The sequence below is a fragment of the Cellvibrio mixtus subsp. mixtus J3-8 genome, from assembly GCF_000766945.1.
Lineage (GTDB): Bacteria > Pseudomonadota > Gammaproteobacteria > Pseudomonadales > Cellvibrionaceae > Cellvibrio > Cellvibrio mixtus_A.
In genome coordinates this window covers 33,623-80,420 of the sequence record NZ_KN266212.1, presented here as the reverse complement: position 1 = coordinate 80,420, position 46,798 = coordinate 33,623, and the positions used below count along the sequence as shown (strand labels likewise).

The window sequence follows — 46,798 nt, the reverse complement described above, 5'->3', positions numbered from 1 at the left end:
GAAACCCCCCCCCCCCAAAAAAAACATAAAGATAAACCGTCAGCGAGGTAGCTATGGATACAGATGACCTACAACTCTCCGGGAGCGAATGGGATTTAATGAAAATCCTATGGGACAACAGCCCCGCCAGCGTAAACCAAATCGCCGAACTCACCCCTCAATGGCATCCCAAAACGGTGCGCACCATGTTGATTCGTTTGCAAAAAAAAGGCGCGGTTGAAAACAAAGTGATTGACGGAATTCAACACTTCACACCTGTGCATGATCGCGAATATTGCGAATCCAGTGCGACCCAATCCTTTATGCAACGCGTGTTCGACGGCGCCCTCACGCCGATGATTGCGCATTTCACCCGCAAACAAAAGCTGACTGATGCGGAAAAGAAGGCACTCATTGCACTATTGCAAGACAACAAGGAGCAGGGAGAAAAATAATGGAAATGCTAACGACAGGATTAACTACATTTACTGGTTGGCTCTTGATCGCATCATTCAAAAGCTCGCCGTTAATTATCGCGCTTTTATTAGCGCAATATGGATTGAAAAAATATTTATCGGCAAGTGCGCGTCACAGTTTGTGGTTAAGTGTTTTTATTTGCCTGAGCATCCCCTTCGGTTGGGAAATTTCACTTGGCAAACATACTGATAATTTATTTGCTGATCCTTCTCACACTCTCATCAGTATGCCATCTTCCACACAAGTAAGCATCGTAGAAAATGCGCCGGTGACCGATATACAAACTAATTCAGGCAGCACTACCGGGCAGCCCACTACAGCAGCTGATCATCCGATTAGCCTGCATTTATTGTTGAGTTATATCTGGGCAGGGATGTTTTTTTGCTTATCCGCACTCACCTTATGGCAAGTACAACGATTTAATCGAATCAAAAAGAATACGGTTCCGGCTAATGATCTACAAGAGCAGCGTTTACAGATCAGTAAAAATAAATTAAGAGTTAATAAAAAAATACCCCTCCTTTATTCCCATCATATTCAAAGCCCGCTGACTTTTGGATTATTTAAACCCGTTATTATTTTGCCAATTGATATTGAACAACAACTTACGCAATCACAGTTGAGCTACGTATTACTACATGAACTGGGGCACATCCAGCGTCGCGATATTTTATGGAATTGGCTGGCCTATTGGGTAACTCTCCTGCATTGGTTTAACCCCATCGTTTGGTACGCCAGCAAATGCATGAAAGCCGATATGGAAATCGCCTGCGATGCCAAAGTATTAGCGCATCTTTCACAACAAGATAGAAACGATTATGGATTGACGTTAATTAATGTCAGTCAACTCTCTTCAAAAGCTCCACGACTCTCCCACAGCTTGGGGATTTTGGAAAACCACCGCGAACTTAAAAATCGACTAATAATGATTAAGGAATTTACGACTATGACAATGAAGAAATCGTTCGTCTTTGGCCTGGTGTTTAGCGCGTTTGCCGTTGCCTCTTTGGCTCAACCCGATACAAAACAGGATGAAATAAAAAACATCTCCGCATCAAATAACAATAGCCGAATGATATTGGCTGAATTTGCAAAAAGAGCAGAAAAAGATCTAAAAATACCAGTGCTTGTCGGGAATGCATTGTCCGACCTTAATATCCGGGTCAGTATTACTGAAACGCCGCTCGATTATGGCCAGTTATTAAGCCAGCTAAAAATCAATGAATTTACCGCCTATAAATCCAACGGTTATATTCAAATAATTGCGGTGCGTGATGCACGCTGGCTTGCAATTCCGACCGTTGAAAAAGGGAAAAAATATTTTGACGATGAGTATGTTACTGACTCTATAAAATTGGATAAGACATGCGCCGGCAGCATTTTGGCTACGTTAAGACCATTGGTTCCACAGTACGGGCATTTAACCGCTATGGAGAGTGCCAATATGCTGATTATTTCTGATTTTTATAGCAATACCGTACGCGTAAAAGCGATGATCAAGATGCTGGAGGAAAACACGCCGCAAAAAGTTGAGTGTAGAACTGCAAACACTGCAACTGCTGGAGGACCAAGCAGGGAGAAAAAATAAAACGCTCCGAATAAAAGATGGGCTATTAGCTACTACATTCACATAATTTAATTAAGCGAACCACATCTGTAGTTCGCTTTTCTTTCAGATTATCAGACGTCGGCGACTAATTTGAATGTTTAGAATACTAATGTAGATTTGATGGAGCAGTTGGCAGCATAAAGTTCGATTTATTCAATCCGTGCAGCAATATTCCGCACATGCGCTGCCGGGTCCATGAGACGCCCAACCCTGTCACCCCAGAGTTGATCCTCTGCGGGCATAAGCACACTAGCGCCTAATGCAATAGCGCGAGCCATTATGCCATCCACATCGTCATCATAGAGATAAGTCACTACCGAAGAACTGCCATCAGACTGCGGAGCACGACTCGCCAAATGTGGAGCTTCATTGTGAAGCATTAGCATGGATTGATGGATCATGAGGGTTGCGTGGATAACGTTTCCATTTTCTGCGGTGCGGCGTGAAAGCTCTACCGCACCAAATGCCTTCACACAAAAATCCAATTCTGCCTCCACATCAAGACACACCAACATAGGAATTATCATTTTAGGTTTCATCTATCGCTCCTTAAGGCTCACTAAACAACTGCAATAAACATGCGCGTTACATTACCAACACGCAAACCATCATTTCTTTGTGCAAGGAAACGATTATTAAGATAATCAGGGCTTATATCTTCAATATGCGAGAAGCCTAGACTACTCAGTTGTTGCGCGAGCGATTGCGGATCGAAAAAGCTTTTCAGCGGCTCACCGCCTGACGCCAATTGCGCAGACATCATGCTCAATACGTACTGTTCTATTTCATTCAGATTTTTGGGGTCAACAATGTAATCAAAAACCAGAATAGAACCGGGGGCACAACGGGTAATAAAATGGAAGGTTTGCTCTATCGCAGCCAGATCCAGATAAGCTACGACACCCAGACAAGAAAAAAAAGTTTTTTTATTTTTATCAAATCCAGCTGCCAGTAAACTTTTTTCCAAAGCACTTTTTTCCATAGTGCTTTTCTCCATAGTACTTTTTTCTAACCTATCGAGTTCAAAATCACAGGCGACATAAGTTACTGCACAGGTGGGAGCAATTCCTTGCTGTTTAAGCCGTGCAAGTTTCATAGCTTGAGTAGCAGGCAGATCTACCTCAAACACTTTTTCATGCTGGTGCTTGCTGCGATAGGCATAAGTATCCAGACCCGCCCCCAATATCACATATTGGTTTACGCCATTCTCCAGCACTGCTTCGCGCTCATCTTGCGCAAAACGGCTGCGCACAGCGATGGCAAACCGCATAGCGGAGCTGAGCGGATCTTTGTGTAAATCGAGTTTATCGATCACTTCAGATTTTGCATCACCCAATATTGCCAGCGCGATTGGATCATGGAAAATCACCGGTTGCTCCAGGATCTGATGGGCAGCGCGCCAGACCGCAACCGCCTGGCTACTGGGCTTGGCATTATCCATGTTTAGGGAAGTGCAGAATTGTTTTTGCAGGGTATTGGATATGGCGTCGAACATAGAGGCTCCTGGTTGTTTAAGGTGAACAACAATTGCAATCACCTTAAAACCTCACGTTACGTCAGGAACAAGCATTTTTTAATTTTATAAATGATCCATCGCCTGGCGAATAAATTTGAAGAGTTTTTTATCAAGCCCCGTCCCTTGAACCAGAAGCGGCTCGTTATCGTAAGCCTGTCGCAAACGCGCGGTAATCTCAGCATCGCCACCGCTAACCGAAGCCTCAAACAACGCCTTCCATTTTAGCGCTAATACGCGAGCGACTTCGCTTTCCGGGCTGATACCCAATTGCATCTGCGCACGCACCTCAGTGATAAGCGGTAACCACTGTTCACGGTTTTCCCGCTGATGCTTTTCCATAATTTGCATTTGTTCTGCGGTGAGATATCGCGCGAAAATATCGCGATGCAAGGCTCCCATAATACGGCCCAGATAGTCATTCATGGCCGGGCTAATTCCACTCTCTACCTGCATTTCAAGATCATTACTGGACATGGAATAGATTTTTAATAATAAATCAGGGTTATGCCCCGCCAAACGTTCCAGCATTTCGGTCCAACGAATAACAAATTCCTTTGCCTCTTGAGTGTCAGGTGCAACGTTTTGCTCCATCATGGTTTTCAGCTTATTAACCATTTTTGGCCAATCATGCTCAAGCTCCTGCTTCAGCGTTTGGGCATAACCGTTTAGCTCTTCAATTTCATCGGCGGTTAAATAGCGCTCATAAATATTCATTAAAGCCAACGTATCCAGCCAATTCGTCATCCCGGGCTCATGGATCGATTTCAAATTATTCTGTAACGCCAGTAGCCGGTTTTTTAACTGGGTGGCCTGCACTATTTCGCGATCAAGATGGGTAATTTGCTGCGTAATAATCGCAGGCAAATCTTGTACGTCCTGCTGAATCAGTTCAGAGATTTGCAGCAACGATAAACCCAACTGCTTGAGTGCCTGGATACGGTATAGACGGGATATATCTTTGGTGTTGTAAAGCCTGTGGCCGGCATCAGTGCGCACAGAAGGTGAGAGCAATCCGATCTCCTCGTAATGATGCAGAGTGCGCACACTTAAGGAAATTTGTCTGGCAAGCTGACCAACTTTCAATAACATTTTAAAGCCATAAATAATTCAATGAAGTGGCCAGCATATGCGATAGTTTTTACAAGTTGCAAACCTATTTCAGCAAGGGGCAATGCAATAAAAAAGGGGCGCAATAATTGCGCCCCTTTTTTGTATTCATCGCTCGAACTATTTATCGCACGATTATTTATTCGCGCGATTATCAATGAGTTCATTCACCACTGCCGGATCAGCCAGCGTTGAAGTATCACCGAGTGAATCCAATTCATTAGCCGCGATTTTGCGCAGGATGCGGCGCATGATTTTTCCGGAGCGGGTTTTCGGTAATCCCGGCGCCCATTGGATAACATCGGGACGCGCAATCGCGCCAATTTCTTTTACTACGAGCGCAAGCAATTCTTTTTTCAATTCATCGCTCGGTTGCTCGCCAGTCATCAAAGTGACGTAGGCATAAATGCCCTGGCCTTTGATGTCATGCGGATAACCTACTACCGCTGCCTCAGCAACTTTATCGTGAAGTACCAGTGCACTTTCAACTTCTGCGGTACCCATGCGATGGCCGGAAACATTGATTACGTCATCCACACGGCCAGTAATCCAGTAGTAACCATCGGCATCGCGGCGCGCGCCGTCGCCAGTGAAGTAGTAACCGGGATAGGTGCTGTAGTAAGTATCAATGCAGCGCTGGTGATCGCCGAATACGGTACGGATCTGGCTTGGCCATGCGGCTTTGATACAAAGGTTACCTTCACCAGCACCGATAATTTCTTTGCCTTCCGCATCCAATAACACCGGTTGCACGCCAAAGAATGGAACAGTCGCGGAACCGGGTTTTAAATCAATTGCGCCAGGCAATGGAGTCAGCATGTGCGCACCGGTTTCAGTTTGCCACCAGGTATCCATAATCGGGCAACGGCTATCGCCAATGACGCGGTAATACCACTCCCAGGCTTCGGGGTTAATTGGCTCCCCTACGCTGCCCAGAATTTTCAGGCTTGCACGTGAGGTTTTGGTAACGTAGTCATTGCCTGCGCCCATCAATGCGCGGATTGCCGTTGGGGCAGTGTAGAAACTGTTAACGCCGTGCTTGTCGATGACTTGCCAGCAACGGGATGCATCCGGGTAAGTTGGGACGCCTTCGAACATCAAGGTAGTTGCGCCATTGGTAAGCGGACCATAAACGATATAACTATGGCCGGTAACCCAACCCACGTCCGCGGTACACCAGTAAATATCCCCTTCCTGATAATCGAATACGTATTTGTGGGTCATCGCCGCTTGCAGCAAATAACCACCAGTGGTGTGCAGTACGCCTTTGGGCTTGCCAGTAGAACCGGAGGTGTAGAGGATGAACAATGGATCTTCGGAATCCATCACTTCCGGTTCTGCAACGCTGGCCTGACGCTCCACGAGGTCTTCGTACCAGAAATCGCGCTGCTCATTCCAAGCAATATCGCCTCCGGTGCGTTTTACTACGATGCAGGTATGCACATTCGGGCATTGTGCCAGGGCAATATCGGCATTCTTTTTCAGCGGGACGCGCTTGCCGCCACGCAGGCCTTCGTCTGAAGTGATAACAACCTGGCAATCAGCATCCTGGATACGGTCTTTCAACGCTTCCGGAGAGAAGCCACCGAATACGATGGAATGAATCGCACCGATACGGGTACAGGCGAGCATTGCGTAAGCCGCTTCCGGGATCATCGGCATATAGATACAGACACGATCGCCTTTTTTAACGCCGCGCTCACGTAAGGCATTGGCCAGGCGGCAAACCTGGTCGTGCAATTCCTGATAGGTAATAAACTTGTCTTCGGAAGGATCATCGCCCTCCCAGATAATCGCGGTCTGATTAGCGCGCGCTGGCAAATGGCGATCAATACAGTTCACACTGACGTTCAGTTTTCCATCCACAAACCAGGAAACCTCCCCTTTTTTCAAATCACTTTTCGTGACCTGCGTCCAGGGTTTTTGCCAGCTCAGGAAAGCGTTTGCCTGTTCAGCCCAGAAAGTATCGGGTGAATTAACCGATTGCTCATACATGGACTTGTAACGGGCCAAATCAATGGCAGCGTTCTTCTTGAAACTTTCAGGGACCGGGTACAGGTGAACTTCAGACATGCTTTTCTCTCTTTGCCGTTATCTTGTTATTACATCAGGAGGGGTAGTAACGAATCCGGATACGATAATCCAAATCCGCACGTTCAATTGCAGGCAAGCTTAGCAGGATTGAGGTAAAAAGCTCAATGACAACGTTGTCCAATTGGTGCAAAAACCTGGTCAAGTCAAGATCAATGCACCATTTTGTCTCACTTTCAGGTTAACAACGGCAAAGAATTCCTTGCCGAACAACCAATAAAAAAGGGCCTTCAAGGCCCTTTTTTACCGCAACCGTTACAGCAAACTCAAACCGCGATTATGCAACTTGCATCGGAATGGTATTGCTGGTGCGGTTTACAGTGTTATCTTCATTGAGATACACAAGTTTGGGCTTGTGGTTCACCAATTCGCCTTCGTTGAAATGGCCATAAGTCGCGATAATCACGCGATCACCCACCGCTACCTTACGGGCAGCTGCACCGTTCATGGAGATGGTGCCTGAGCCAGGCTCAGCCAGGATGATGTAAGTATGGAAACGTTCGCCATTGCTCACGTTGTAAATATCAATTTGTTCAAATTCGCGCATGCCGGCAAGGGCGACCAGATTGGCATCAATCGCGCAGGAACCGTCATACCACAGTTCCGCCTGGGTCACTTTGGCCATGTGCAACTTGGCTTTAAGCATATGTGAAAGCATGAAATCCTCCGGGGAATCACTTGCTGGCGTATCAGGCCAGGACCACAGAAACGTTATCAATTAATCGCGCGCCCGCAGTGTACATGGCGCCGAGTATAGTGATCTCCCGATCATCGTGTGCCGCCATTTCCAGCGTGCGGCTATTGCAAATGTTGATGTAATCCACCCGAAAACCCGCCACCTCAACCTGCGCGCGAGCTTCGTCGATCAACACGGTAAAATCGCGGCGACCCTGCTCTATTTGTTGTTTGATTCCATTCAATGTACGGTTGAGCACTGCCACGCGGGGGCGCTCATCCGCCGTAATAAAACCATTGCGCGAACTCATGGCCAAGCCATCACCTTCGCGGAAAATCTCACCCGCCGTAATCTTGATAGGGATGCACAGGTCTTCCACCATCCGGCGAATCACCGCCAACTGCTGGAAATCCTTGATCCCGAACACCGCTTCGTCGGGCTGGACAATATTAAACAGCTTGGTGACTACGGTTGTCACGCCCTCGAAGTGACCGGGGCGACTTGCGCCACAGAGTACATCGGTCATGGTCGGCACGATCACCCGGGTCTGTTCAGCCATACCGTTGGGATAAATTTCTTTTTCATCCGGGCAAAACAGGTAATCGCAATTTACCGATTCCAGTTTTGCTGAATCCGCCGCCAATGTACGCGGGTACTTGTCCCAATCCTCATTCAACCCGAATTGCAGCGGGTTCACAAAAATACTGGTAACGACTACATCGCAATTCTTTTGGGCGATTTTGACCAGTTCAAGGTGGGCATTATGAAGGTTGCCCATGGTGGGCACAAAACCGATGCGCTTACCAGCGCGACGCTCCGCCGCCAGGGCTTCACGCAAGGAACTGATGTGATGGAAAACCTGCATTAACACGCCTCAAACTACGTCAGGAGCCGACCAGGGCTTGGGCGCGCGATAATACACGGTCACTGAAAGGATGTACATTTTTCGAACAAAAATTAACCAGCAATTTGGCAGGTTAATCGCGATCAAGGTACGGCAGGCGAACCACCGCATCACCAACGCTCAATTTCCCGCCCTGAATAACTTTGGCGCACAGCCCGCCATAACCAAACATCGCCGCCGCACCGCCTTTACCCAAGGCTTCATCCATCCTCGAACAGGGATGGCAAAGGGCATTGGTTTCGAGGATAACCTCACCAATCTGCACACGCTGGTAGCGCAGGAGGTTCATATTCATACCGGAAATCACCAGATTGCGGCGCAACAGGCGAGGATCAATAGACATGTGGCCAGTATGTTGGCAAATTTGTCGGATATATTCCTGGCTGATGATGGTGACCTGACGGGCTGAGCCCGGCGTTTTTTTCATGCGGTGGTCACCTGCCAAACCCAGCCCAACGACTGCTTCAGCCTGGTCGACCACCACGACTTCACCGCGCCGTTCACTGCGCAAACCTATCCATTCCAGTTTGCCGGGGGCGAGGTTGGCACAAAGTTTATCGAGCAGGCGGGCCTGGCTGTTCATCGGGGAAACTCCCTGCGGATAATTCTTGATAGAAATTAATACTGATCCTGCTGGAAATACTCAAGCGCAAAATTACCCACTCACGCTACTTCCCATTTTCTCAGCAAAAGGATGGAAATGGCTTTCAATATACACAGCCCCTCACTGTAAAAGATAGGTATCCCTAATCAATAAAACAGGGCGCCGAAGCGCCCTGTTTTAATTCACACTATTAACTACTGCACTGATGCCTTAACAAAGTTTGCAGTAATTGTGCATTTATCTCTTACAGGTGCCGTTGTATAGGTAGATCCATTCAGCTGACCACCACAACCTGTCACGCTTTCTATGGTGTAACCCTGATCCGGCACAATAGTGAATGTTGCGACGTTACCGAAGAGCGTCATTGGATCGGAATAGCTCGCATACCAGATATCATATTCCACCGAACCACCCACAGATACTTTATAGCTAATTACCGCAGGTGTTCTATTACTCAGGGTAATTTCCGATCCTTTCGTACAACTGGCGCCAGCGTTATATTCGCAAACAACAATTCCCTCATCCGAGACAGAAACCAGCTCAAGTGCTTTTGCCACGCCGTCTCGCGTGTAAAGCAATTTACCCTTTGCAATAGTTGTCGGGATTGAGGCTTGCGGGACGCTATCGTCACTTCTATCGTTAATTTCTATATGATCGTTAACAAAGTGCCAGACTTTGACACCAGCCGCTGTCTGCTGGAAAAATTCCCTTCTATGGGTAGACATACCAAACCAATAATCAAAATAACCGGGGGAAGGAATCTTGCTCCAGACATCAAGAAATGAATACGAATATGATTTTTCACCATCAGGGTCATATTCCGTTATTGTATTTAGTAGATGGTAATTATCATTCGTGCTAGCCAATACTTTAACAACCGTTTTGCGAAAAACCTTGCACGACTTATTAGCAAGCTGGTCACAATAGCTCAACCAGCGAGCATTATTATCCTGGTAGATGTACTTTATCCACGAGCTATCCGTGCTTGAATAATTCCAGGGCGATATGCGACTGGATAATTCTTCGATAATATCGTCATTAGCCAAGGTATAAATCCTGCCATCCGTTCCTACGTAAGTTCCGCGTAAATCTGCTTTGGCTACCGACAATTGTTGTTGCCGAATTAATTTACCGTTCCAGGCATAGGCAAAAACTTCATCTGGGCTTGATGGCGACCAGTTGATAGCGACGAAGCTGTATCCAACACCCAAATCGTTCAACACATAATAATCTGTTAATTTTTTGCCATCGCGAAAAACGGTAAAGCCATTGTTGCCAAGGGTCCAGGTCAAACCAGTTTGCGTGTTAGTGCCATCAAGATTGCTCAAATTTACACTGCCATCGTCATTGAGTTTAAATAGAGTCGCGCTACCGTCCGTACCTTGAATCCACTCGCCAACCAGCTTCTCTTTTTCCAAGTTCAATCCTTTCGTGGTGGACGCACGCTGCACAAACTTGAACTCAGAAAAACTGCGCTGGATTTTTCCTTCATCATCCAGAAGCACTTTATGCATTACCATGCTGCCATGTATTGCACTGCCATACTGGTTTCCAATATAAATCTCGATAGCCTCAGCAAACCAACTACCAGGCCAGTCCATCTGCATTAGATTTATCGGTTTATCAAAGTGTATATCCAATTTGTCGACATCCTGTGTCCAGGTAAAAGTTTGCGCCCCAAAACGAGTTTTCGCTTCACCTTTATTATCGTTATTAAAAGTCAGCACCCAATCGGTATCGCCAGCCCCGTTGAACAAAATATAGGTGCCAGCGTAGCCCAAACTGCCGGGACTTACAGAGGCATCATTTTTAATCGACTCCATCACCTGACCAATCAATTCAGGAGTTGCGTTGTTAATACTGGTTTGTAATTCATATGTGAGATCACTATCCAACACCAAGTCCAGAGTGGTTTTGGCACCTGAGGGTAAAATGCCCCCCATGTCACTAACTATTTTGATCAACGCTGCGAGCCAGTATTTCTCGAACTGCCCAACACTTTCCGAAAGGTTTTTCAACTGTAAATCGTTGCTGACATTTAGAAAAGGAACACCATAATAACTCCAGCGCTTCACCATTAACGCATATTCGGCTGTCGTAACATTGGTGACATTAACAGAAAAATTTTCGTTCGCATCCAGTTGGTTGTCACTGCCGGCTTGTATTAACAAGGTCTGCATAGAGGGCAACTGCGACACCAGTTTCAAGGTTGGCTTGCTCGAACCACCGTCTGCCGTAATCAACACCAAATCATTCAGGTGTGCATCATCCACACTCAGGTTAAGTGTGTATTTACCATTAGCATCTGCGGTAGTGGTAAACGTAAGATCGCGGACAGTCGCTGTGACATTTGCATTCGGCACCGCTGCATCAATTACCAAACCACTAATCGCCAACGATGTTTTTTTCGCTGCGATTTTTACCTGCTGGTTGGCTTGGGTTGACGCCCCCTGGTTATCGGTAACGGTAAGGGTTAATTTAACCGTGGTGTCCGCACTGACATTTGCCGATGTCACAGAGAGCGTCGCGGATTTATTATCACCGAGAGTTACCGCCGTGCTTGAGTCTGCTGTCCAGCTATAACTCGCAATTGAACCATCCGAATCGGATGCTATGGCTGATAGAGAGATAGTTGCCCCGGATTCCATTTGTGATGGGCCGGAGATACTGGCCGTAGGTGGCTGATTATTTTTTGGTGATGATGATCCACCGCCACCACCACCGCCACATGCAGAAAGAACAAGAACAGAGAGAAAAAGTGGCCATTTTTTTTGTATTTTCATGTTATAGATCCTTAATTTATTTTTTTTTACAATTCCGCTGACGGATTGTTATCCATACACCGTCTAATACATAGACCCGCTCCCTCGGATGAATAAACCCTGATAGCAAATAAACAGCTACAGATCAGTAACCATCATTCTGGAAATATTCAGGGGCGAGGTTATCGAAGCGGGTGTATTTCCCCACGAAAGCGGCGCGACTGGTGCCGATCTCACCGTTACGCTGCTTGCCGATAATCAATTCGGCAATGCCTTTGTCAGGGCTGTCTTCGTGGTAATACTCATCGCGGTAGATAAACAGGATCACGTCGGCGTCCTGCTCGATCGCGCCCGATTCACGCAAGTCCGAGTTCATCGGGCGTTTGTTGGGGCGCTGCTCCACACCACGGTTTAACTGGGAGAGCGCGATCATCGGGCATTCAAACTCTTTAGCCATGCCTTTCAACGAGCGAGATATTTCGGAGATTTCCTGGGTACGGCCTTCACCGCCACCGGCAACAGTCATTAACTGTAAATAGTCGACCATGATCATGCCGGGGTTGCCGTGCTCGCGGGCAATGCGACGAATACGCGCACGCATTTCTTGCGGGTTCAGACCACCGGTATCATCGATAAACAACAGTTTGTCTTTCATCTTGGCAACCGCCGATGACAGCTTCGGCCAATCCTCTTCCGTCAACTTGCCGTTACGCATTTTGCCCTGATCAATACGGCCAATAGACGACATCATCCGCATGATAAGGGCCGAGGACGGCATTTCCATACTGAAGATAACCACCGGTTTCGGCTGGTTAAACAGCGCACCTTCCACGAAATTCAAAGCCAATGCGGTTTTACCCATGGACGGACGCGCAGCGAGAACAATAAGCTCACCCGGTTGCCAACCGGAGGTACGTTGATCCAAGTCAGCAATTCCGGAGGGAACACCAGTAATGTCACTGCCGGAGCGAAACAATTCGTCGATACGTTGAACGGTTTGCTTGAGCAACTCGTTCACCCCGACCAAACCACCCTCTTTAGGGCGATCTTCCGCAATTTCAGCCACACGTTTTTCAGCGAGCTGCAGCAGATCATCCGAATCCAGCCCGGCCGGATTCATACTGGATTTGCTGATATCTTGTGCAGCGGCAATCAGTTGGCGCAACGTTGATCGCTCGCGCACGATTTTGGCGTAGGCCGCAATATTGGCTGCACTTGGCGTGTTATTGGCCATCTCGACCAGATAACCCAAGCCGCCTACACGCTCCAACTCTTCGTGCTTATGTAGCTCTTCGGAAAGAGTAATAACATCCAGCGGTTGGCCGGCTTCCTGCAAATTGAGCATCATGCGGAAAATGACACGATGATCCTCACGGAAAAAATCACTTTCCGAGACCACTTCCAATACCGCATCCAGTCGGCCGTTTTCCAGCATCAAGCCACCCAATACCGATTGCTCGGCTTCTATCGAGTGAGGCAGCGCTGACTTACCGGATAACTCATCGGCCAGGCGACTCTCAAAGCTGGAGGTTTCGTAGGCAGTATTGGGCATAATTCGTTTACTTATTGACTTATAAATAAAAGGTTATCGATTGAATGTTATGAATCGAAAGTGATCAAATCAGGGGCAAAAAAATCGGGCACATCTACAACCCGGAAGGTTATCGATAGTGCCCGATTTCGTCGCGATTGTCAGCTAATGCCAACGCACACAGCAATCATTACCAGTAACGAATTACTCGGCAACAACGGCCAATTTAACCGCTTGAATCACTTCAGAGTGCAACTGAACATCGATCTCATATTGACCGATTTCACGGATCACGCCTTGTGGCAAGCGAACTTCTGATTTGCTAACCGCAACACCGGCTGCAGTGATTGCATCAGCGATGTCGCGAGTACCGATAGAACCGAACAGACGGCCTTCGTCGCCAGCATTGGCAGCGATGGTCACGTTCAATTCAGCCAGTTTCTCAGCGCGAGCAGTTGCTTCAGCGATCTTGCCAGCAGCAGCCGCTTCCAACTCAGCGCGGCGCGCTTCGAAGTCAGCGATGTTTTTAGCAGTCGCAGCAACCGCTTTGCCTTGTGGCAACAGGTAGTTACGGCCATAGCCAGACTTAACGGTAACTTTGTCACCAATAGCGCCTAAACGGCCTACTTTATCGAGCAGAATAACTTCCATCTCTATTACCCCTTACTCGTGGCTGTCAGTGTATGGAATCAAAGCCAGGTAACGAGCACGTTTGATAGCAGATGCCAACTGACGTTGGTATTTTGCTTTGGTGCCAGTGATACGGCTTGGAACGATTTTGCCAGTTTCGGTGATGTAGGCTTTCAGGGTTTCAACATCTTTATAATCGATGCGCTTGGTGCCTTCAGCGGTAAAACGGCAGAATTTACGACGACGGAAAAAACGTGCCATGGTTATACCCCCTGCTCTTCTTCAAAGTCTTCAGCATCAACGCCGTCTTCATCAGACAGGTCTTCTGCATCATCACGACGCTCAGCGCGTGGCGGACGTGCTTTACGCTCACGGCCTTCTTTCTCGGCTTTGAGGATGAAAGATTCTTCAGTGATCGCAGCATCTTCACGCAGAACCAGGCTACGCAGGATGGCATCGTTATAACGGAAGTTGGTAGTCAACTCTTCCAACACAGCGTCAGAGCACTCAACGTTCAACAGAACATAGTGAGCTTTGTGTACTTTGTTGATTGAGTAGGCCAATTGACGACGGCCCCAGTCTTCCAAACGGTGAACTGAACCACCGTCAGCTTTGATAGCAGAGGTGTAACGCTCTACCATTGCAGGTACTTGTTCGCTTTGGTCCGGGTGAACCAGGAACACGATTTCGTAATGACGCATGTAAGCTCCTTACGGGTTAAAGTCTCCAACGGCTGTTGTGAGACAAGGAGTAGCCGGTTTTCGAATGCTTGCGCATCTCATACCCCCGGCCGGTTTGGGGTGCGGAATTGTACGGATTCGAGTGTGGTGATGCAAGGCGAATCCAGGAGGGCGGGAGGAAATTAGGGGTAAACCTGTAGAAAAATGCCGATGATGCAAAGAAAAGCGGGCAATTACCTGATAAAAGGCTAAACACTGAGCCCAAGCGCACTTAATTTTTCAAAATCGACCGGTTTGGCAAAGTGATCATCAAACCCGGACGCCAATGCATTTTGCCGGTCATGATCCTGGCCGTAACCGGTTAATGCGATAAGTGTAAACGCCTGTGCATTGGGTAGCGCGCGCAACCGGGTCGCAACTTCATAGCCACTGAGATCCGGTAAACCTATATCCAGAAAGATAATCTCAGGGCCAAATTGCGCAGTCACATCAAGCGCCTGCATGCCGGTGTAGGCAGTCTGAACATTATGCCCCGTCAGCGTAAGGAGCTCTGCCAACATATCGGCTGCATCGGCATTGTCATCGACAATCAGGATTTTTTTGATTGGCAGCACGGAGGAAACCTTTTGCTTGTTTGTCGCCGTATCAAGGCAAACGGAACTCGCCGCAGTGCTGGCAATCAGCGGCAACACAATTTCAAACGTGCTGCCCAACCCCAACCCTTCGCTGGTTGCTTTAACACTACCACCGTGGAGCTCCACCAGGGTTTTCACCAGCGACAAACCAATTCCCAAACCATCCTGGACCTGGCCATGCAAATGGCCGTTCTGGGAAAATAAATCAAAAATAATATTTACCGATTCAGGCTCGATACCAATGCCATTGTCGGAAACCCGGATATAAACGCTCTGCTCGTGCACCGTTACCGATAAACTTATATCGCCACCCGGCGACGTAAACTTGGCTGCGTTGAGCAATAAATTCGCCAGGATTTGCGATAAGCGAACCTGGTCACCACAGACCTCCACGGGTTGTTCATCCGGAAAAGTTACGGTCAGGCGATGGCCTTTATTTTCAATAAAGGGTGTAGAGGTTTCGATAGCGTTGTTGACCACTGAATGCAAATCCACAGCTTCATGGCGTAGCGAAATTTTCCCTTGGGAAATACGCGCAACATCCAGTAAATCATCCACCAGCCGAACGAGGTGATCGGTGTGGCGCTGGATCGTATTGCGTGCATTTTCCTGTGCCGGGGGAACATCGGGGTCAAGGCGCCGCAGTAATTGCAATGCAGTGCGAATCGGGCCGAGGGGATTGCGCAATTCATGGGCGAGCGTTGCGAGAAATTCATCCTTGCGCCGATCAACTTCCCGCAATTCGCGTTCAACTTGCCCCAAACGCAAGAGCGCTTTTACATTGGCAATTAATTCGTCGGGCTCAATAGGTTCAACCAGGTAATTATCCGCACCGCCATCCAGCGCGCGAATTTTGTCGGCGGCCCCGATAAATGATGCAGACGTTTGCAAGATTAAAATTGCCTGGGTGGCAGGATCCTCTTTCAACCGGCGGCACACTTCAAAGCCATTAATATCTGGAAGTTTTACGTCGAGCAATATCAGGATCGGTGATTCGCTACGCGCTCTGGCAAGGGCATCTTCACCATTGGATGCTTCAATGACCTTCAAGCCGGCGCGAATCAAAATGCGTGATTTTGCATAGCGCGCGCCGTCGCTATCATCAACATTTAAAATCAGCGCGTCTTTATAAGGCCGTAGCGGCATACAACATTCCTCAAGAATTTTTCCCTGTGATCAAACGCTACGAATGCATTGTCACATCTGGCCTTAAATGCCAGACAACTGTTCGTGCGAAAGCTCAAGCGACGGTTGCCCGACCAAGGTACGCAAGGTCGATAGCAATTGCTGCTTGAACAGGGGTTTAACATAATAGGCATCGGCGCCCAGGGATAATCCTTTCCGTTTATCTTCAACTTCAGTAACGATAATGACCGGCACATCGCTACGCGCCGGATCATTTTTCATTTCCGCCAGCCATAGCCAGCTGTCTTCACCTTGCAACACAATATCCAGAATTACGGCTACCGGCCGTTCTGCTGTCCAACGCTCGGCAGCTTCACGTAAATTCCTGGCGGCGATAGTGCGAAACTCGGTGTTGTGCAAAAATTTTTCGTATTGCAAATGAACAGAAACATTATCCTCAATGATCAATACCGGTTTGCGCACATCATTGGTTTTAACCCGCACCGGAATTATCTCGGTAATTATTTCGCCGGGAATATTAATCGTCATCGGCAAGGTTACGGAAAACGTAGATCCAACGTTCACCTCGCTAATAACGGCAACATCACCGCGCAACAGTTTTGCCAGATTGCGGCACAACGGCAGTCCCAGCCCCGTGCCTTTTACTTTCCGTTGCAATGGATGTTCGATCTGGCTGAACTCTTCAAAAATTAATTGCAAATCTTCCTCGCGAATGCCAACACCAGTGTCTGCCACACTGAACATCACCTGGTTTTTTTCCGGGATTGATATTGCTTTCACCACAATGTCACCAGCTTCGGTAAATTTCAGCGCGTTGGAAATAAAGTTGCGCAAAATTTGCGAAAGCTTGGCTTCGTCGGTAAATAATTCAAGCGGCGTTTCCGGTTCTACAAACGTTAACCGGAGCGATTCGGAGATCAGCAAGGGGCGCAACATTCCCCGCAACGCACTAAACATCTTGCCAACGTCCACCAGCGAAGGCCGCACATCCACTTTGCCCGCTTCAATTTTGGCGATATCCAGCAAGTCATTTACTAACTCATTCAATCCAGTGGCTGCTTGCAAAATGTAGGCAACCTGTTTTTCCTGTTCGAAAGAGAGATCACCGTCCACATGATCCAGCAACAACTTTGCCAGGGCGCGAATAGAACTGAGCGGAGTTCGAAATTCGTGACTCATGTTGGATAAGAAACGTGACTTCATTTGATCTGCACGGCGCAAGTGCCCGGCCTTTTCATCCAGTTCTGCATAGAGCGCGACCATACCGCGGTTGGTATCTTCCAGCTCACGCGTCAACAATAGCAAATCATCCTGGCGCGCTTTTAATTCCGCGAGAGCGGACAGCAGTTCCTGATTTTGCTGCATAATTTCCGTAACACTGATTTCCGTCGCCATATTGGCGAGGCGCGCAAAAATTTTGCTGCTCGACTCGGGAGTAATGAGTGCGGCAAAGCGCGGGAATATTTTTTTAAGTGTTATATGGGTGCCGATATCGGGCCCGGTTTTGATGTTAAACCTGTCTGCGAGGCGACGGGCCCCAATAATTCCCATGCCCATTCCGGTTGGTGATTTGTAATTGCCGGACAAAATCAAATCCAGATTTTCAATACCCGGCCCATTGTCTTCAATGTGAATAGTAAGAATTTGCGGCGCGGTATTCCCTTCAATCGCGAACGAAATTTTGCCCTGTCCAGCATAATTAAAAACATTGCGAGCAAGCTCTGATACCGATGTAGCAATACGCACCTGATCCTGCATGCCAAAACCACATAGCTGTGCAATTTGTTTTGCGCGCTGACGCACCGATACAACATCGGTTTCGGTTTTTACCTGCGCAGTGAGAATACGGATAGTCATGCGCCGCTCCGGCTATTGATTAAGCCTGCTGCCGTATTACCGGCCTCCCGGATAACGACAACTGTAGCGTCATCCCGTTCCCGCGAAAAATCGCGATAAATGACAGCGGCAATCAATCCGGGATGGCAGTAGCGCAATTCAGGGTACAGATCAAGATTCCAGCGTGTATTAATGCCGTCGCTATGAGCGATTAACAAGGCATCGCTGTCCCAGCTTTCTGAAAACTCTTGCAACTTGCGCAGGTTGCTTCCGACAATTCCATTGTGGGAAACGAGGTGACGGGAGCTATCGGTATAAGACACACAGACAGAAATATTGCCTATACCTGCAAAAGTCAAACGTGTGTTACCAGGATCGATTTTACTGACTGCAACCGCAGCACCGCGAGTTCCATGCAGATCATTGTGCGCGCGCTGCAAAATAATTGACGGCGACTGATCAGCATGTTGGGCAACCAAATATACCGCCGCATTTGCAGCAATCGCTGCATCGGGTCCGTGCCCCAGCCCATCAGCAACCATCAGCGTCAAGGCGCCCTGGCGAGCGGCAATGGCCCAGTTATCACCGCAGACTTCTTCGCCTTCAATCGGTACACAGATCGCACCAACCTGCCAAAAAGGTGGCTGAACTTGCCGCTCATCGGCCCAAATAATCATCAATAACACAGTGCCTTTTTCCGGCGAGGTATAGATATCAAATTCATGGCTAAGGCGGCGCACAGCACCCAAACCTATACCATAGGTGCCAGCGGTGGAATGTCCATCCTCCATTTGCAAATGCAAATCGCGGATACCCGCACCTTTATCAATTGCGATAACTTCTACGCCGGAAACTTCAATGCCCGCTGCATTTTTTTGATGCAGTGCGCGCAATAAAATTTCGCCATACCCGACATGTTTGACAATATTGGTAGCGGCTTCGGTAATTACCAATGCTAATTGCCCTGCACGGGTTTCATCAAATTGCAATTCGCGCGCTAAAACACCGCCAGCCCGGCGAACAACAGCAACACCGCTGCTGTCCTCCAGGCGAAAAACCAATTGTGTTCCGTAACTAATCAAAACATTTACTCAACTGCATCCATTGTTAAACAGGTACGCAACGATTTCCAAAATTTTCACGCCTTTTTTCGCGTCGCGCGCAATTTCCTGGTAATGGCTCGTATAGTGAAATAATTTTTGTGTACACGCTGACTTTAAAATAGTTTCCACTTGGCGATGGTGACGCGGGTGCCTTTACCAGGCTCGGTATCAATATGAAATTCATCAGCAAGGCGCTTTGCTCCACTCAATCCCAACCCCAATCCACCCCCACTGGTATAACCGTCAGTCATTGCCAGTTCCAGGTTTTCAATACCGGGCCCCTTATCAACAAAACTCAACTCGATACCGGTTCTATCACTATCCAGCCGACGACTGACATGCGCTTCGCCACCACCACCATAGCGCAATGTATTACGCGCGAGCTCACTTGCAGCGGTCACCATCTTGGTTTGGTCAATAAGACTAAACTTCATTGCGATCAAATCATCCCGCACCTGCTTGCGCAGACGAACAACATCTTCGTCTGTCTTTAACGGCAACACTACGGTCTCCCCGGAATTCATGCGAGAAGAAAAAGATTCGTTACCCATGTGATTTACTCGTGGAGTATTTGCCAGAGATTGAATCAATCCGGTCGCTCCAGCATTTTAATTCCCAATTCAACATTCAGTGCGGTGCGCACACCTTCCAGGGCCAGGCCCAATTCCACCAGCGTAATGGCAACCGCCGGTTGCATTCCCACCAACACGGTTTTCGCATCCAGGATTTTTGCCATGGCAGCGGTGTCGCTGATCATGCGGCCAATAAAAGAATCGACAATATCGAGTGCAGAAATATCAATGAGGACACCATTAGCACGATCTTTTACGATGCGCGTGGTGAGGTCTTCTTGCAATGCCATCGCCAGGCGATCATGCATATCGACCTGGATAGTCACCAGCAATAACCGGCCCATCCGCAAAATAGGAATTCGTTCCATAACGCTTAACGCCCGTTATTGATGACTTGAATGCTTGAACCTGTGCGCTGCAATGCAACAACAAAGGCATCGGCTAATGTGGCTTTGGTGATGACGTCTTCAAGGTTGACCCCAAGGTGCACAATCGTTTGCGCAATTTGCGGACGGATACCACTAATAATGCAATCAGCCCCCATCAAGCGCGCGGCGGCGATAGTTTTTAATAAATGCTGCGCTACCAATGTGTCCACGGTAGGGACACCGGTAATATCAATGATCGCAATGAGCGCACCGGTTTCCACGATTTTTTGCAACAGGCTTTCCATTACCACTTGCGTGCGGGAACTATCCAGCGTACCAATCAATGGCAAGGCCAGGACGTTTTGCCACAGTTGTACTACGGGTGTTGAAAGCTCAAGTAATTCCTGTTGCTGGCGCAGGATAATTTGCTCACGCGCTTTTTGATAAACCTCGATGGTATACAACCCGAGGGAGTCAAACAGTGTGCTCGTCGTGGCGATTTCTTCGCCCGCCTGTAGTGGACTATTAACCAACGCCTTGCGCAAATATTCAAAAATCGGTTCTTTGAGGGAGAAAACAAAGTTAGCGGTTTCGATCGGAGTAAAGCCCTGGCGCACGCGCGACTGGGAAATTTCAGCCAGCAATTGACGCAACTCGGTCCACTCCGGCTCTTCGATATTCGTAGATTTTGCCTCCTGCAATGTCTTCGCCAATAAAGGTAAAAACTGCGCAGCCTGCGCACGTAAATCCATCACGCCGCTTTTATCGCGGCGCAAGCGCGAGGCAAGCCCGGTCAACCAGCCGTCCAGTAATGGCTCCTGAAATTCGGTGATCACTGCCGCAAGCTGTGTACTCTTGGTGTTACTCATAATCTTCCTCAGAAATAGGTTGTTAATCCAAAGCGCCACAACCGCTTAGCGAGTATTGAGCCAAGGTTACAAAAACATGCCAAATAACAATAATTTGTAATTTCCAAGGAGAGAACAGCGGGGTATTACCGGGATGTTTAACCAAAAACTCATACAAAAACAGGAGGTTAACGATGTAAGCTTTGCAAAATTGTTAATTTTACAATCACTTTATTGCACAACGATCGCGCGATGTTTTTGCCCGTGCGTTATTTCAACCGCACTGTGATCACACATTTTTTAAATAATCCCGTATCGACTTTTCAACAATCGCAGAGATTGAACGCGCGTACACCGGATAAAGGATTCTTTCATCAGCATAAGGAAAGTCTTTTTATAAATGATTCCGGTTTTAGTAATAACACAATTGCTGTTTTATCAGTATCCGCAGGTGATGAAGTGGCACTTGCCACTTTAGGTTGCAACGTAAAGTAGGTGGTTTGACCAGGTAGCGACGATTGAAATAACCCTACCCCTGAGTACCGGGGCAATCTCCCGTAAGGCAATTTTGGTAAACAATCACAATCCTGGTGAATAATAATGAACAATAATTTTTTCAGTCGCAAACGCGCCGCGTATCAACACAAGGCAATACTGACGTCCTTCCTGAAAATCTCTGCCCTGGCTGGAATCGGTTTGCTATCCGGTATCGCCATGGCCGATGTTGCACCGCTGTCGGTGAGCGGTAATAAAATCCTCGCTGGCAACCAGGTTGCCAGCTTTGCCGGCAATAGCTTGTTCTGGAGCAATAACGGCTGGGGCGGCGAAAAGTATTACAACGCCGATGCAGTGCGCTGGCTGAAAACCGATTGGGGTTCCAATCTTGTGCGCGCAGCGATGGGCGTTGAGGAAGGCGGCGGTTACCTGCAAGATCCAACCGGCAATAAAAATAAAGTAAAAGCCGTGGTCGATGCCGCCATCGCCAATGACATGTATGTGATTATCGATTGGCATACCCACCACGCCGAGCAATACACCGCTCAGTCCATCGCCTTCTTCCAGGAAATGGCGCGCACTTATGGCAATAAAAACCATGTTATTTACGAGGTGTACAACGAACCGCTGGACACGGCGTCATGGAGCGGAGTGATCAAACCCTACGCACAGCAAGTGGTGAATGCGATCCGTGCGATTGATCCGGACAACCTGATTATTGTCGGCACCCGCACCTGGTCACAACGCGTTGATGAGGCCGCGCGCGATCCCATCGCAGGCAACAATATCGCCTATACGCTGCACTTTTATGCAGGCTCCCACGGCCAGCCGATTCGCGACTTCGCCCAAACTGCACTCGACAATAACGCCGCGATTTTTGTCACCGAATGGGGGTCAGTGAATGCCAATGGCGACGGTGGCGTAAACTATGGCGAGACCAACGCCTGGGTCGACTTTATGAAGCGCAACAACATCAGCCATGCGAATTGGGCGCTGAATGATAAAGCCGAAGGTTCGTCTTCATTGGTTCCCGGCGCCAGTGCCGGGGGTGGCTGGGCCAGCTCGCAACTCACCGCATCGGGCGCGTTTGCGAAAGATATTATCCGCAACTGGCCAAGTCCGTCCGGCCCGGTTGATCCCACACCAACTTGCACCACGTCTAACGTAAGCGAGACCATCCAGGCTGAAAGCTATTGCCAGGCTGATGGCATCCAAACCGAGGGCACCACTGACGTTGGCGGTGGACAAAATGTGGGGTATATCGATAGTAATGACTGGATGACTTACGCGGTCAATATTCCCGTGACCGGCACGTACAAAGTCAGTTATCGCGTTGCAGCCCCGGCTGGCGGCAGCCAGTTCAAACTGGAGAAAGCCGGCGGCAGCCCGGTGTATGGCAGCATCAATGTACCAACAACCGGCGGCTGGCAAAACTGGCAAACGGTTTCCCACAATGTGGTGCTGCCAGCAGGTGAGCAGTTAATTGCCATCTCCGCCATTACCGGTGGATTCAATGTGAACTGGCTGAAAGTGGAAAGCGTTGATAACACCAACCCTGGCACCGTCATCGCCACACTGCAAGCGGAAGATTTCAGCCAGCAACAAGGCACCCAAACGGAAAATACGACGGACACTGGCGGCGGTAAAAATGTGGGTTATATCGATGCCGGTGATTGGTTGTCCTACGCAGGAACCCCGATAAACATCCCAAGTACCGGCAACTATGTGATTGAGTATCGCGTCGCCAGCCAAAGCGGTGGCGGTAGCCTGACGTTTGAAGAGGCTGGCGGTTCGCCCGTATACGGAACACTCGCCATCCCGGGTACCGGCGGCTGGCAAAACTGGACCACCATCAAACACACTGTGAATTTGGGTGCGGGCAGCCACAAGTTTGGCATTAAAGTGAATGCGGGCGGTTGGAACATCAACTGGATTCGCATCAGTAAAGTCAACTAACTCCTGACGCCATTTCCTATAAGTAACGCTATTTGCCGCCTTCGGGCGGCTTTTTTGTTTCCCGGGTGGATGCGACGAATCAGCGTCGTCCGCACACAATGGCGCCCGCCGGGTTGCACCATCCCCGGGTGGCATTTGCGTTTGCCGCACCCGAGTATGTTTACCTAAGTTCGCGCCCGCTTCCCCAAAGCCCTGTTAGAATTTCTATTAGCGAGCAGGAGGAATGAAACATGTCCGCAGAATTTTGGGAAATTGGCAGTTACGTGGTGACTGTGATCGGCTTGCCCATGGCCATATTTGTGTTTTTGTACGAGCAGCGCAAAGAGCGTGAAAACGAGGAGGAAGAGGTCTACCAACTGGTCTCCGATAACTACCAGGATTTTTTGCGCATTGCCCTGGAGAACCCCGATCTACGGCTGTTCTCCACCACCGAAACCCCGACGCTTAACGACGAACAAAAAGAGCGATTGCTGATTATTTTCAGCATGCTGGTATCACTGTTTGAACGCGCGTATCTGCTGTTGTACGAAGAAGATATGACCCCGAAACAAGCCCGGCGCTGGAACTCCTGGGAAGACTATATTGTGGAGTGGTGCCACAAGCCGCACTTCCGTGCCTTATTACCCAAGTTATTGACCGGCGAAGACCCGAGCTTTGCGGCCTATATCGAGAAAATGGCCGGCATCGCCAGCCAGAACTCGCTTGATTAAGCCGGACTTAGTGAGGATTGACTGCCGTCAATAAACGATGCGCTTGCTTGCGATATTCCGACGGTGTCATCCCCACCATGCGTTTGAAAAACCGGTGAAAGGCAGACTGGCTGTTAAAGCCTGATTTATAAAGGATATCGAGCACCGTATCGCCCTCACATTCCGGCGCAGCTAACAAACGTTTGGCTTCCTCCACCCGCTGGCTATTAATGAACTCAAAAAAGTTCTGTTGGTAATGGTCGTTAATTATGGTGGAGAGCTCGCGCGGCCTCACCCCCACCTGCTCCGCAAACCGTTCCAGGTTAATCTGGCTGTCCAGATGCAACCGCTGCTGGCGAATGCCGTTTTCCACGGCTTGCAGCTTTTCCTCAACCTGCGGCATCTCCTGCAAGCGATCCTTGCTGATATCCATAATGGCGATGTGTTCCTGCTGCAATAACTGGCGGGTATTGCGCCAGCCAAACAGGAATACGGCGTTGATGAGGATAACAGTCAGGTAGTTATTGAGGATTCCCAGCAGGTCATTGGTCTCGCCGCTGACATAATCCCCCAGGAAATAAGCCACAAACGACCAGAGCCAGTGAATAAAAAATCCCCCCAGCACCAGGTCCGCCAGGCGCAGCTCGCGCTCGGAAATCACGGAATACATTTGCCGCAACTGCTGGCGCAAACGGTATTCGGTGTAAAAGCAGGCGAGTACGTAAACCAGTGGAGAACATTTGAATAACGCCCAGACAAACGCCATCGCCATACGGTCAGCGGGCAATAACTCCGGCCAATGGTCGGGTACCCAATCGTAAATGCTTAGGTCATAGGCAAAAATCACCGCCACTGCAACTACTGCAGGCAGCAAGTGGACCCCGTGATACCAATGCTGGAAGTTAATCGCCTGCGACAGCGAGCGCAGGTAATAAAACAACACCGGTCCTTGCAGCAATAAGCAGGCGGATAAGAGCGCAGGAATAATCGGGTAATGGGCAATTGCCATCGACTGGAAACTGGCATTCCAGGTAATCAGGGTAGTGGACAAAGTGCCGACGACCAGCAGAAAGAAAACCTGGAGCAATCGCTGTGGCTGCTTTCGGGGCACCTGGCCGGTAGTAGCTGGCAGCAGCCCTAACGCAACGCACAAAAGAAGGGTTTCAATGATGGTCAGGACAATGACCACCTCGTGGAGGTTGAGTAGCAGGTTCTTCATTATTTTTATGCTCGCCAGAAGGCTTCTTTAGAAAACTGGTGGTTTGACCCGACGATTAAATTATCACTGAAATTACCCGTTCCACAGTTCCCACTTTGCTATTTCAGTAAGTGGGCCTTCTCAGTTTTACACAATGTGCAAAAAACAGGAGGCACACCGCTAGCCTCCGATGAAATAGTGCACAACATGCAGTGACTGACTGCATCCACTAACAAATACAAATCTAACAATAAAGATGAGAGACAATATGAAAAAACTAGCCAGCATTGGCCTGCTCCCGCTCGGGCTATTAATTAGTCAGGCTCCCCTCGCCCAAACTTGCGGCTGGAACCAGGTTTGGAGAGACGATTTCAACGGTACCGCACTCGACCGCAACAACTGGTCGCAAGAAGTCAATGGCGACGGCGGCGGCAACGGCGAGCTCCAGTACTACACGGATCGCCCGCAGAATATGTGGGTTAGCGGCGGCCTGTTGAATATCAAAGCGATCCGCGAAGCCTACGAAGGCAAAAGCTGGACTTCCGCCCGCTTGCGCACCAAAAACGCACAGGATTGGACTTACGGCAAGATCGAAGCCCGCATTAAAGTGCCCAGCGCTTCCGGTACCTGGCCGGCGTTCTGGATGTTGACCAGCGAACAACAACGCGATTCCCACGGTTGGCCACAAGGTGGCGAGATCGACATCCTCGAAACCGTTAACACCAGCGAAGATATCCTCGGCACCCTGCACTACGGTGCTTATTGGCCGTACAACGGCAATACCGGCTGGCCGAATCCCGACAACCTGATCGCGCCCGAAGCCGGCCGCACCAAAACTGATTTCCACACTTATGCAGTGGAATGGTATGAAGACCACATGGTCTGGTCGATTGATGGCGTGCCCAAAATCTCCAGTTCACGCAGCAAGCTGGATGGGCCATCGCCTATCCGCTCCAACTGGAATTCGTTCTACAACCGTCCGTTCCATGTAATTCTGAACCTGGCGATGGGTGGCTCTTTGGCCGGTAACCCGAACGGCAGCGAAGGCCCCGAGCAGTTGATGCAGGTGGATTACGTCGCGGTGTACAAGAACGACGCGAGCTGGTCGGTTGAGGGCGATACCTATGTGTATCGCGGTGATACTTACAAAAAATACCGCGTTGATGGCCCTGCTTCCGCCAGCTACAACTGGTCATTGCCTGCGGGTGTAACCATTGTTTCCGGCCAGGGCACGCGCGAAATCGTAGCGTCCATTGGCAACTCGGCACGCTCCGGCAACTTCAACGTAACCTTTAATACCGGTTGCAGCCTGAAGACAGTCAGCAAGCCAGTCACTATCGAACAAGGCCGCACCCAATTGCTCGCCGGTTATGAGAGTGGGTTAGGGCTTGCTCACATTCAAAACGGCGTTGCACTTGGTGCCGGTGCGATTGTTAACAACCCGGCTCCGGGTGCGGTTAACACCTCCAGCAAGGTTCTGCATTATGTGCGCGATGCCAGCCAAACCTGGGATAACCTCAAACTGACCGGCTTTGGCAAGCTGAACGCGGGCGAGCTGCGCTCTGGCCGCGCCAAGATTTTTGCCGATGTTTACTACCCTGCTTCGGCAACCAACCTGCTGGGCAAGGAAATTGGTGGCGGCCTGGAAAACAACGCCGTTGTGAGTGCTACCCCCAGTTGGGATGGCAACACCGGTCGCCTCGCGCGCTTCAATGGCACCATCGGTAAAGCGGGCGAATGGCACACGGTTGAGTTGGGATACACCGGCACGCCGGATTCCGCCATCGCCGCCAGCCAGGCCGATAACCTGGTGTTGATGGTGGAAGCGGGCTCCAACCGCCCGGCCGATTTTTACCTCGATAACATCCGCATCGTCTGGCCAGACAACGGCTACAACGTAAAGCAAACCATCGCCAACTTTGACGGCACCAGCAACGGCGCCATCAAAGCAGCGCCTTACACCAGCGGTGTGCGCACTGTGGTTGCCAACCCGGCACCGAACGCGGTGAACAACTCAGCCAATGTGTTGCGTTATGTGCGCGATGCCGGTGCCACCTACGACACCCTCGCCTTTAACGATATTACCGGAATCCGCGATGCGATGGACGCCCAGCACGGCATGGTGCGCGTTGCGGTGGATGTTTACACCACGGCGCCCGCAGGCACCATCATTTCCCTGAACCTGGAAAACGAGCTGCAAGTCAGCGCAGTAACCCCGGCGGATTGGCAAGTCGGTCGCCACAGCTTCTACCAAGCCGAGACCACCAAAACCGGCCAGTGGGAAACCCTGGAATTCAATTTCAACTTCCGTGCGGCATTGGGCGATTGGGCTAATAACAAAGCCTCTGCACCCTTCACCGGTATTGATCAATTGATCTTCCTGATCACCCCCGGCGTGGCCAGCACCGGCACCTACTATTTCGATAACTTCCGCGTAATGGAGTACAACAAGGATGCACCGGCAACATCGGGTACGTCTTCAAGCAGTTCATCGCAAGTCGTTGTGCCAAGCACCAGCTCAAGTTCAGTCGCGGTAACCAGCAGCTCGCGCAGCTCCAGTTCCGTGGTTATAACTACCAGCTCGCGTTCATCCAGTTCAACCGTGGCTACTACCAGTAGCAGCTCCAGTGTGATCGGTTGTGGCAACTGCCCGTTAGTGCTGGTATCGCAAGGTCGCCCCGTAACTGCCAGCACTCAATTGACACCAGCAACCAATGCAGTGGATGGCAATCCAGGTACCCGTTGGGAATCAAGCCATGGGATTGACCCAAGCTGGATCATGGTCGATTTGGGCAGCCAGAAAGCGTTGAGCCAGGTAGTGATTGATTGGGAAGCCGCTAACGCCGCGACCTATGAAATCCAGGGCAGCAACAACGGCACCAGCTGGACCACACTGAAAACTGTGACTGGCGGTGCATTTGGTACCCGCACTGATACCCAATCCGTCACCGGCAACCACCGTTATGTGCGCATTTACGCTACCGCACGCAGCGCCGGCAACCAATGGGGTTATTCGGTCTGGGAATTGAAAGTCTATGCACAGGGTGCGGTGTCCAGCAGCTCATCTGCAAGCTCGCAAGGCCCTGCAACCTCGTTGAATATTGCTGCAGCAACGGCCAGCACCGCGCTGACTCCGGCGGCGAATGCCATCGACAAAAACAGCGGTACCCGCTGGGAATCAGCCCATGCACTCGATCCAAGCTGGCTGGTACTGGACCTCGGCACAACGAAAGCCCTGAGCAGTATTGTTATCGATTGGGAAGCGGCTAACGCAGCGGATTATTTAATCCAGGGTTCGAACGACAACAACAACTGGACCAACCTTGCCAACAGAACCGGCGGCACCTTCGGCAACCGTACCGATACCCTGCCCATCGCCGGCAATTATCGTTATGTACGCATTTATGCCACCGCGCGCAGTGCCACCAACCAATGGGGCTACTCCATCTGGGAAGCACGAGTGTTTGGCTGGTAAAGAAGGCTGGTGATCAATGCAACAGTGACCGGGGCTTATGGTTAATTGATCAGCGGCTCCCTCATTCCAGCCCCGTACCCTGCGGGGATGGATGACGCTTTTCACCCGGCACCGGCGTGCCGGTTTCCGGGTGATTTTTTCAACGTAACAAAACCAACACGCAAGGCAACTACTACATCCAGGGAAGCTATAAGCGGCAGGCCTCGGGAGAGAGAGGCTGCCAGGCGTCGCAAAAAGACGGTTTACCACTCCTGTAAAAACAATAAATTCCTCTGGAGGAACTATGAATTCTAGAATCAACCCGCTTGCCTTGGTCCTGCTCGGGCTGGGATCAACCAGCGCCTGCATCCAAATCGCCAGTGCCCAGACGGCCTACAACGACCCCTGGTGGGCAAGCCCCAATAGCAACACCAATTTCGTCGATCAATTTGATGGTGTCAGCATTAACCGCACCAAGTGGCTGGTAGAGCAAAACATCTTTGTTAACGGCGAAGATATCGACTATCAAGACGTTGAATACCCTGCTGCTGACTGGACCTTCCGCGTCGGGCAGCCGGACGCTGGTGCGAGCGATGGCAAGGTGCTGAACCTGAAAGCCCGCTATATGGACGGCCAGATCCAGGACTACTATGGCGGTAACGCCGGCCAGGGCAAGCCACTGTTTATCCGCGCCGGCCGGATCGAGTCGCAAATTGCCGATGAATCCACCTTTGTGTACGGTAAGTTCGAAGCCCGCATCAAAATGCCACCGGCGCGCAACGGTGAATTCCCTGCGTGGTGGCTGCTCGGTAACTTCCCGGATGTGGGTTGGACTGCCTGCCAGGAGCTGGACATCATCGAGTTCACCGGTGCCAACGCGAGCAAAGCGCCGCAAACGCATTGGTCCGCACCTTATGCAGCCTATGGCGGCAACCCCAACAACACGACTTACGCACAGTTGGGCATTAGCCCAAGCGACCAATACGTGACTTACGGCGTGATCAAAACCCCGGAATACGTCGAGTACTACGTCAACGGCGTGAAGACTTATACCTGGACCAAAGCCGAGCGCGGCGACCAGCCATGGCCGTACCTCACGCCCATGCGCATGATCCTCAACCACGCCATCACCCACGTGGAATGGCCGGACGTCGGTAACTACAACAAATTCAGCACCAACGCGAACGTCGCCAACAAAACCGGCTACACCCGCGTGACTAACGGTGTGACTGAATACGAATATATCGATACCGCGAGCATGAACACCAATATTGGCCGCACCGGTACGGATTTCCTGGTCGACTATGTTGCCCACTGGCCGCTGCCAGCCACCGACAGCTGGCACAAATATATCGACGAGAGCAAATACAGCTTTTTCCGTCCAACCAACAACACCAAAGGTTTCTACTCGCTGAAAGGTTGGTTGGCTCCAGTGTCGGTAACAGCAGACGCCTACCTGCAAGAAGGCGATAACGCCTATCGCGATAACAGTGCGAAAAACGCTGCTGACGGCTATGTAGGTTCCAAATGGGCCACCCCGCGCGACGACAATAACCACTCTGTCACCATCGATTACGGTGTGGACAAGCCGATCAAATATTTCTGGATCGAATGGGCCTGGAATCTGCCAAAGTCTTACGACATCTACGGTAAAACCTCCTCCGGCAACTGGGAATACGTACTCACGTCTGACCAGCAAAGCGTGGGTTGGGCAACCCATACCTTTGATGTGAACAAGACTTACCGTTACATCAAACTGGTGACCAAAGGCCGTATCGATAAAGCCGAGCCTATCTGGCTGCTTGAGTTCAAAGCCTTTGAAGATGTTGCCAATGTCTATCCAAAACCGGCTGGCACGGCGCAAGTGGATCGCGCCATCAACGTGCTCGGCAACGGCAACTTTTCCGGTGGTTTAGCGGGATGGGCAGGTGAAAACTATGACGGCTCCGGCGCGGCTTACTCCGTCATTAATGGCGAAGCGCGTATTACCGCCGCCGCACAAGGCACCGGTTCAGGCTCTTACCAATTGCACACCCAGGGTTTCGGCTTGAAGCGCAACTACCGCTATCAGGTTAGCTTCCGTGCACGCGCTGAATCGCCGCGTAACATTCAAGTGCGCCTGTCAGAAGACCAGTTGAACCCATCAGCAGCCGGTACTTACTTGCTGCAAACCATCGCATTGGGAACCACTAACGCCAACTACAGTTTCAACATTGATTTCACTGCCGGCGATAACCCGGGCCGCCTCGCCTTCCTCTTCGGAGGAATGGGCAATGCGACCACGTATATCGATGACGTAGTGATCCGCGAAATCGCCTATATCGGCTCCGGTGATCCACTGGTTCCGGCGATTAGCGCTACCAATTTCTCCGGCGCAAGTTCGGGCTGGGAAACAGAATGGTGGGGTGCAGCGGCGCGTGCTGTAGACGGCTCAACCGGCAACAAAGCCAGCGGTCGCCCCGGTGTAGCGGACAATCAGGACCTGTGGGTCAGCGTGATTATCGACCCCAACTATGAAGTGAAAGAAGTATTGGTAGCGGGCGATAAATCCTCGCCACGCAGCCTGGCCCAGTTCAAAGCGGAATATGGCACGGCCAATAACACACTGATCAACTGGACCAACAGCAACACCGATGGCACTTACGAAAGCTTCACTAACTTCGCGGCGGTACCACCGGCGAACGAACGCAACTTCCGTTTCTGGTTCCGCCCACCGGCAGGTGAAGTGGTTGAAGTGGCCGATGTACAGTTGATGGCTGTGGATCTGAAACCGCACCGCATTTACACCATCAACCTGGATGGCACAGGCAGCATCAGCCCGGCTGGCACACTCCGTTACAGCAAAAACAACAATGAATCAGCGACTTACACCTTCACTCCGCCAGCAGGTCAACAAGTGGCGAACGTGATTGTGGATGGGGTATCGCTCGGTGCATTGAATAGCTACACCTTCAATGCAATTTCGGCGAGCCACACGATTGCCGTGTCTTTCACTGGCAACAGCAATCCGGTCAGCAGTGCGTCATCCAGCAGCCGCAGTTCTTCATCCACAACCGTCAGCTCCAGCAGTACACCTGCAACCGGTGTCCTGGTATCGCAAGGTCGCCCGGTTACTGCCAGCACCACTATGTCACCCGCCACCAACGCAGTAGACGGCAATGCGGGAACCCGCTGGGAATCCAACCATGGTGTCAGCCCAAGCTGGATCATGGTAGACCTCGGCAGCAGCCGCGCGCTGACGCAAGTGGTGATCGATTGGGAAGCAGCGAACGCCGCTAACTATGAAGTGCAAGGCTCAACCAATGGCACCAGTTGGACCACATTGAAAACAGTGACCGGCGCTGCGTTTGGCAACCGTACTGATACCCATACCGTAAGCGGCAATTATCGCTATGTGCGTGTTTATGCAACGGTGCGCAGTAGCGGAAATACCTGGGGCTACTCAATTTTTGAATTGAAAGTCTACGCGCAAGGCGCAACTGTCAGCAGCAGTTCTTCCTCCAGTGTTGCTACTGCAGGTCCATTAACGCCCGTCAGTGCCACTGCAAGCACAGCATTGACTGCGGCCGCAAATGCAATTGATAAAAACAGTGGCACACGTTGGGAATCTGCGCATGCGATTGATCCAGGCTGGTTAACCCTGGACTTGGGCAGCGCCAAAACACTGACCAGTATCGCTATCGATTGGGAAGCGGCAAATGCAGCGGCATACAAAATTCAAGGTTCGAATGACAACGCCAACTGGACCGATATCGCAAGTAAATCCGATGGCACCTTCGGCACTCGCACCGACACACTTTCATTGAATGGAAACTATCGCTACCTGCGCATTTACGGCACGGCGCGCAGCGCAGGTAATCAATGGGGTTATTCAATCTGGGAGGTGCGCCTGACCGGGCTTTAATTAATAGCCCGGACTCTACTGCAACAATTATTTTTATTCGGTCATTACTTTTTAATGAACATACCACTCGCGATTTTTTGCGAGTGGTTTTTTGAAATTACTGCGATACAAGTTTGCCGTTGGGGTTTGTGTTTCGAAACCCTCGAGCCATGGATGGCGAAAGGGAGCCCCATGGATGGGTTTATGCGTTTTCGAAACACAAACCCCAACGGCAAACGAACTACGAAGTGATTTCTATAACGCTCCAAAAAAAATCAATCAAAAAATATCAACTAACGGACGCCATATCATGCTCAAGACCAAATCACTCGCGTTATCCCTGCTGTTCTCACTCGGCCTCAGTGCAACCGCTAGCGCCACTGTTATTACCTTCGATGATTTACCGGCAACCGAATCCGATGCCATTGCAGCGGGCTACCACGGTTTAAACTGGGGCGACGAATTCTGGACCAGCGTTGCCTATATGCACAAAGACACCTTGCCCGGCACCGGTTTTGAAACCGGCGTTATTTCCGGCAATTACGCCGCGTTCAATAATTTCGCCACGACATCAACCATCACCGGCGATATATTTACTTTCAACGGTACCTATTTAACCGCAGCCTGGAACAATGGATTGAATATAGAAGTCAGCGGATTTTTAAACGATGTATTGCTGTTCACCCAAACCGTTATTGTCACCACCACCAATGCACAATGGTTTGATTTTAATTACAACGGTATCAACAAACTCAGCTTCCGCTCTTGGGGCGGTTCGCCAACAACACCCGGTGAAGGTGGAGAACATTTTGTGATGGATAATTTCACCATCAACGAATCTGCAAAAGTTCCCGAATCATCACCATTAGCGCTATTGCTCATCGGCCTCACCGCTATCGCCTTCGGCCGCAGAGCCAAAACCCATTAATCCTCCGTTAGCAATAACGTCCCGCTTGGCCGCTACAAAGCAATTTGTGGCGGCTTTTTTGTTTTTAACGTAGTCCTTAAAACAAATTTACGAGCGGCCGCCGAGGATGCGCGAGGGAAGAAATAACAACGCACGTAAAAATGCGAACACGGCATCAAAAGCGATGCCGAGCATGCGGAAGGGAATGGAAATGAGCCAGATGATTGGCCACAACACTAACGCGAGTAACGCCAGCGGCCAGCAAACCACCCATAACAATAACCAGCAAATAAATGTCAGCATCTTCAACTCTCCTCAACATCACTTGTTTAGGTTGGACTCAAGTTAAGGAGAATTAGATTCGGATCACGCAAACTTATTACCCTACGGCGTCAGGTCAGTTGCTGCACGATAGCTACCGTCCATATAGAAAGGTACCGAAGCGTGGTCATGGGAAATTAACCACTGCCCATGGATTTTTCGCAACGCCCAAGTGGTGCGCAGCCATATTTCCTGGTGCTCACCCCGTTGGGTGCCATGCATCTTGCTTAACGCAGTAGCGACCGCAAGATTCTCATCAATGGTAATGTCAAAATCCTGCATATCCATCCCTAATGGTCCGTCCCAGGTTGCAAGCCATTGCTCCAGGGTCTTTGTATCCAGCCCCCGGTGGAACAATGGCGGGGCTAAATCGTAAATAACAGCATCGCGCGTATATGCAGATACAATTCCATCGGCATTATGGGTGGCATAGGCGCGGTGTAATTGCTCGAACAACGCATCAATCTTCACTCTGTCAGATTGAAAAATGTTTTTTGATACAGAGAGGCTCATAATAATTCTCCTCTGGTAATTAAGAGTTGCTTGCCCGCTGGTATTTTACAAATCCAGGCTTCCTTCCACAGAATCATCCATTTGTTTTCCAGTGGCGGCACCAATTAGCATTTTTGCACCCGCCACAATATTTCCATGCCTGGTATTCCAGTAATAACCTTCTACGGGCGTCACTTTAATTGCGGTAATGCGCGGATCATCCTTACCTTCAGTAAACCAGGTTTTTAATAATGGCTCCCACAATTCGGAAATTTTTTCGCGATCCCGGGAGATAGATGCATGGCCATTCAGTTCAAGGAAATAGGAGTGCGACGACGCTTGAAAATACAAACGAACACGTGGATCAATTTTTACTTCATCATTTTTGTGGCTATCAATAGGGCTTAAAAACCACAGGTTTCCTGCGTCATCAACCTGGCGCACCGCCATTGGCCGTGCACCGCTGGAATCGCCCACGGTCACTGCCGTACAGAAAAAACAACTTTCGGTTTTATCAACCACATCCTTTATTTTCTGAATCGCCTCCTGGCCATGTAAATTGTCGCGATTACTCTCATCGTTGCTTGAGTCATCGTTGTTTGAGTCATCGTTGTTTGAAGCCATGGAATACTCCTCATACAAAGCAATCTACCTGTTTAAATTGTGGACAATCTATCCAGCGCTCAAGTTCCCTGTACATACGTCCTGTGGAGCCTGGCGAAATACAGGACAAATCACAAATAAATACGAGGGATCTCCGCATTGCGTTACACTCCATGCGAGATACGAGAGGAAATAATCATGATTTACCAAGGCAGCTGCCATTGCGGCACAATAAAATTTGAAGTGGAAGCGCCAGAATCGGTGGAGGTTGAAAATTGCAATTGTTCTATTTGCAATATGACAGGATTCTTACATTTAATTGTGCCACTACGCGATTTCCGCTTAATAAGCGGCGAGGAAAACCTCACTACCTATACATTCAACACTGGTGTAGCAAAGCATAAATTTTGCAAAACCTGCGGAATAAAACCCTTTTATGTACCGCGCTCAAACCCTGATGGTATGGATATAAATTTACGTTGCCTAACGCCACAACCGGCATCAGTAACGATAGTAAATTTTGACGGCCAGAATTGGGAACAGCACGCCCACACCATCGCCCATAAAAGCCTCTAGCCACGCTGCTATAAAACAAATTAAGCCCGTATGGGAGGAAACGAAATACGGGCAAGTGATGGATAAACAAAAATTTCCCGCGTGCGTTTCACCATGCGGGCCAGGTCCAGAACTTAATGAATAGGGAAGCGTCTACTGAAATAGCTACATTGAAAAGGAGACTATTTTATGGCACTTCCTGATACAACACATCGCGTTGCTTTACATACATCCGGGGAAACAAATCAGCGAATAGCAGAGGCTACCCAGCGCTCTATTGCTTATTACCGCAACCACCCCGTTGAAATTCCTGCCCGCTTGAAAAAGCTCGATAGGGAATGGGACATTGAACGCGTACTGGAAACCAATGCATCTACATTAATTGTTATTTCGTGCATCTTCGGTTTCATTGTACATAAATTATTTTTTATTATTCCCTTACTGGTAGGCGCGTTCTTGTTACAACATGCATTACAAGGCTGGTGCCCACCCCCTGCCGATAATGCGCAGGCTAGGGTTCCGCACTTCATCAGAAATCGAAATCGAACGCAAAGCGTTGGAAAAGATGATTCATCGCCCCGATGCAAGTCTCTTCTAATCCGATAAAAATACCCGCTAAAAAAATAATCGCCGCGCTCAACGATCCACAGAAAAGTGCGCAGGCGATTAATCTCGTTTATGTTCAGGATAGCCAGGCAGGAATCAGCCGAATAAAAAGGGGCAACGGGTTTTGTTATTACCTTGGCAAAAAAGAACTACGTAATAAAGCAATATTAGACCGAATAAAAAAACTGGTTATTCCACCAGCGTGGAAAAATGTCTGGATTTGCCAACACGAAAATGGGCATCTGCAAGCTACCGGTGTAGATACATTGAATCGCAAACAATACCGTTATCATAATTTATGGAATAGTTTTCGTAACACCACCAAATTTTATCGCCTCTACGATTTCGGCAAAACAGTCCCAGCCATTCGCCAGCAGGTTAAAAAAGACTTGGAAAAACCCGGTTTGCCGGTAGAAAAAGTCTTGGCCGCAGTGGTTTACCTGATGGAACAAACCAGTATTCGCGTAGGTAATAGCAGCTATGAAAAATTGTACGGCTCAGTGGGGCTAACAACACTGAAGGACAAACATACCACTATCAACGGCGACCATATCCGGTTTGTCTTCAAAGGAAAAAAAGGAGTCGCCCACAATATCAGTTTAAAAAATAAAAAATTAGCCAGGATTATCAAACAATGCCGCGACATACCCGGCAAAGAGCTATTCCAGTATTACGATGAGGATGGCAATCACAAGGCGATTGATTCAGGCATGGTTAACGATTATTTAAAATCGATTACCGGCAAGGATTTCACCACTAAAGATTTTCGTACCTGGATTGGCACAGTCAAAGCCCTGGGTGCGTTTCAGGCACTGGCAGTGGCAGAAACAAAAACGCAACTAAAACAGAACATTATTAATGTGTTGGATGAAGTAGCAGCGCATCTTGGTAATACGCGCGCTGTTTGCAAAAAATATTATGTACATCCTGTCATCCTGGAATTATGTGAAAGCAATAAGCTCCATGAATATTTTTCAAAGTCTACCAATATAAAAAAATCGCTTGGCAAGCTGCGCCTTATGCAAGAAGAAAAATTACTCCTGCATATTATTGAGCAGCAACAACCTTCCGTGTCAGTTCATCGTTGATCTACATTATCAACAATTACATTCCAATGAAGCGAGAAGAAATAGCAGGAAAACTTACCCGTAAGGCCTAAGCCATATTGTGCTTTAAAACGGCCAGGTATTTAAAACCGCCAAACAATCGCGCGGACCAGTAAAGGGGATAACGATGGTAGACCCTTACACCTTCCAGTTTCATCGCACGCAAAAAAGCAGCATCTGCTATTTTGCGCTCATAGCCCTCGATGTATAAAACATGATGGAAAATAGCTGCCACGATTGTACGCTGGTTTATCCATTTCTTTATTAAAGGAAAATCATAGGTTATTGCACTAAATTCCACGCTAAAACCTTTGGGAACTTCAGCGATAACCCATTGGCTTTTTAACTCGACACAGTAGCGTGTTTTTTCGGTGGCCAGCCATGTGTCATCTTTTTGAAATGCAGAGGCCGGTGGAATCATCTCAGCCAATTCAATTTTCTTCATGGAAACTTGCGATTCGGAAATCATTCTTATCATGATAAATATTCCAGTAATTGGCTTCCAGAGTTATCGAATTTACGTTTCATTGAAAATTTTTCACGCTAATACAATCGCGATTTGCAGCCAAATTCGCCGTTTATAACGTTTTTTCTGTTGTTACGGATATAAAAATGGCGCGACTTAATAAATAAAGTTTTAATAAACCGGATTTAGCAGCTTTACCCTATTGATGAGGAGGACAGAGCATAAAATAAGCCAACATTCGAAGGCTCAGCCAAAAAGTGAAGTGGTGTTCACGGAAAGGATTGATGTAGTGCTGGCTTTATCGCGGAAAAAAACAATAAAGCCATAAAATGCAAAAGAAGTGGGTGGATGGAAATAATTCAGGGAATCGATGGGTACGCGATGACCGGATTCCTTATTTTTCAACCCGGCGGTTGCCCGTAATCATCGACAGCGGAAGATTTTCCTTTAAGCGATAACTCTCAAACAATGCCGCACTTATATGTACGAGTACCAGAGCCAATAATGAATTGGCGATCCAGTCATGCAAATTATTCACCCAATCCTCACCCCAAAAATAATCGATCTCACTCATCATAAAACCGGTGATACCAAGCAATAATATGCATAACATCATTAAAATCATTACCAATCCGCCCAAGGGCGAGTGCCCGCGCCGATGATAGTGTTCGCCCTTCACCAACGCAGTGATGTGTTGTGCAAGGTTGGCACGGGTCGGAAAAAAATCAGACCAACGTGCCGCACCTTTACCGAAAAATCCCCACAAGAACCGCACCAGCAACCAGGCTACTGCGATATAGCCTAACCACTGGTGCCAATCATCACCGGCCTCGTTAAAAAAATAATTGGCGACAAAAATAGCCGCAATAGACCAATGGAAAATCCGGATTAGCGGGTCCCATAATTTTTCGGTGTGCACGGGAATTACTCTTTGACTTCTTCTTTAACCGGTTTGCCGGACACCGGATCAAAATAAATTTCTACTTTTTTCTTATCTTTATTCCAGCCATAGATTTCGTAGCAATTGCCGTCCGTGACCTTGAATACTTTGATCTCATACCCCTGGGCTTTCAAATCTTCCTGGAATTTGGCTTTATCCAGCCACGTGGCACTATCAGTAGTCGTGCACTCAGGGCCAGCCAAAACACCTGAGCTATATAGAGATACCACAGCAAGCAATAGTAAATTACGCATAGTGAGTTTCCTTGATAGTATGAAGTTAATCGATTTCTTGACTTACGCCACCCACATCAATGATATTTTGATGCCTGCGCATAACCAGAATGATTAACCCCGGATTGTATAGGGCATTATGTCCTTATTCTGTCCGCGCCATTTTGTACGCGCCACAGTCACTACACCTGCCGTTAAACATTCGCCCTATGGATCTACACCCCATGAAATTACTTATCGTCGAAGACAATCAAAATTTAGTAGCAAATTTATTTGATTACTTCGAAGGTAAGGGACATATCCTGGATGCAGCACCTGATGGGCTGGTGGGAAAATGGCTCGCAACAACCCAACATTACGATGGCATTATCCTGGACTGGAACCTTCCCAAACTGGATGGTTTTCAATTATTGAAAGAATTGCGCGAAGAATATCACTGCGATACGCCAATCATTATGTTAACGGCGCGCGATGAATTACCCGATAAAATTTGCGGCTTTAAAGCCGGTGCTGATGATTACCTGACCAAACCATTCGAATTGCAGGAACTGGAAGTTCGCCTTGAAGCGTTAATGGCGCGCAGCAAACGTACAACAACGACAAAAGTATTGGAAATTGCAGATCTCAGTTTTGACCTGTCCACCATGGAAGTCACACGCGCTGGCCAAACAATAAATCTCTATCCAATCTATAAAAAATTATTGCGGACATTGATGGAAGCGAGCCCATCAATTGTCAGCCACAGCCAACTGGGTGAATGCATTTGGGGTGATAGCCCGCCGGAAAGTGACCGGTTGCGGGCGTATATTCACGATCTACGCCGTAAAATTGATGCACCTTTTTCCAACAAGCTTATTCATACGCTCCCCCGTGTCGGTTACCGTCTGGCGGAATTATGAAATTGGATTTTTTATCGCGCAAACTACACCAACGCCGCAGTTTGCGCAGCAGGATAGTCCTGGGTTTAATCAGTTATCTCGCCATCTTGACACTCGGTATCCTAGCAAACGATTTTGTGGTTAATGAGCGCGCGGAAGAACTGGTGTGGAATTCGTCATTAAATAGCGAAATGGATTACCTGATTAAACGCCGTGCCAGTGATCCACACTACGAATGGCCAAACAATGATGCAATTGCGATGTTTATCCTGGATCCGCGCAATGAACATCATGCCTCCCTGAATAAACTCACACCCGGGCTATACGACGAATTTATTTTTGAAGGGAAAATGCAGGTTATTATGATCAGGGAAGTTGAAGGAAAAAAAATCGCCTTACTCATTCACATAGATGACCTGGAAAAAAACGAGCAACAAGTACAAAACACCGTCTACCTTATGGCGGGAACAGTGAGTTTTATCTTATGCATATTTATTGCCTGGGCATCGGGATGGCTAGTCAGGCCATTAAAAGATGTTGCCCGGCAAATCCAGGAATTAACACCGGACAAAAAAAACCAGAAAATACATGTCCCGCAAAATTCAACCATCGAATTGGAAATCATTGCCGATGCAATGAATATGTATCTCGGAAAAAATGAACGTTTTATCGAACGGGAACGCGATTTTATTAATATGGCAAGCCACGAATTACGCACACCATTGTCAGTTATCGATGGCGTGGTAAAGCTGTCCCTCGACGATAACAGCTTATCAGACACCACCAGGAATCGCCTGTTTCGCATTCAGGATGCCATTGGCAATGTGAATGAAATGATTACCTTGCTATTAGTGCTGGCGAAGGATCCTGCACGCGTACAGGAAAGCAGTGAACTAATTTTCCTCGATAAAGTATTAATAGAAATAGCTGGCGAATATGCGTTTTTTGCAACAAATAAAAACGTGAATATAGTACTGGCAGCAATGCCGGCCGTAGAAATTTTTGCACCGTTGCAAATGGTAAAGTGTGCACTTGGAAACCTGCTGCGCAATGCCATTGAACATTCACATGGCGGTGAGATTTTTATTCTGCTGGAACAAAACTCAACGGTCACTATCAAGAATAGAAACAACGAGCTGACAATGAAGGAAATCAGTGAACTTTATAGTCGCCTTGCCAGGAAACAGGGGCGCAATGGCGGGGGATTGGGGCTGGAGTTGATCGGCAGGCTTTGTACGCACTGCAACTGGAATCTATCCTTTACCACCGATACTGAAACAGTCTCTTTTTCGATTACATTTTCTTAACAACATCAAATACATATCTACCTGGTTTACAGGCCTATCGAGCGCAGGCTTAGGGTTCTCGCTGGTAAATACCGTATTTTTCAGAAATGACTTTATAACGGGAAACCAGTGACATTATTTCCAGTGGATATTCACCGGCAACCATCAGCATGCCAAATACCGGCTGGCTATCATAAAAGACTTTTAGTGCGCGATGCCGCAGATACAAAGTGAAATCCGATAGTCCACCGCAGCAAACAATTGCTTCGAACTCATTAAATGATGCGTCAGTGCCCAGGTTGTATTGCATCCAACTGATATTGCGCCCCAACTCCGGGTTAAACAAAAATACATCGCCGATTCGGGTGCAATAGCTTGCCAATGTACCGGTGCCACCAGCTTCATAATAATTTTTTTCGTAGTGTGCAAACAATTCTGCCGAAAATTTTCCTTGTTGTGCTTCGGCGAGAAGGCTGGCATTGGGGCCAGTTACATATAAATCTGTTTTGTGGTGCAGGTTTTCTTCCAGCAAAAGAATTGCCAGGCCAAAAACATCTTCTGCAGCCACACATTCTGCGATCCAGATTTTAGGGGCCGGATAAGAGCGCAACCAGGGAACCATCAATTTGCGCATTTTCAATAGTTGCTCCGGCTGGGCAAATAAAGCGGAAGAACGCGCATCCAGCGCGCACAACAACGGCTCGATAAAAGAATTATCATGGAGGATTTTATCTTGTAATGCCGATAGCGTAGCAATGGAATGGATATCCATAAAAGCGCGCAACTTGGGGCGAATAATGTCCTTGTTGTGATGGCGAAAATCATTGCCGAAGCGTTGGAAGATCGCCTCCAATAATAAATTGATTTCCAACGCCTCAAGCGCTTTCGCGAATCCCATAAATTAATGCAACCATACGCGCATTAGCGATAATAATTGCGGGATATCAACGGGCTTGGTGATGTAATCCGACGCCCCCGCTGCGATACATTTATCCCGATCACCTTTCATCGCCTTGGCGGTGAGTGTAATAATTGGCAAGGATTTAAAACGCGGGATATGGCGGATTGCGCGCATGGTATCGTAGCCATCCATTTCCGGCATCATGATATCCATCAACACAATTTCGATTTCAGGGTCTTTTTCAAGCACTTCAATTCCATCGCGCCCGTTTTCAGCAAACAACACTTTCATATTTTGCCGTTCCAGCACGGAACTTAACGCAAAAATATTGCGCAAGTCGTCGTCGACAATTAATACTTTTCTGCCGGCCAGACCGCTATCGGCATCACGAATGGCTTCTATCATCCGGCGCTGTGGTTCAGGCATACTGGCATGGGCGCGGTGTAAAAACAATGAGGTTTCATTGAGCAGGCGTTCGGGCGAACGCGCATCTTTAACAACAATGGTTTTGCCTACGCGTTTTAATTTGGTGATTTCTTTACGGCTAAGATCTTTTGCGGTGTATACCACAACCGGGACATCGCGCATTGCATCGTGTTTGGCCATGCTGTCAATCACATCGAAACCACTCATGTCCGGCAAGGTTAAATCAAGCACCACACAATCAAAATGGGTTGAGGACAATGCATTAAGGGCATCAGCACCGTTGCCTACTGCAATGATACTGACATCGCCGGTACCGATCAGTTCGACAATGTTATTGCGTTGCACCTCATCATCTTCCACTACCAGCAAGTTACGTTTTTCGCGGTGTAAATAGCGCTGGATACGCAAGAATTCCTCTTGCAACCGCTCATTAGTGACCGGCTCGGAAATATAAGATGTTGCACCAAGGCTAATAGCTTTTTGACGTTCATCATCCTGTAACGCGAGTTCAGCGGCAGGTGATGTTGAAATCGCATGGACCGGGATATGGCGCGTCGCCGGGTCGCGCTTCAACCGTTCCAGAATGATAAAACCGTCGGCATCATTTAATTGCAATTTTAATAAAATTGCGGAAGGTAAATAATCGCGCGCCAATGTCAAAACCGCATCGCCTGTTAAGGTCACAATCCCTTTGAAGTTTTGCTCGCGTGCGGCTTGCAATAATAATCGCGCGCGCGCTTCATCATCTTCTACAATCAGCACCGCCGGATCACCTTCAGCGGTAAGCGCACGATCATCAAAACCATCTTCAGAATTTACGCCCGCGAGCACAGCAGTATTTTTTTGTTCAATGGATTCAGCATCGGCAACCGGTTGGGTTTTAGCAGTACGCGCGTAAATCACATTCGGTGGCAGCGCGGGCACATGCAATGAATTGGACATTGCAGTGAGCGGGTTCAAGCCTGTTCCGCGCTGGTACGGCAGGAACAATGTAAAGGTACTGCCGCTGTCCACTTCACTTTCCACACGGATTTCACCACCGAGCAATCGCGCCAGTTCACGGCTGATGGATAATCCCAAACCGGTGCCGCCATAACGACGCGCGGTACTGCCATCCGCTTGCTGGAAGGCTTCAAAAATTAATTGCAGTTTATCGGCCGCGATACCGACACCGGAATCGCTTACGGCAAACCCGAGCACTGCGTCAGCTTGCGATAGTGTGGGGTGATCAACCGTCCAACCGGTATGGATCAAACTGATGCTCAGGGTTACGCGGCCACGCGATGTAAACTTGAACGCGTTGGACAATAAATTTTTAAGGATTTGTTGCAAGCGCGTGGTGTCAGTTTTCAGCGATTGGGGCAATGAGGGGTCAAGTTCAATGGAGAACTCGAGTTGTTTCGCTTCAGCCATATGGCGGAAGGTGCGCTCCACATAATTGCGAATGGCCTGGAAGCGATATTCACTGATTTCCAGGGTAACGGTTCCCGACTCGATTTTGGACAGATCGAGGATGTCATTAATCAGCGTTAATAAATCGCTGCCGGACCCGTGGATAGTACGCGCGTATTCCACCTGTTTATCAGACAGGTTGCCGTTGGGGTTATCGCTCAATTGCTGCGCGAGAATCAGTAAACTGTTTAACGGTGTGCGCAATTCATGCGACATGTTCGCAAGGAATTCAGATTTATATTTGGAAGAGAGCGCAAGCTGGCTGGCTTTTTCTTCCAGTTCCATTTTCGCTTGTTCCACTTCGGTATTTTTGCGCTCCACTTCGATATTTTGTTCTGATAACAAACGCGCTTTTTCCGCGAGTTCCTGGTTGGTTTGTTGTAATTCCTGCGCGAGTGATTGCGATTGGGTCAACAAACTTTCCGTGCGGCTGTTAGTTTCGATGGTATTCAAAACCACACCAATGGATTCCATCAATTGATCGAGGAATGACAAATGGGTTTCGGTAAAAAGATCAAGTGACGCAATCTCGATGACGGCTTTCACTTGCTGTTCAAACAGGATTGGCAGAATCACAATATTGTTGGGCGCTGCCGAACCCAACCCGGACGATACGCGAATGTAATCGCTGGGCACATCGGTTAACCAGATACGCGCTTTTTCTTTCGCGCATTGTCCGACCAAACCTTCACCGGGTAAAAACGATGTGGGTAATTTCTGATTAAAACGATAACCGTAGCTGGCGATCATATGCAGGCGCGAATCTTTGTTATGCGCATCCATCATGTAAAACATGCCGTGATGCGCGCTCACCAGCGGCGCTAACTCGGACAGTATTAATGAAGTTACGGTTTCCAATTCGCGTTGGCCTTGCAACAAGCGCGTGAAGCGCGCGAGGTTGGTTTTGAGCCAATCTTGCTGCGCATTTTTTTGCGTGGTTTCTTTAAGGTTGCGGATCATCTCGTTGATGTTGTCTTTCAGATCCGACACTTCACCGCGCGCTTCCACTTGAATCGAACGCGACAAGTCACCGCGCGTTACTGCCGTTGCCACTTCCGCAATTGCGCGCACTTGCGTGGAAAGGTTTGCCGCGAGTTGGTTTACGTTTTCGGTTAAATCTTTCCAGGTTCCCGCTGCGCCCGGCACGCTCGCTTGTCCACCGAGTTTTCCTTCCACCCCCACTTCACGCGCTACAGTTGTTGCCTGGTCGGCAAATACCGCGAGCGTATCTGTCATTTCGTTAATGGTATTTGCAAGCGCTGCAATTTCACCTTGTGCAGCTACCGTTAGTTTTTTCTTGAGATCGCCATTCGCTACCGCAGTTACAACCCCGGCGATACCACGCACCTGTGCTGTCAGGTTGGCAGCCATAAAGTTTACGTTATCGGTAAGGTCTTTCCAGGTTCCCGCCGCACCTTCCACTTGTGCCTGGCCACCGAGCTTTCCTTCGGTTCCCACTTCCCGCGCAACACGGGTTACTTCTGATGCGAATGATGACAATTGGTCCACCATCACGTTGATGGTGTCTTTCAATTGCAGGATTTCGCCTTTTACATCCACAGTAATTTTTTTAGAGAGATCACCGTTTGCTACCGCTGTCGTTACCGCCGCGATATTGCGCACCTGGTCCGTCAGGTTGGAAGCCATGAAGTTCACATTATCGGTGAGATCCTTCCAGGTGCCTGATGCACCCGGCACATTTGCCTGACCACCGAGGCGGCCTTCAGTACCTACCTCACGCGCTACACGTGTCACCTCTGATGCAAATGAACGCAGCTGATCCACCATGGTGTTAATAGTGTCTTTTAATTGCAGGATTTCACCTTTTGCATCCGCAGAAATTTTCTTGGAGAGGTCGCCGTTCGCCACTGCGGTGGTCACGTCAGCGATGTTACGCACTTGCGAGGTGAGGTTGCCGGCCATGGAGTTTACCGAGTCGGTCAAATCCTTCCAGGTTCCAGCAACACCCGATACGTTGGCTTGCCCACCGAGCTTTCCTTCGGTTCCCACTTCGCGCGCAACGCGCGTTACCTCCGAGGCAAATGATGAAAGCTGGTCCACCATCACGTTGATAGTGTCTTTTAATTCGAGAATTTCGCCTTTCGCATCCGCGGTGATTTTTTTCGACAAGTCGCCACGCGCTACCGCCGTGGTTACGTCGGCAATATTTCTGACCTGGCCGGTCAGGTTGGATGCCATGAAATTCACGTTATCGGTGAGGTCTTTCCAGGTACCGCCCACCCCTTTTACTTGCGCCTGTCCGCCGAGTTTTCCTTCCGTTCCCACTTCACGCGCTACACGCGTTACTTCCGATGCAAACGAGTTGAGCTGGTCCACCATCACGTTGATGGTATTTTTTAATTCGAAGATTTCGCCTTTTACATCAACCGTAATTTTTTTGGAGAGGTCACCATTTGCCACCGCCGTGGTTACTTCAGCGATGTTGCGCACCTGATCGGTGAGATTACCGGCCATGGAATTCACCGAGTCGGTCAAATCTTTCCACGTCCCTGCGACCCCGGATACGTTTGCTTGCCCGCCCAACTTTCCTTCTGTTCCCACCTCCCGCGCCACGCGGGTTACTTCCGACGCAAATGATGAAAGCTGATCCACCATCACGTTGATGGTGTCTTTCAATTCAAGGATTTCACCTTTTACATCCACGGTGATTTTTTTTGATAGATCACCGCGCGCTACCGCTGTGGTTACATCGGCAATATTTCTTACCTGGCCAGTCAGGTTCGATGCCATGAAGTTCACGTTATCGGTAAGGTCTTTCCAGGTACCCCCCACACCTTTTACCTGTGCCTGCCCGCCAAGTTTTCCTTCTGTTCCCACCTCCCTCGCCACGCGCGTTACTTCTGACGCGAATGAGTT

The 46,798-nt window shown here is 48.9% G+C and carries 39 protein-coding genes; 12 read left to right on the top strand and 27 right to left on the bottom strand.

What is annotated here, in order from left to right; all coding sequences use genetic code 11:
• Positions 1-53 precede the first annotated feature (53 nt).
• Both A596_RS17645 and A596_RS17640 read left to right on the top strand, forming a co-directional pair.
• A complete protein-coding gene (locus tag A596_RS17645; RefSeq protein ID WP_039917271.1) occupies positions 54-434 on the top strand; it encodes a BlaI/MecI/CopY family transcriptional regulator in 381 nt (126 codons plus the stop codon).
• The gene (locus A596_RS17640) at positions 434-2,044 is read left to right on the top strand and encodes a M56 family metallopeptidase (protein WP_039917269.1); all 1,611 of its coding nucleotides are present in this window, start codon (positions 434-436) and stop codon (positions 2,042-2,044) included. Before A596_RS17645 ends, A596_RS17640 begins: the two co-directional genes overlap by 1 nt.
• Before the next feature lie 170 nt (positions 2,045-2,214).
• Here A596_RS17640 and A596_RS17635 read toward each other — a convergent pair whose 3' ends face one another.
• From A596_RS17635 to A596_RS17545, 18 genes are all read right to left on the bottom strand, one after another.
• Entirely contained in the window at positions 2,215-2,604 is a 390-nt protein-coding gene (locus A596_RS17635; RefSeq protein ID WP_039917537.1) for a VOC family protein, read from the bottom strand.
• Positions 2,605-2,624: 20 nt separating this feature from the next.
• A complete protein-coding gene (locus A596_RS17630) occupies positions 2,625-3,560 on the bottom strand; it encodes a class I SAM-dependent methyltransferase (protein ID WP_052417643.1) in 936 nt (311 codons plus the stop codon).
• Positions 3,561-3,644: 84 nt separating this feature from the next.
• Complete coding sequence (locus tag A596_RS17625; RefSeq protein ID WP_039917267.1) at positions 3,645-4,670, bottom strand: MerR family transcriptional regulator; 1,026 nt, start codon at positions 4,668-4,670, stop codon at positions 3,645-3,647.
• Positions 4,671-4,823: 153 nt separating this feature from the next.
• Positions 4,824-6,761 carry an acetate--CoA ligase gene (acs, locus tag A596_RS17615; protein ID WP_039917262.1) on the bottom strand — a complete coding sequence of 646 codons (1,938 nt, stop codon included), beginning with the start codon at positions 6,759-6,761 and terminating at the stop codon, positions 4,824-4,826.
• Positions 6,762-7,056: 295 nt separating this feature from the next.
• Positions 7,057-7,437, bottom strand: coding sequence for an aspartate 1-decarboxylase (gene panD, locus A596_RS17610; RefSeq protein WP_039917260.1), 381 nt, complete (start codon positions 7,435-7,437; stop codon positions 7,057-7,059).
• Between the two features lie 31 nt (positions 7,438-7,468).
• Positions 7,469-8,320, bottom strand: a complete 852-nt coding sequence (panC, locus tag A596_RS17605) for a pantoate--beta-alanine ligase (protein ID WP_039917258.1) — start codon at positions 8,318-8,320, stop codon at positions 7,469-7,471.
• A gap of 112 nt (positions 8,321-8,432) precedes the next feature.
• On the bottom strand, positions 8,433-8,942 hold the full coding sequence (locus A596_RS17600; RefSeq protein ID WP_039917257.1) for an MOSC domain-containing protein: 510 nt from the start codon (positions 8,940-8,942) through the stop codon (positions 8,433-8,435).
• A 215-nt stretch (positions 8,943-9,157) separates the two neighbouring features.
• Positions 9,158-11,746 (bottom strand): PKD domain-containing protein, encoded by a 2,589-nt coding sequence (locus A596_RS17595; protein WP_039917256.1) that lies wholly within the window; start codon positions 11,744-11,746, stop codon positions 9,158-9,160.
• Between the two features lie 124 nt (positions 11,747-11,870).
• Positions 11,871-13,277, bottom strand: coding sequence for a replicative DNA helicase (gene dnaB / locus A596_RS17590; RefSeq protein ID WP_268745697.1), 1,407 nt, complete (start codon positions 13,275-13,277; stop codon positions 11,871-11,873).
• A 183-nt stretch (positions 13,278-13,460) separates the two neighbouring features.
• Positions 13,461-13,907 carry a 50S ribosomal protein L9 gene (gene rplI / locus A596_RS17585; protein ID WP_039917254.1) on the bottom strand — a complete coding sequence of 149 codons (447 nt, stop codon included), beginning with the start codon at positions 13,905-13,907 and terminating at the stop codon, positions 13,461-13,463.
• 12 nt (positions 13,908-13,919) lie between these two features.
• A complete protein-coding gene (gene rpsR / locus A596_RS17580) occupies positions 13,920-14,147 on the bottom strand; it encodes a 30S ribosomal protein S18 (protein ID WP_039917252.1) in 228 nt (75 codons plus the stop codon).
• 2 nt (positions 14,148-14,149) lie between these two features.
• Positions 14,150-14,587, bottom strand: a complete 438-nt coding sequence (gene rpsF / locus A596_RS17575; protein WP_039917250.1) for a 30S ribosomal protein S6 — start codon at positions 14,585-14,587, stop codon at positions 14,150-14,152.
• Between the two features lie 227 nt (positions 14,588-14,814).
• On the bottom strand, positions 14,815-16,347 hold the full coding sequence (locus A596_RS17570) for a response regulator (protein ID WP_039917247.1): 1,533 nt from the start codon (positions 16,345-16,347) through the stop codon (positions 14,815-14,817).
• Between the two features lie 63 nt (positions 16,348-16,410).
• Entirely contained in the window at positions 16,411-18,204 is a 1,794-nt protein-coding gene (locus A596_RS17565; RefSeq protein WP_039917245.1) for an ATP-binding protein, read from the bottom strand.
• Complete coding sequence (locus A596_RS17560) at positions 18,201-19,265, bottom strand: ATP-binding SpoIIE family protein phosphatase (RefSeq protein ID WP_052417642.1); 1,065 nt, start codon at positions 19,263-19,265, stop codon at positions 18,201-18,203. Before A596_RS17560 ends, A596_RS17565 begins: the two co-directional genes overlap by 4 nt.
• Before the next feature lie 134 nt (positions 19,266-19,399).
• Positions 19,400-19,837 (bottom strand): anti-sigma regulatory factor, encoded by a 438-nt coding sequence (locus A596_RS17555; RefSeq protein WP_235425772.1) that lies wholly within the window; start codon positions 19,835-19,837, stop codon positions 19,400-19,402.
• A 35-nt stretch (positions 19,838-19,872) separates the two neighbouring features.
• Entirely contained in the window at positions 19,873-20,226 is a 354-nt protein-coding gene (locus tag A596_RS17550; RefSeq protein ID WP_039917242.1) for an STAS domain-containing protein, read from the bottom strand.
• A gap of 5 nt (positions 20,227-20,231) precedes the next feature.
• Complete coding sequence (locus tag A596_RS17545) at positions 20,232-21,095, bottom strand: STAS domain-containing protein (protein ID WP_039917239.1); 864 nt, start codon at positions 21,093-21,095, stop codon at positions 20,232-20,234.
• Positions 21,096-21,674: 579 nt separating this feature from the next.
• Here A596_RS17545 and A596_RS17535 point away from each other — a divergent pair.
• Both A596_RS17535 and A596_RS17530 read left to right on the top strand, forming a co-directional pair.
• On the top strand, positions 21,675-23,525 hold the full coding sequence (locus A596_RS17535; RefSeq protein WP_039917233.1) for a carbohydrate-binding protein: 1,851 nt from the start codon (positions 21,675-21,677) through the stop codon (positions 23,523-23,525).
• 230 nt (positions 23,526-23,755) lie between these two features.
• Positions 23,756-24,235, top strand: a complete 480-nt coding sequence (locus A596_RS17530) for a prephenate dehydrogenase dimerization domain-containing protein (protein ID WP_039917232.1) — start codon at positions 23,756-23,758, stop codon at positions 24,233-24,235.
• A gap of 7 nt (positions 24,236-24,242) precedes the next feature.
• Here the strand turns inward: A596_RS17530 and A596_RS17525 are convergent, their stop codons facing one another.
• Positions 24,243-25,433: a helix-turn-helix domain-containing protein gene (locus A596_RS17525; RefSeq protein ID WP_039917230.1), complete on the bottom strand. Its 1,191-nt coding sequence runs from the start codon at positions 25,431-25,433 to the stop codon at positions 24,243-24,245.
• A gap of 247 nt (positions 25,434-25,680) precedes the next feature.
• On the opposite strand from A596_RS17525, the gene A596_RS22285 reads away from it, so the two are divergent.
• The 3 genes from A596_RS22285 (at position 25,681) to A596_RS17510 (ending at position 33,677) form a co-directional block, all read left to right on the top strand.
• Positions 25,681-28,887, top strand: a complete 3,207-nt coding sequence (locus tag A596_RS22285) for a discoidin domain-containing protein (RefSeq protein WP_052417640.1) — start codon at positions 25,681-25,683, stop codon at positions 28,885-28,887.
• A gap of 283 nt (positions 28,888-29,170) precedes the next feature.
• Entirely contained in the window at positions 29,171-32,770 is a 3,600-nt protein-coding gene (locus tag A596_RS17515) for a discoidin domain-containing protein (RefSeq protein ID WP_039917229.1), read from the top strand.
• A gap of 289 nt (positions 32,771-33,059) precedes the next feature.
• Positions 33,060-33,677, top strand: coding sequence for a PEP-CTERM sorting domain-containing protein (locus tag A596_RS17510; protein WP_039917530.1), 618 nt, complete (start codon positions 33,060-33,062; stop codon positions 33,675-33,677).
• 87 nt (positions 33,678-33,764) lie between these two features.
• On the opposite strand, the gene A596_RS17505 is transcribed toward A596_RS17510, so the two are convergent.
• From A596_RS17505 to A596_RS17495, 3 genes are all read right to left on the bottom strand, one after another.
• A complete protein-coding gene (locus A596_RS17505) occupies positions 33,765-33,959 on the bottom strand; it encodes a hypothetical protein (protein ID WP_039917227.1) in 195 nt (64 codons plus the stop codon).
• A gap of 81 nt (positions 33,960-34,040) precedes the next feature.
• Complete coding sequence (locus A596_RS17500) at positions 34,041-34,490, bottom strand: YybH family protein (RefSeq protein WP_039917225.1); 450 nt, start codon at positions 34,488-34,490, stop codon at positions 34,041-34,043.
• Positions 34,491-34,535: 45 nt separating this feature from the next.
• Positions 34,536-35,093: a pyridoxamine 5'-phosphate oxidase family protein gene (locus A596_RS17495; RefSeq protein WP_039917224.1), complete on the bottom strand. Its 558-nt coding sequence runs from the start codon at positions 35,091-35,093 to the stop codon at positions 34,536-34,538.
• Between the two features lie 177 nt (positions 35,094-35,270).
• Between A596_RS17495 and A596_RS17490 the strand changes: the two genes are divergently transcribed.
• The 3 genes from A596_RS17490 (at position 35,271) to A596_RS17480 (ending at position 37,321) form a co-directional block, all read left to right on the top strand.
• Entirely contained in the window at positions 35,271-35,648 is a 378-nt protein-coding gene (locus tag A596_RS17490) for a GFA family protein (protein ID WP_039917222.1), read from the top strand.
• Positions 35,649-35,816: 168 nt separating this feature from the next.
• A complete protein-coding gene (locus A596_RS17485) occupies positions 35,817-36,233 on the top strand; it encodes a hypothetical protein (RefSeq protein WP_200882962.1) in 417 nt (138 codons plus the stop codon).
• On the top strand, positions 36,209-37,321 hold the full coding sequence (locus tag A596_RS17480; protein ID WP_039917220.1) for a DNA topoisomerase IB: 1,113 nt from the start codon (positions 36,209-36,211) through the stop codon (positions 37,319-37,321). The genes A596_RS17485 and A596_RS17480 overlap by 25 nt, the downstream gene beginning before the upstream one ends.
• Before the next feature lie 67 nt (positions 37,322-37,388).
• On the opposite strand, the gene A596_RS17475 is transcribed toward A596_RS17480, so the two are convergent.
• The 3 genes from A596_RS17475 to A596_RS17465 form a co-directional block, all read right to left on the bottom strand.
• Positions 37,389-37,784: a DUF1353 domain-containing protein gene (locus tag A596_RS17475; protein WP_160280170.1), complete on the bottom strand. Its 396-nt coding sequence runs from the start codon at positions 37,782-37,784 to the stop codon at positions 37,389-37,391.
• A gap of 415 nt (positions 37,785-38,199) precedes the next feature.
• On the bottom strand, positions 38,200-38,724 hold the full coding sequence (locus A596_RS17470) for a cytochrome b/b6 domain-containing protein (protein ID WP_235425771.1): 525 nt from the start codon (positions 38,722-38,724) through the stop codon (positions 38,200-38,202).
• A gap of 5 nt (positions 38,725-38,729) precedes the next feature.
• Positions 38,730-38,999, bottom strand: a complete 270-nt coding sequence (locus A596_RS17465) for a PepSY domain-containing protein (RefSeq protein WP_039917215.1) — start codon at positions 38,997-38,999, stop codon at positions 38,730-38,732.
• A gap of 203 nt (positions 39,000-39,202) precedes the next feature.
• Here A596_RS17465 and A596_RS17460 point away from each other — a divergent pair, with 203 nt between their 5' ends.
• Together A596_RS17460 and A596_RS17455 are read left to right on the top strand one after the other, a co-directional pair.
• Complete coding sequence (locus tag A596_RS17460) at positions 39,203-39,877, top strand: response regulator transcription factor (RefSeq protein ID WP_039917214.1); 675 nt, start codon at positions 39,203-39,205, stop codon at positions 39,875-39,877.
• Positions 39,874-41,163 carry a sensor histidine kinase gene (locus tag A596_RS17455; RefSeq protein ID WP_052417639.1) on the top strand — a complete coding sequence of 430 codons (1,290 nt, stop codon included), beginning with the start codon at positions 39,874-39,876 and terminating at the stop codon, positions 41,161-41,163. The genes A596_RS17460 and A596_RS17455 overlap by 4 nt, the downstream gene beginning before the upstream one ends.
• A 49-nt stretch (positions 41,164-41,212) precedes the next feature.
• Here the strand turns inward: A596_RS17455 and A596_RS17450 are convergent, their stop codons facing one another.
• Positions 41,213-42,040 (bottom strand): CheR family methyltransferase, encoded by an 828-nt coding sequence (locus tag A596_RS17450; RefSeq protein WP_052417638.1) that lies wholly within the window; start codon positions 42,038-42,040, stop codon positions 41,213-41,215.
• Positions 42,041-42,043: 3 nt separating this feature from the next.
• Positions 42,044-46,759: a HAMP domain-containing protein gene (locus A596_RS22280; protein WP_235425770.1), complete on the bottom strand. Its 4,716-nt coding sequence runs from the start codon at positions 46,757-46,759 to the stop codon at positions 42,044-42,046.
• Positions 46,760-46,798 lie beyond the last annotated feature (39 nt).

Excerpts from the sequence above, each read along its gene's own strand:
- panC (WP_039917258.1), bottom strand. The coding sequence starts at position 8,320 with ATGCAGGTTTTCCATCACATCAGTTCCTTGCGTGAAGCCCTGGCGGCG.
- panD (WP_039917260.1), bottom strand. The coding sequence starts at position 7,437 with ATGCTTTCACATATGCTTAAAGCCAAGTTGCACATGGCCAAAGTGACC.
- A596_RS17530 (WP_039917232.1), top strand. The coding sequence starts at position 23,756 with ATGTCCGCAGAATTTTGGGAAATTGGCAGTTACGTGGTGACTGTGATC.
- A596_RS17535 (WP_039917233.1), top strand. The coding sequence starts at position 21,675 with ATGAACAATAATTTTTTCAGTCGCAAACGCGCCGCGTATCAACACAAG.
- A596_RS17455 (WP_052417639.1), top strand. The coding sequence starts at position 39,874 with ATGAAATTGGATTTTTTATCGCGCAAACTACACCAACGCCGCAGTTTG.
- A596_RS22285 (WP_052417640.1), top strand. The coding sequence starts at position 25,681 with ATGAAAAAACTAGCCAGCATTGGCCTGCTCCCGCTCGGGCTATTAATT.
- A596_RS17500 (WP_039917225.1), bottom strand. The coding sequence starts at position 34,490 with ATGAGCCTCTCTGTATCAAAAAACATTTTTCAATCTGACAGAGTGAAG.
- A596_RS17490 (WP_039917222.1), top strand. The coding sequence starts at position 35,271 with ATGATTTACCAAGGCAGCTGCCATTGCGGCACAATAAAATTTGAAGTG.
- A596_RS17525 (WP_039917230.1), bottom strand. The coding sequence starts at position 25,433 with ATGAAGAACCTGCTACTCAACCTCCACGAGGTGGTCATTGTCCTGACC.
- rplI (WP_039917254.1), bottom strand. The coding sequence starts at position 13,907 with ATGGAAGTTATTCTGCTCGATAAAGTAGGCCGTTTAGGCGCTATTGGT.
- A596_RS17515 (WP_039917229.1), top strand. The coding sequence starts at position 29,171 with ATGAATTCTAGAATCAACCCGCTTGCCTTGGTCCTGCTCGGGCTGGGA.
- A596_RS17450 (WP_052417638.1), bottom strand. The coding sequence starts at position 42,040 with ATGGGATTCGCGAAAGCGCTTGAGGCGTTGGAAATCAATTTATTATTG.
- A596_RS17600 (WP_039917257.1), bottom strand. The coding sequence starts at position 8,942 with ATGAACAGCCAGGCCCGCCTGCTCGATAAACTTTGTGCCAACCTCGCC.
- A596_RS17495 (WP_039917224.1), bottom strand. The coding sequence starts at position 35,093 with ATGGCTTCAAACAACGATGACTCAAACAACGATGACTCAAGCAACGAT.
- A596_RS17630 (WP_052417643.1), bottom strand. The coding sequence starts at position 3,560 with ATGTTCGACGCCATATCCAATACCCTGCAAAAACAATTCTGCACTTCC.
- dnaB (WP_268745697.1), bottom strand. The coding sequence starts at position 13,277 with ATGCCCAATACTGCCTACGAAACCTCCAGCTTTGAGAGTCGCCTGGCC.
- A596_RS17645 (WP_039917271.1), top strand. The coding sequence starts at position 54 with ATGGATACAGATGACCTACAACTCTCCGGGAGCGAATGGGATTTAATG.
- A596_RS17480 (WP_039917220.1), top strand. The coding sequence starts at position 36,209 with ATGCAAGTCTCTTCTAATCCGATAAAAATACCCGCTAAAAAAATAATC.
- A596_RS17465 (WP_039917215.1), bottom strand. The coding sequence starts at position 38,999 with ATGCGTAATTTACTATTGCTTGCTGTGGTATCTCTATATAGCTCAGGT.
- A596_RS17595 (WP_039917256.1), bottom strand. The coding sequence starts at position 11,746 with ATGAAAATACAAAAAAAATGGCCACTTTTTCTCTCTGTTCTTGTTCTT.
- A596_RS17640 (WP_039917269.1), top strand. The coding sequence starts at position 434 with ATGGAAATGCTAACGACAGGATTAACTACATTTACTGGTTGGCTCTTG.
- A596_RS17570 (WP_039917247.1), bottom strand. The coding sequence starts at position 16,347 with ATGCCGCTACGGCCTTATAAAGACGCGCTGATTTTAAATGTTGATGAT.
- A596_RS17545 (WP_039917239.1), bottom strand. The coding sequence starts at position 21,095 with ATGAGTAACACCAAGAGTACACAGCTTGCGGCAGTGATCACCGAATTT.
- rpsR (WP_039917252.1), bottom strand. The coding sequence starts at position 14,147 with ATGGCACGTTTTTTCCGTCGTCGTAAATTCTGCCGTTTTACCGCTGAA.
- A596_RS17565 (WP_039917245.1), bottom strand. The coding sequence starts at position 18,204 with ATGACTATCCGTATTCTCACTGCGCAGGTAAAAACCGAAACCGATGTT.
- A596_RS17625 (WP_039917267.1), bottom strand. The coding sequence starts at position 4,670 with ATGTTATTGAAAGTTGGTCAGCTTGCCAGACAAATTTCCTTAAGTGTG.
- A596_RS17635 (WP_039917537.1), bottom strand. The coding sequence starts at position 2,604 with ATGAAACCTAAAATGATAATTCCTATGTTGGTGTGTCTTGATGTGGAG.
- A596_RS17505 (WP_039917227.1), bottom strand. The coding sequence starts at position 33,959 with ATGCTGACATTTATTTGCTGGTTATTGTTATGGGTGGTTTGCTGGCCG.
- A596_RS17510 (WP_039917530.1), top strand. The coding sequence starts at position 33,060 with ATGCTCAAGACCAAATCACTCGCGTTATCCCTGCTGTTCTCACTCGGC.
- A596_RS17485 (WP_200882962.1), top strand. The coding sequence starts at position 35,817 with ATGGCACTTCCTGATACAACACATCGCGTTGCTTTACATACATCCGGG.
- A596_RS17460 (WP_039917214.1), top strand. The coding sequence starts at position 39,203 with ATGAAATTACTTATCGTCGAAGACAATCAAAATTTAGTAGCAAATTTA.
- rpsF (WP_039917250.1), bottom strand. The coding sequence starts at position 14,587 with ATGCGTCATTACGAAATCGTGTTCCTGGTTCACCCGGACCAAAGCGAA.
- acs (WP_039917262.1), bottom strand. The coding sequence starts at position 6,761 with ATGTCTGAAGTTCACCTGTACCCGGTCCCTGAAAGTTTCAAGAAGAAC.
- A596_RS17550 (WP_039917242.1), bottom strand. The coding sequence starts at position 20,226 with ATGGAACGAATTCCTATTTTGCGGATGGGCCGGTTATTGCTGGTGACT.
- A596_RS17475 (WP_160280170.1), bottom strand. The coding sequence starts at position 37,784 with ATGAAGAAAATTGAATTGGCTGAGATGATTCCACCGGCCTCTGCATTT.
- A596_RS17555 (WP_235425772.1), bottom strand. The coding sequence starts at position 19,837 with ATGGGTAACGAATCTTTTTCTTCTCGCATGAATTCCGGGGAGACCGTA.